This is a genomic window from Bradyrhizobium sp. GW821-FHT13H05 (genome assembly GCF_058804065.1).
On record NZ_JBXAPO010000008.1, the window covers coordinates 265,001 to 319,167 of the forward strand.

At 64.5% G+C, this 54,167-nt stretch carries 45 protein-coding genes, 2 tRNA genes, 1 rRNA gene, 1 pseudogene and 1 riboswitch; of the genes and pseudogenes, 21 read left to right on the forward strand and 28 right to left on the reverse strand.

The features are described 5' to 3' along the window. Positions 1-383 precede the first annotated feature (383 nt). The 3 genes from AC1RR3_RS24630 to AC1RR3_RS24640 all read right to left on the reverse strand — a co-directional run bounded on the left by AC1RR3_RS24630 (position 384) and on the right by AC1RR3_RS24640 (position 2,325). A tRNA-Ala gene (locus tag AC1RR3_RS24630) sits at positions 384-459 on the reverse strand. Between the two features lie 109 nt (positions 460-568). Further along, a tRNA-Ile gene (locus tag AC1RR3_RS24635) sits at positions 569-645 on the reverse strand. Between the two features lie 191 nt (positions 646-836). Then, a 16S ribosomal RNA gene (locus AC1RR3_RS24640) occupies positions 837-2,325 on the reverse strand. A 1,016-nt stretch (positions 2,326-3,341) separates the two neighbouring features. On the opposite strand from AC1RR3_RS24640, the gene AC1RR3_RS24645 reads away from it, so the two are divergent. Both AC1RR3_RS24645 and AC1RR3_RS24650 read left to right on the forward strand, forming a co-directional pair. Further along, positions 3,342-5,405: a peptidoglycan DD-metalloendopeptidase family protein gene (locus AC1RR3_RS24645; RefSeq protein ID WP_492825674.1), complete on the forward strand. Its 2,064-nt coding sequence runs from the start codon at positions 3,342-3,344 to the stop codon at positions 5,403-5,405. Between the two features lie 152 nt (positions 5,406-5,557). After that, positions 5,558-7,189: a hypothetical protein gene (locus AC1RR3_RS24650; protein WP_492825675.1), complete on the forward strand. Its 1,632-nt coding sequence runs from the start codon at positions 5,558-5,560 to the stop codon at positions 7,187-7,189. Between the two features lie 74 nt (positions 7,190-7,263). Here the strand turns inward: AC1RR3_RS24650 and clpB are convergent, their stop codons facing one another. Further along, complete coding sequence (gene clpB / locus AC1RR3_RS24655) at positions 7,264-9,915, reverse strand: ATP-dependent chaperone ClpB (RefSeq protein WP_492825676.1); 2,652 nt, start codon at positions 9,913-9,915, stop codon at positions 7,264-7,266. Between the two features lie 241 nt (positions 9,916-10,156). On the opposite strand from clpB, the gene AC1RR3_RS24660 reads away from it, so the two are divergent. Then, positions 10,157-10,945: an MOSC domain-containing protein gene (locus tag AC1RR3_RS24660; protein ID WP_492825677.1), complete on the forward strand. Its 789-nt coding sequence runs from the start codon at positions 10,157-10,159 to the stop codon at positions 10,943-10,945. 114 nt (positions 10,946-11,059) lie between these two features. Here the strand turns inward: AC1RR3_RS24660 and AC1RR3_RS24665 are convergent, their stop codons facing one another. Beyond that, entirely contained in the window at positions 11,060-11,854 is a 795-nt protein-coding gene (locus tag AC1RR3_RS24665) for a TIGR02594 family protein (RefSeq protein WP_492825678.1), read from the reverse strand. A gap of 236 nt (positions 11,855-12,090) precedes the next feature. Here AC1RR3_RS24665 and AC1RR3_RS24670 point away from each other — a divergent pair, with 236 nt between their 5' ends. Beyond that, positions 12,091-12,954: an alpha/beta fold hydrolase gene (locus tag AC1RR3_RS24670; protein WP_492825679.1), complete on the forward strand. Its 864-nt coding sequence runs from the start codon at positions 12,091-12,093 to the stop codon at positions 12,952-12,954. A gap of 132 nt (positions 12,955-13,086) precedes the next feature. On the opposite strand, the gene metW is transcribed toward AC1RR3_RS24670, so the two are convergent. Together metW and metX are read right to left on the reverse strand one after the other, a co-directional pair. Continuing rightward, a complete protein-coding gene (gene metW / locus AC1RR3_RS24675; RefSeq protein WP_492825680.1) occupies positions 13,087-13,749 on the reverse strand; it encodes a methionine biosynthesis protein MetW in 663 nt (220 codons plus the stop codon). Position 13,750: 1 nt separating this feature from the next. Further along, on the reverse strand, positions 13,751-14,953 hold the full coding sequence (gene metX / locus AC1RR3_RS24680) for a homoserine O-acetyltransferase MetX (protein WP_492825681.1): 1,203 nt from the start codon (positions 14,951-14,953) through the stop codon (positions 13,751-13,753). A 91-nt stretch (positions 14,954-15,044) separates the two neighbouring features. Next, positions 15,045-15,124: riboswitch (SAM riboswitch) on the reverse strand. A gap of 160 nt (positions 15,125-15,284) precedes the next feature. Here metX and AC1RR3_RS24685 point away from each other — a divergent pair. The 3 genes from AC1RR3_RS24685 to AC1RR3_RS24695 are packed head-to-tail and all read left to right on the forward strand — an operon-like array spanning position 15,285 to position 18,198. Beyond that, entirely contained in the window at positions 15,285-16,133 is an 849-nt protein-coding gene (locus AC1RR3_RS24685; RefSeq protein WP_492825682.1) for a chorismate mutase, read from the forward strand. A gap of 35 nt (positions 16,134-16,168) precedes the next feature. Beyond that, on the forward strand, positions 16,169-17,266 hold the full coding sequence (gene hisC / locus AC1RR3_RS24690; RefSeq protein ID WP_492825683.1) for a histidinol-phosphate transaminase: 1,098 nt from the start codon (positions 16,169-16,171) through the stop codon (positions 17,264-17,266). Further along, entirely contained in the window at positions 17,263-18,198 is a 936-nt protein-coding gene (locus tag AC1RR3_RS24695) for a prephenate/arogenate dehydrogenase family protein (protein WP_492825684.1), read from the forward strand. Before hisC ends, AC1RR3_RS24695 begins: the two co-directional genes overlap by 4 nt. Before the next feature lie 124 nt (positions 18,199-18,322). Here the strand turns inward: AC1RR3_RS24695 and AC1RR3_RS24700 are convergent, their stop codons facing one another. The 3 genes from AC1RR3_RS24700 to AC1RR3_RS24710 all read right to left on the reverse strand — a co-directional run bounded on the left by AC1RR3_RS24700 (position 18,323) and on the right by AC1RR3_RS24710 (position 21,831). After that, positions 18,323-19,891, reverse strand: coding sequence for a hypothetical protein (locus AC1RR3_RS24700; RefSeq protein WP_492825685.1), 1,569 nt, complete (start codon positions 19,889-19,891; stop codon positions 18,323-18,325). Positions 19,892-20,167: 276 nt separating this feature from the next. Continuing rightward, positions 20,168-20,395, reverse strand: coding sequence for a hypothetical protein (locus AC1RR3_RS24705; protein WP_492825686.1), 228 nt, complete (start codon positions 20,393-20,395; stop codon positions 20,168-20,170). 251 nt (positions 20,396-20,646) lie between these two features. Beyond that, positions 20,647-21,831, reverse strand: coding sequence for a DUF2125 domain-containing protein (locus AC1RR3_RS24710; protein WP_492825687.1), 1,185 nt, complete (start codon positions 21,829-21,831; stop codon positions 20,647-20,649). Between the two features lie 110 nt (positions 21,832-21,941). Between AC1RR3_RS24710 and AC1RR3_RS24715 the strand changes: the two genes are divergently transcribed. Continuing rightward, on the forward strand, positions 21,942-22,553 hold the full coding sequence (locus tag AC1RR3_RS24715) for a gamma-glutamylcyclotransferase (protein ID WP_492825688.1): 612 nt from the start codon (positions 21,942-21,944) through the stop codon (positions 22,551-22,553). Here AC1RR3_RS24715 and AC1RR3_RS24720 read toward each other — a convergent pair. From AC1RR3_RS24720 to ftsE, 4 genes are all read right to left on the reverse strand, one after another. Further along, a complete protein-coding gene (locus AC1RR3_RS24720) occupies positions 22,550-23,323 on the reverse strand; it encodes a lysophospholipid acyltransferase family protein (protein WP_492825689.1) in 774 nt (257 codons plus the stop codon). The genes AC1RR3_RS24715 and AC1RR3_RS24720 overlap by 4 nt on opposite strands. 10 nt (positions 23,324-23,333) lie before the next feature. Then, positions 23,334-24,041, reverse strand: coding sequence for a YdcF family protein (locus tag AC1RR3_RS24725; protein ID WP_492825690.1), 708 nt, complete (start codon positions 24,039-24,041; stop codon positions 23,334-23,336). A 327-nt stretch (positions 24,042-24,368) separates the two neighbouring features. Next, a complete protein-coding gene (locus tag AC1RR3_RS24730; protein ID WP_492825691.1) occupies positions 24,369-25,337 on the reverse strand; it encodes a cell division protein FtsX in 969 nt (322 codons plus the stop codon). After that, entirely contained in the window at positions 25,330-25,989 is a 660-nt protein-coding gene (ftsE, locus tag AC1RR3_RS24735) for a cell division ATP-binding protein FtsE (protein WP_492825692.1), read from the reverse strand. Before ftsE ends, AC1RR3_RS24730 begins: the two co-directional genes overlap by 8 nt. A 179-nt stretch (positions 25,990-26,168) precedes the next feature. Between ftsE and AC1RR3_RS24740 the strand changes: the two genes are divergently transcribed. Together AC1RR3_RS24740 and AC1RR3_RS24745 are read left to right on the forward strand one after the other, a co-directional pair. Next, on the forward strand, positions 26,169-27,047 hold the full coding sequence (locus AC1RR3_RS24740) for an MJ0042-type zinc finger domain-containing protein (protein ID WP_492825693.1): 879 nt from the start codon (positions 26,169-26,171) through the stop codon (positions 27,045-27,047). Positions 27,048-27,150: 103 nt separating this feature from the next. Further along, a complete protein-coding gene (locus AC1RR3_RS24745; protein ID WP_492825694.1) occupies positions 27,151-27,525 on the forward strand; it encodes a response regulator in 375 nt (124 codons plus the stop codon). Positions 27,526-27,656: 131 nt separating this feature from the next. On the opposite strand, the gene AC1RR3_RS24750 is transcribed toward AC1RR3_RS24745, so the two are convergent. Next, positions 27,657-28,550, reverse strand: a complete 894-nt coding sequence (locus AC1RR3_RS24750) for a DUF4175 family protein (protein WP_492825695.1) — start codon at positions 28,548-28,550, stop codon at positions 27,657-27,659. Between the two features lie 3 nt (positions 28,551-28,553). Next, positions 28,554-30,686: a TIGR02302 family protein gene (locus tag AC1RR3_RS24755; protein ID WP_492825696.1), complete on the reverse strand. Its 2,133-nt coding sequence runs from the start codon at positions 30,684-30,686 to the stop codon at positions 28,554-28,556. A 169-nt stretch (positions 30,687-30,855) separates the two neighbouring features. Here AC1RR3_RS24755 and AC1RR3_RS24760 point away from each other — a divergent pair, with 169 nt between their 5' ends. The 3 genes from AC1RR3_RS24760 (at position 30,856) to AC1RR3_RS24770 (ending at position 34,173) form a co-directional block, all read left to right on the forward strand. Continuing rightward, positions 30,856-31,239 carry a carboxymuconolactone decarboxylase family protein gene (locus AC1RR3_RS24760; RefSeq protein ID WP_045005367.1) on the forward strand — a complete coding sequence of 128 codons (384 nt, stop codon included), beginning with the start codon at positions 30,856-30,858 and terminating at the stop codon, positions 31,237-31,239. A gap of 115 nt (positions 31,240-31,354) precedes the next feature. Continuing rightward, on the forward strand, positions 31,355-32,263 hold the full coding sequence (locus tag AC1RR3_RS24765; protein ID WP_492825697.1) for an NAD(P)-dependent oxidoreductase: 909 nt from the start codon (positions 31,355-31,357) through the stop codon (positions 32,261-32,263). Positions 32,264-32,433: 170 nt separating this feature from the next. Continuing rightward, positions 32,434-34,173, forward strand: a complete 1,740-nt coding sequence (locus AC1RR3_RS24770; protein WP_492825698.1) for a tannase/feruloyl esterase family alpha/beta hydrolase — start codon at positions 32,434-32,436, stop codon at positions 34,171-34,173. 146 nt (positions 34,174-34,319) lie between these two features. Here the strand turns inward: AC1RR3_RS24770 and lysA are convergent, their stop codons facing one another. The 3 genes from lysA to argH form a co-directional block, all read right to left on the reverse strand. Then, positions 34,320-35,585 (reverse strand): diaminopimelate decarboxylase, encoded by a 1,266-nt coding sequence (lysA, locus tag AC1RR3_RS24775; protein WP_492825699.1) that lies wholly within the window; start codon positions 35,583-35,585, stop codon positions 34,320-34,322. Positions 35,586-35,608: 23 nt separating this feature from the next. Next, entirely contained in the window at positions 35,609-35,899 is a 291-nt protein-coding gene (gene lptM / locus AC1RR3_RS24780; RefSeq protein ID WP_492825700.1) for an LPS translocon maturation chaperone LptM, read from the reverse strand. Positions 35,900-35,992: 93 nt separating this feature from the next. Beyond that, the gene (gene argH / locus AC1RR3_RS24785; RefSeq protein WP_492825701.1) at positions 35,993-37,390 is read right to left on the reverse strand and encodes an argininosuccinate lyase; all 1,398 of its coding nucleotides are present in this window, start codon (positions 37,388-37,390) and stop codon (positions 35,993-35,995) included. A gap of 101 nt (positions 37,391-37,491) precedes the next feature. On the opposite strand from argH, the gene tlpA reads away from it, so the two are divergent. Then, positions 37,492-38,157, forward strand: coding sequence for a thiol:disulfide interchange protein TlpA (tlpA, locus tag AC1RR3_RS24790; RefSeq protein WP_492825727.1), 666 nt, complete (start codon positions 37,492-37,494; stop codon positions 38,155-38,157). Between the two features lie 11 nt (positions 38,158-38,168). On the opposite strand, the gene AC1RR3_RS24795 is transcribed toward tlpA, so the two are convergent. The 6 genes from AC1RR3_RS24795 to AC1RR3_RS24820 form a co-directional block, all read right to left on the reverse strand. Next, positions 38,169-38,363, reverse strand: a complete 195-nt coding sequence (locus AC1RR3_RS24795) for a hypothetical protein (protein ID WP_492825702.1) — start codon at positions 38,361-38,363, stop codon at positions 38,169-38,171. Positions 38,364-38,576: 213 nt separating this feature from the next. Then, positions 38,577-39,458, reverse strand: coding sequence for a 3-hydroxybutyryl-CoA dehydrogenase (locus AC1RR3_RS24800; RefSeq protein WP_492825703.1), 882 nt, complete (start codon positions 39,456-39,458; stop codon positions 38,577-38,579). A 210-nt stretch (positions 39,459-39,668) separates the two neighbouring features. Beyond that, on the reverse strand, positions 39,669-40,613 hold the full coding sequence (locus tag AC1RR3_RS24805) for an electron transfer flavoprotein subunit alpha/FixB family protein (protein ID WP_492825704.1): 945 nt from the start codon (positions 40,611-40,613) through the stop codon (positions 39,669-39,671). Beyond that, positions 40,613-41,362: an electron transfer flavoprotein subunit beta/FixA family protein gene (locus AC1RR3_RS24810; RefSeq protein WP_492825705.1), complete on the reverse strand. Its 750-nt coding sequence runs from the start codon at positions 41,360-41,362 to the stop codon at positions 40,613-40,615. Before AC1RR3_RS24810 ends, AC1RR3_RS24805 begins: the two co-directional genes overlap by 1 nt. Positions 41,363-41,486: 124 nt before the next feature. Further along, positions 41,487-42,071, reverse strand: coding sequence for a cob(I)yrinic acid a,c-diamide adenosyltransferase (locus tag AC1RR3_RS24815; RefSeq protein WP_492825706.1), 585 nt, complete (start codon positions 42,069-42,071; stop codon positions 41,487-41,489). Positions 42,072-42,073: 2 nt separating this feature from the next. Further along, the gene (locus AC1RR3_RS24820) at positions 42,074-42,268 is read right to left on the reverse strand and encodes a twin transmembrane helix small protein (RefSeq protein ID WP_014491643.1); all 195 of its coding nucleotides are present in this window, start codon (positions 42,266-42,268) and stop codon (positions 42,074-42,076) included. Positions 42,269-42,432: 164 nt separating this feature from the next. Here AC1RR3_RS24820 and AC1RR3_RS24825 point away from each other — a divergent pair, with 164 nt between their 5' ends. Then, on the forward strand, positions 42,433-43,326 hold the full coding sequence (locus AC1RR3_RS24825) for a YihY/virulence factor BrkB family protein (RefSeq protein ID WP_492825707.1): 894 nt from the start codon (positions 42,433-42,435) through the stop codon (positions 43,324-43,326). On the opposite strand, the gene AC1RR3_RS24830 is transcribed toward AC1RR3_RS24825, so the two are convergent. Next, positions 43,253-44,497, reverse strand: coding sequence for an ATP-binding protein (locus tag AC1RR3_RS24830; RefSeq protein WP_492825708.1), 1,245 nt, complete (start codon positions 44,495-44,497; stop codon positions 43,253-43,255). The two genes, AC1RR3_RS24825 and AC1RR3_RS24830, sit on opposite strands and share 74 nt — an antisense overlap. Positions 44,498-44,601: 104 nt before the next feature. Then, entirely contained in the window at positions 44,602-45,471 is an 870-nt protein-coding gene (gene gluQRS, locus AC1RR3_RS24835; protein ID WP_492825728.1) for a tRNA glutamyl-Q(34) synthetase GluQRS, read from the reverse strand. A 116-nt stretch (positions 45,472-45,587) separates the two neighbouring features. Here gluQRS and AC1RR3_RS24840 point away from each other — a divergent pair, with 116 nt between their 5' ends. Then, positions 45,588-46,241 carry a DNA-3-methyladenine glycosylase family protein gene (locus tag AC1RR3_RS24840; protein ID WP_492825709.1) on the forward strand — a complete coding sequence of 218 codons (654 nt, stop codon included), beginning with the start codon at positions 45,588-45,590 and terminating at the stop codon, positions 46,239-46,241. Here AC1RR3_RS24840 and AC1RR3_RS24845 read toward each other — a convergent pair. Further along, on the reverse strand, positions 46,238-47,125 hold the full coding sequence (locus tag AC1RR3_RS24845) for a LysR family transcriptional regulator (RefSeq protein ID WP_492825710.1): 888 nt from the start codon (positions 47,123-47,125) through the stop codon (positions 46,238-46,240). The two genes, AC1RR3_RS24840 and AC1RR3_RS24845, sit on opposite strands and share 4 nt — an antisense overlap. Before the next feature lie 181 nt (positions 47,126-47,306). Between AC1RR3_RS24845 and AC1RR3_RS24850 the strand changes: the two genes are divergently transcribed. From AC1RR3_RS24850 to AC1RR3_RS24870, 5 genes and pseudogenes are all read left to right on the forward strand, one after another. Continuing rightward, positions 47,307-48,281 carry an NAD(P)H-dependent flavin oxidoreductase gene (locus AC1RR3_RS24850; RefSeq protein ID WP_492825711.1) on the forward strand — a complete coding sequence of 325 codons (975 nt, stop codon included), beginning with the start codon at positions 47,307-47,309 and terminating at the stop codon, positions 48,279-48,281. 38 nt (positions 48,282-48,319) lie between these two features. Further along, entirely contained in the window at positions 48,320-49,504 is a 1,185-nt protein-coding gene (locus AC1RR3_RS24855; RefSeq protein ID WP_492825712.1) for an ABC transporter substrate-binding protein, read from the forward strand. Between the two features lie 15 nt (positions 49,505-49,519). Then, positions 49,520-51,043 (forward strand): annotated as a pseudogene (locus tag AC1RR3_RS24860) (acyl-CoA synthetase); the annotation flags it as partial. 101 nt (positions 51,044-51,144) lie between these two features. Further along, a complete protein-coding gene (locus AC1RR3_RS24865; RefSeq protein ID WP_492825713.1) occupies positions 51,145-52,230 on the forward strand; it encodes a DUF2855 family protein in 1,086 nt (361 codons plus the stop codon). A 78-nt stretch (positions 52,231-52,308) separates the two neighbouring features. Continuing rightward, the gene (locus AC1RR3_RS24870) at positions 52,309-54,084 is read left to right on the forward strand and encodes a flavin-containing monooxygenase (protein WP_492825714.1); all 1,776 of its coding nucleotides are present in this window, start codon (positions 52,309-52,311) and stop codon (positions 54,082-54,084) included. Positions 54,085-54,167: the final 83 nt, after the last annotated feature.

Here is a 54,167-nt window from a genome sequence, read left to right on the forward strand (position 1 = left end):
CAGAATGTTGTCTGTACGATTGCCTCGCGGCGCGCGCCCTCGATGAACGCTACGTACAGCCGGACAATGATTAGAAAGACCAGCTTGCTTCGTAAGATCGTTCCGATAGCGAGGCGGTCAAGCTTCGCTAAAAGGATCATTTACAACTCGCATTCCTTCCAGACGCAGCCTTGTGAGCTACACTGAAAGGCGCGCGAGCGCCGAAATGATCCGGAGATAATGAAGTCTCGCGTGGCAATTGCTTGCCGCACGATCCAACTCGGATCGATCTCCTCTTTACGATGTCAGAAATCACGCAGCTTACCGTCCATCCGGACTAGTAAGTGCGAAGTGATGTTTCGCGGACGATTTTAGGTGCACGATCAGTCGATGATCAAACCATCTGGTGGAGCCAGACGGGATCGAACCGACGACCTCATGCTTGCAAAGCACGCGCTCTCCCAGCTGAGCTATGGCCCCGTAACCAGAAGACGAATGCTCGTTTGATTAGCCCGCCTTCGCCAAGGCTACGGCGCGGCAGCCTTCATTTTGAAGGGCTTGCCTAGCCGAAGCTGCGAAGCGCGAAGGCTGGTGGGCCTGGGAAGACTTGAACTTCCGACCTCACGCTTATCAAGCGCGCGCTCTAACCAACTGAGCTACAAGCCCCTAACGCATATCCAGTCAAGGACCAGGGATCTGCAAGGTTGCAGCCCCAGCGCGTGTTCGTCCGCGAAGAAAGAGAAACGAAGACGGCGAAATCCCGCCAATGCAGCTCAACGATCCTGACGACCGTTGGCCACTGATGTTTCTAAAACGATCCGATAGTGAGCCGAAGCTCTCTGAAGGATCATCCTTAGAAAGGAGGTGATCCAGCCGCAGGTTCCCCTACGGCTACCTTGTTACGACTTCACCCCAGTCGCTGACCCTACCGTGGCCGGCTGCCTCCCTTGCGGGTTAGCGCACCGTCTTCAGGTAAAACCAACTCCCATGGTGTGACGGGCGGTGTGTACAAGGCCCGGGAACGTATTCACCGTGGCGTGCTGATCCACGATTACTAGCGATTCCAACTTCATGGGCTCGAGTTGCAGAGCCCAATCCGAACTGAGACGGCTTTTTGAGATTTGCGAAGGGTCGCCCCTTAGCATCCCATTGTCACCGCCATTGTAGCACGTGTGTAGCCCAGCCCGTAAGGGCCATGAGGACTTGACGTCATCCCCACCTTCCTCGCGGCTTATCACCGGCAGTCTCCTTAGAGTGCTCAACTAAATGGTAGCAACTAAGGACGGGGGTTGCGCTCGTTGCGGGACTTAACCCAACATCTCACGACACGAGCTGACGACAGCCATGCAGCACCTGTGCTCCAGGCTCCGAAGAGAAGGTCACATCTCTGCGACCGGTCCTGGACATGTCAAGGGCTGGTAAGGTTCTGCGCGTTGCGTCGAATTAAACCACATGCTCCACCGCTTGTGCGGGCCCCCGTCAATTCCTTTGAGTTTTAATCTTGCGACCGTACTCCCCAGGCGGAATGCTTAAAGCGTTAGCTGCGCCACTAGTGAGTAAACCCACTAACGGCTGGCATTCATCGTTTACGGCGTGGACTACCAGGGTATCTAATCCTGTTTGCTCCCCACGCTTTCGTGCCTCAGCGTCAGTATCGGGCCAGTGAGCCGCCTTCGCCACTGGTGTTCTTGCGAATATCTACGAATTTCACCTCTACACTCGCAGTTCCACTCACCTCTCCCGAACTCAAGATCTTCAGTATCAAAGGCAGTTCTGGAGTTGAGCTCCAGGATTTCACCCCTGACTTAAAGACCCGCCTACGCACCCTTTACGCCCAGTGATTCCGAGCAACGCTAGCCCCCTTCGTATTACCGCGGCTGCTGGCACGAAGTTAGCCGGGGCTTATTCTTGCGGTACCGTCATTATCTTCCCGCACAAAAGAGCTTTACAACCCTAGGGCCTTCATCACTCACGCGGCATGGCTGGATCAGGGTTGCCCCCATTGTCCAATATTCCCCACTGCTGCCTCCCGTAGGAGTTTGGGCCGTGTCTCAGTCCCAATGTGGCTGATCATCCTCTCAGACCAGCTACTGATCGTCGCCTTGGTAGGCCATTACCCTACCAACTAGCTAATCAGACGCGGGCCAATCTTTCGGCGATAAATCTTTCCCCGTAAGGGCTTATCCGGTATTAGCACAAGTTTCCCTGTGTTGTTCCGAACCAAAAGGTATGTTCCCACGCGTTACTCACCCGTCTGCCGCTGACGTATTGCTACGCCCGCTCGACTTGCATGTGTTAAGCCTGCCGCCAGCGTTCGCTCTGAGCCAGGATCAAACTCTCAAGTTGGACTTGAACTTTGAACCGGCTGATCACAACGTTTGACGAGGTCCCACCATTTTTCCGACGACCGAAGCCGCCGAGCTGCCCGCGATTCACATCGCTGGCAACGATGGTGTTTCCTTTAAAACGTGTACCGCCGAAGTCTTTCGTCCCCTCTCAGAACTTAAAAGCCGAAGCTCTTCAGTATCCGAGAGGCGCAAGGACTCCGCCGTCCACGTTTCTCTTTCTTCATCTTCACTTGTCAAACAGCCCGGGACCAGGAGGCCCCAACCTTCCAGAGAGGAAGGGTTCCGACACCCTTACCGACGATGGATGAACTCCAACCGACTGGTGTCGGCTGTTGTGTCACTCAACAAGGTGAGGAGCATCAGTGGCGCGTTCGCTCGCCTTGGTCAGTGACCCGGCGGCGCCGCGCTCAGTGGTCGGGTTATAGGCCCCCCCGACCGGGATTGTCAACGCCCATCGTCAACAAATCGTCGCACAGTGGATCATCGAAAAAAATTCAGTGATTCCAGTCGATTAGAAGGGGCGGGAGCGAGCCGGCCGAACCGGCCCGGCAAAAAAACTCAAAAAAAGTTTGCGCCCCAGGGGGCTCCGGAGGGGCTCCGGAAGCGGCTCTGGGCGCCCTCCCCAGGCGGACCCCAGCGCCCGGCCTTTCAGGAAACTTTTTCCATATTAGGCGCCGTACTTGAGCCACAATCCCGCGGCGTTCTGATAAGAGACAAGCTTGAATCGCGGGGATGCCAGTGGGGGCTGCCGGCGATTTTGGTGGGGTCAGAGGAAGGCGATCATACGATGAAGCGGCCTTCTTCAGACATTCGAGAGACATCGAGAGATCTTTTCCGCTTAGCTGTTCGTAATTTCGGCCGGCCCGTCATCAGGGCCTTCTGACCGCGGACGCCTGTGCGGCTTGCCTTTTCCTGCGATGCCCCTTCAAGAGGGCGGCCAGGAGAGGGTTCGAAACCGGGCTGGTATGGGCCGGGCTGTATGGACCTCTTGGGTCGTTGATTGGGGGACTTGGGTTGAACCACAGGACGTCACGCGGCGCTTACGGGCGTGAGACCGGGATCATCGATCTCGGCCACGAGCCGCCGCTGTCCGTCGATGGTTCGGAAGCCGCCGTCATCGACCGCCGTCGCGTCTCGGTACAATGGTTCAGCGGGACAATTCTGACCGGACTTTGCGGCGCAGCCCTGATCGGCGGCGCCGTTTTCGCTTCTCTGGACGGCGAGATGACCTTCGCCAAGGTGCCGGAGCGGGTCGAAGGCGCGCTGCGCGGAGCATTCGGCGCAGCTGATCGCGCCGCCACGCTGCACAAGAGCGATCGCCTGCCGCCGCCGAGCGAATCCACCGCCTCGCGCAACATCGTGCGCGTCTCGACGGTCGCCCGCGTTGGCAACCGCGACGTGATGCGGGTCCGCCCCTTCGTCCGGATCGCCGGCAATCTGTCGATGACGACGAGCGATCTGTCGGCGAAGATCCCGCCGTTCAACGCCCAGCGCATGCTCACCGACGTCGGCTCCGATCCCAAGACCGCATCGGAAGATCCTAACAATCCGGAAGCCGTGGAGCCCGATGCCGAGGTCTCCTTCGTCACCAAGGATTTGTCGCCGGTGCTGCCGAAGGCCAAGATTTCCGCGGTGGTGGCGCTCGACGACATCCTGATGCGGGTCCGCGATGCCGCCAACTGGCGCGGCAATGGCGGGGTGCGCTACGCCTCGCTGGCCAACGCCGCCGCCGACGTTTCCGGCGCGACCGGCCCGTCCGACATCAGAAGCGCCTACGCCGCCGAAGCTTCGCCGTCCGATCCCTATGCCGGCTTCGAGACCCGCGTGGTGCCGGAAAACGTGACGTTGCTGCCGAAGACCAAGGAGCAGATCACCGGCGGCAATCCGAACGGCGAACGCGTCCACATGGTCAAGAAGGGCGACTCGGTCGGCTCCGTCCTGCGCGATCTCGGCGCCACGGCCGAGGAAATCAAGGCGATCACCGCAACGCTCGGGCCCCGCGGCCGCGACGGCGGCCTGAAGGAGGGCGAAAAGCTTCGCATCCTGATGGCGCCCGCAAGCCCCGGCGCCAGACTCCAGCCCTATCGCGTCGTGGTTGCAAACGACACCATGGTCGAAGCCATCGCGGCTTTGTCGGATCTCGGCAAATACGTCGCTGTCGACGTCTCCAGCATGAACACCGTCGCCGACGCCACGGCCAACGCCAGCAGCGACGACGATGACGACGATGACGGCACTGGCGTGCGGCTCTACCAGAGCATCTACGAGACCGCGATCCGCAACAAAGTGCCGATGCCGGTCATCGACGACATGATCAAGATCTACTCCTACGACGTCGACTTCCAGCGCAAGGTGGCGCCGGGCGACTCGTTCGACGTGTTCTATGCCGGCGAAGAAGAGGGCACGACGTCGAGCGAAAAGAACGACGTGCTGTTCGCCTCTCTCACGGTCGGCGGCGAAACCAAGAAATACTACCGTTACCAGAGCCCCGACGATGGCGTCGTCGACTATTACGACGAGACCGGCAAGAGCGCGAAGAAGTTCCTGGTCAGGAAGCCCGTCAACAACGCCATCATGCGCTCCGGCTTCGGCGGGCGGCGCCATCCGATCCTGGGCTTTGTGAGGATGCACACCGGTGTCGACTGGGCCACCGCCTACGGCACTCCCATCTTCGCCGCCGGCAATGGGGTCATCGAGAGGGCCGAATGGGAGGGCGGCTACGGCAAATATATCCGCGTCAAGCACAACAACGGCTATGAGACGGCCTACGGCCACATGTCGGCCTTCGCCAAGGGCATGGAAGCCGGCAAGAAGGTGCGGCAGGGCCAGGTGATCGGCTTCGTCGGTTCGACCGGCGCGTCGACCGGTCCGCATGTGCACTACGAAATCCTGGTCAACGGCCGCTTCGTCGATCCGCTGCGCGTGAAACTGCCGCGCGGCCGCTCGCTGGAAGGCCCGATGCTCGCCAGCTTCGAGAAGGAACGCGACCGGCTCGACGGCATGATGAGCGGCCGGGGCGGCGCCATCGCCCGCATGTCGGACGCAACCGGCGGCCCGCTGCAGGTCAGCAACCGGTAGTGGCAACCGGCTGACGCCAGCCGGACATCCTCAGACACGACTGGATGGAACGCTACGAAGCAGCAGGCCGCTTCACCGCGCCACAATTTCAAGTTTCGTTTGCCAAAGCCGCCTCACGGACGAATACTTTCCAAAAAATGGGAGGTCTCGCCATGAAGAACAGGCTCGCCTGCGCTGCCCTGATTGCTGCGGTTTTCTCCGTCACCAGCGCGTCCGCCGAGACATCGGCGGGGACCTTTGAGGTTACGAAACTCGTCCCCGGTTCGGCGTTCCATGGCGTCCACGGACTCGGGATCGACAAGGCCGGTCATCTGTTTGCGGGCAGCGTCGCAGGCGCCATGCTCTACGAGGTCGACATCGCCGGCGGTACCGCCAAGGTTGCAATCCCCGCTCCGATCGGAATGGCCGACGACATCGCATTCGCGCCCGACGGCACCATGGCATGGACCGGATTCCTGGCCGGCGATCTCTATGCGCGCAAGGGCGACGGCCCGATCAAGAAGCTCGCTTCCGGCCTTCCAGGCATCAATTCGCTCGCCTTCCGCAAGGACGGCAGGCTCTACGCCACGACGGTCTTCCTCGGCGACACGCTCTATGAGATCGACGTCGAAGGCGTCAAACCGCCCCGCCAGATCATGGAGAAGATGGGCGGCCTCAACGGCTTCGAATTCGGCCCCGACGACAAGCTCTACGGGCCGCTCTGGTTCAAGGGACAGGTCGCCAAAGTCGACGTCGACAAGGCCGAACTGACCGTGGTTGCCGACGGATTCAAGGTCCCGGCCGCGGTGAATTTCGATTCCAAGGGCAATCTCTGGGTGGTCGACACCGCGCTCGGCCAGCTCGTCCGGGTCGACATCACCTCGGGCGCCAAGACAATGGCCGCGCAGCTGAAGCCGTCGCTGGACAACCTCGCGATCGACGGCAAGGACCGCGTCTACGTCTCCAACATGGCCGACAACGGCATCCAGGAGGTCGATCCCGCGACCGGCCAGGCCAAACAGATCATCATCGGCAAGCTCGCTTTGCCCGGCGGCATCGGCGTCACCTCGGAGAATGGCAAGGATACGATCCACGTCGCCGACGTATTCGCCTATCGCACGGTGGACGGCGCCACCGGCGAGGTCACCGAGAAGGCGCGCATGCATGCCGACGGCGTCAGCCTCGAATACCCGATGAGCGCGACGGCGAAGGGCAACGACGTGATCCTGTCGAGCTGGTTCACCGGCACGGTGCAGGTGATCGACGGCAAGACCGGCGCAACGCGCGACATGCTGCACGGCTTCAAGGCGCCGCACGACGCCATCGTGCTCGAGGACGGCAGCATTCTGGTGGCCGAGCTCGGCACCAAATCGCTGGTGCGCGTCAGCGGCGAGCATGGCAAGGATCGCACCACGCTGATCGGCGGGCTCGAGGGCCCGATTGGACTCGTCGGCGGCTCGAGCGGCGAGGTCTATGTCACCGAAGCCTTTGCAGGGCTGGTCTCCAGGGTCGACAAGAACGGCGAAAAAACCGTGATCGCCAAGGACCTGAAGATGCCCGAAGGTCTCGCACGCGGCAGCGACGGCAGGCTGATCGTGGCGGAGGTCGGCGCGAAGCGGCTGATCGAGATCGCGCCGGAGAACGGAGAGGTCACCGAGATCGCGGCCAATCTTCCGATCGGCCTGACGGGTGCGCCCGGCGGCCTGCCGACGCATATCCCGACCGGCGTGGCGATCGGTGCGACGGGCGTCATCTACGTCTCGTCGGACGTGGAGAACGCGATTTACAGGGTCGTCAGGAAGTAGCGCCAGCGCCGAGCGGCAAAAAAAGCCCCGGAGAGGACGAACCTCTCCGGGGCGATTGTTGCTTGGGCCTGTGATCAGTTCAGCTTGCGCTTCGTCACCGGCGCCTCGAACTGGGCGATCTCCGCAGTCTGCGGCGCCTTGCCATTGAAGGTCAGCACATTGCCTTCGGACGAGATCGCAACGTGGTCCCCGTCCCTGACGTCGCCGGCCAGGATCATCTCGGCGAGCGGATCCTGGAGGTGGCGCTGAATCACGCGCTTCAGCGGTCGTGCGCCGTAGGCCGGATCCCAGCCCTTGGCGGCGAGCCAGTCGCGCGCAGCACTGTCGAGCGTCAGCACGATCTTGCGGTCGGTCAGCAGCTTCTGCAGTCGCATGAACTGGATCTCGACGATCCGGCCCATCTCGTTCCGCTGCAAGCGGTGGAACAGGATGATCTCGTCGACGCGGTTGAGGAATTCGGGGCGGAAATGCCCGCGCACCATTCCCATCACCTGCTCGCGCACGGCCGAGGTGTCCTCGCCCTCCGGCTGGTTCACCAGATACTCCGAACCGAGGTTCGAGGTCATGATGATCAGCGTGTTGCGGAAATCCACGGTACGGCCCTGACCATCGGTCAGGCGGCCGTCGTCGAGCACCTGCAACAGGACGTTGAAGACGTCAGGATGCGCTTTCTCGATTTCGTCGAACAGCACCACCTGATAGGGCCGGCGTCGCACCGCTTCGGTCAGCGCGCCGCCCTCGTCATAGCCGACATAGCCCGGAGGCGCGCCGATCAGCCGCGAGACCGAGTGCTTCTCCATGTACTCGGACATGTCGAGGCGAACCATCGCGGTCTCGTCGTTGAACAGGTACTCCGCGAGCGCCTTGGTCAGCTCGGTCTTGCCGACGCCGGTCGGCCCCAGGAACATGAACGAGCCGGTCGGCCGGTTCGGGTCCTGCAGGCCCGCACGCGAACGTCGCACGGCGGTTGCGACCGCACGCACGGCCTCGGCCTGGCCGACGACGCGGGTGCCGAGCTGCTCCTCCATCTTCAGGAGCTTCTCCTTCTCGCCTTCCAGCATCTTGTCGACGGGCACGCCGGTCCAGCGCGACACCACCTGGGCGATGTGGTTGGCCGTAACAGCCTCCTCCATCATCTCGCCGGAGTTTTGCGTTGTATTATCCTTGGCCTCGATATCCGCCAGTTGCTTCTCAAGCTGCGGGATCCGGCCATAAGCCAGCTCGCCGGCCTTCTGAAATTCGCCGCGGCGCTGCGCGTCGGCGAGATCGACGCGCAGCGCGTCGAGCTCGGCCTTCAGCTTCTGGGCATCGGAGAGCTTGTTCTTCTCCGCACTCCAGCGCGCGGTGATCGCCGCAGATTTTTCTTCGAGTTCGGCCAGCTCCTTCTGGAGCGTCTCGAGACGGGACTTGGAGCCGAGATCGCTCTCCTTCTTGAGCGCTTCCTGCTCGATCTTGAGCCGGATGATCTCACGGTCGAGCGAATCCAGCTCCTCCGGCTTGGAATCGACCTGCATCTTCAGCCGCGCCGCGGCCTCGTCCATGAGGTCGATCGCCTTGTCGGGCAGGAAGCGGTCGGTGATGTAGCGGTTGGACAGGGTCGTGGCGGCCACCAGCGCGGAATCGGTGATCCGCACGCCGTGGTGCTGCTCGTACTTGTCCTTGAGACCACGCAGGATCGAGATCGTGTCCTCGACCGAGGGCTCGCTGACGAAGATCGGCTGGAAGCGCCGCGCCAGCGCCGCATCCTTCTCGACATGCTTGCGGTATTCGTCGAGCGTGGTCGCGCCGATACAGTGCAGCTCGCCGCGCGCGAGCGCGGGCTTGAGCAAATTGGAGGCGTCCATCGCGCCGTCGCCCTTGCCCGCGCCGATCAGCGTATGCATCTCGTCGATGAACAAGATGAAGGTGCCCTCGCTCGCGGTGACTTCCTGGAGCACGGCCTTCAGCCGTTCCTCGAACTCACCGCGATATTTCGCACCCGCAATCAGCGAGCCGAGATCGAGCGACAGCAGCTTCTTGTCCTTGAGGCTCTCCGGCACGTCGCCGTTGACGATGCGCAGCGCGAGGCCCTCGGCGATGGCGGTCTTGCCGACGCCGGGCTCGCCGATCAGGACGGGATTGTTCTTGGTCCGGCGCGACAGCACCTGAATCGTGCGGCGGATCTCCTCGTCGCGGCCGATGACCGGATCGAGCTTGCCGTCACGCGCAGCCTGGGTCAGGTCGCGGGCATATTTCTTCAGCGCGTCATAGGCGTTCTCGGCGGTCGCGGAATCCGCGGTGCGGCCCTTGCGCAGCGCTTCGATGGCCGCGTTGAGATTTTGCGGGGTGACGCCACCCTTGGCGAGGAGGCTGCCTGCCTCGCTGGTCTTCTCCAGCGCGAGGCCGAGCAGCAGCCGCTCGACGGTGACAAAGCTGTCGCCGGCCTTCTCGCCGGCCTTCTCGGCCGCGTCGAAGGTCCGGGCGAGTTCGGGCGCGAGATAGATCTGGCCGGCGCCTGCGCCGGAGACCTTGGGCACCTTGCCCAGGGCGTCCTCGGTCGCCTTCAGAATTGCGCGCGAATTACCGCCGGCGCGGTCGATCAGACCGGAAGCCAAGCCCTCATTGTCGTCCAGCAGGACTTTCAGGACGTGCAGGGTGGAAAACTGCTGGTGCCCCTCGCGCACCGCAAGCGACTGCGCGGACTGGACGAAGCCCCTGGATCGTTCGGTATACTTCTCGATATTCATATCTTTTCTTTCCCTCGGCCTGCCCATGGAGCCCTCAAAGGCACTCCAAATGGCATCTTCATTGGGTTTCCGATTACCGCATTGACGTTTCTCAACCGGTAACGGTCGTTATCAGCCGGCGCTGGCGCCGACCTGATCCAGATGTGGGAAGCGGGCCCTCGGATCGAAAGAGGCGAGTTCACAATTTCGTGCGCGGATCCGCCCGCTTGGCGGGGCTGCGTCGAATCCCCTAAGTAACGGCATGACAGCCAGCCAGACCGCCGAAATCACCGGCCTTTACCGCTACCCGATCAAGGGCCTGACGCCCGAGCCCCTGCCCCGTGTTCCGCTTCGGACCGGCCAGACCCTCCCCGCCGACCGCCGCTACGCCATCGAGAACGGCCCGAGCGGGTTCGATCCGGAGTCGCCCCAATGGAAGCCGAAGATCCAGTTCCTGATGCTGGCGCGCAATGAGCGGCTGGCGTCCCTCGACAGCCGCTACGAGGACGCGACCAACCGCCTGACCATCCGCAAGGACGGCCAGGTCGTCGCCAGCGGCGATCTCGAGACCCCTGCCGGGCGCGCCGCCATCGAGAGCTATTTCACGGAGAATTTTCAGCCGGAGCTGAAGGGGCCGCCAAAAGTGCTGTCCGGCCGCGACCACAGCTTTTCCGATGTTGCCCGCAAGGTCGTGTCGATCATCAATATCGGCAGCGTCCGCGCGATCGAGGCCATGCTCGGCGGCGCCCCGGTCCACCCGCTGCGCTTCCGCGCCAATCTCTACGTCCAGGGCTGGCCGGCCTGGTCCGAGCTCGACCTGGTCGGCCAGACGCTCGCGATCGGCCAGGCCAGACTAAAGGTGGTCAAGCGCATCGTCCGCTGCCCGGCCACCAATGTCGATCCCGAGACCGCGGTCCGCGATCTCGAGATACCGCCGACGCTCTCGCGCCATCTCGGCCACATGGATTGCGGCATCTACGCCGAGGTGATCGCCAACGGCGAGATCGGCGTGGGGGATGCGGTCGCGGTGGAACAGCCGAGATTGGTGTGACAGGGCGCTGCCTCAACACACACCGTCATTGCGAGCGCAGCGAAGCAATCCAGTAATCTATCCGCTGAGACAGTCTGGATTGCTTCGTCGCTTCGCTCCTCGCAATCACGGCGGTCAGTTCGGCATCACATACGCATAGATCCGGCCGCGCGAGACCGGGGCTTCGCGGACGCGGTTGCCGTTGTTGCCGGAGATCATGATCGGATTCCCCTGCGCGTCGATGCCGGTGATGATGCCGACATGACCGCCCCGGCCGCCGCGCGACATCACCGCAATGGCGCCGACCTGCGGACCGGAGACACGGGTGCCGTAATGCGCGAACGAGTTCGCCATGTCCGATCCGGTGCCGTGGTGGCCGGTTTTCTCAAGCACCATGTTCATGAAACGCGCGCACCACAGGCTGCCGCGCCCGGTCGGATTGCCGCCGACATAGCGGCGCGCCTCGGACACGAGGCCCGAGCCGCCGCCGAAGCCGCTGCTCATACCCGTGTTGCCGATCTCGCCAGCGCTGCTCTTGTTGACAGCGTAGCTCATCTTACCGGCGCGGCTCATATTGCCAGCACGGCTCATGTTTCCGCCGAAGCCCATGTCTCCGCTGCTCATGTCTCCGCCGCCCGTGTAGCGCATGTCACCCATGCCGCCGCTATTGGCGTTCGGATCGTAGCTGGCCTGCGTGTTCATGAATCCGCCGGCCTGCAACTGCGCCGCGCTGCGCTCGAAGCGCGAGCTACGTCCATGGTGGCGGTAATGATGATATCCGCTGGCGTGATGCGCGTGAGCGTGCCGCTCTGCGCTATGACGATGATGCGGCCGCGCTGAGGCCGGAGACGAGAACGCGGCGACCGCCGCGAAGAAGAGCGCCAGCGCGATAACACAACGCGACAGGCGAGACGCAAACAACTCAAACATTCTTCATCCTTCGTTGACACCCCCAGTTCCGTATCGGCCCGTGCGGTGACCGACATCCGCCGGGCCGTAAAGCGTCCGGATGTGGCGAGAACAAGACGCCGCGCGGCGCTGCGAATTAACGCTTCGGGGAATTGTTGCGATGATTTTGTGTCGATGCTGGTCTGACGCTGCCGCATTGCGGACAACAGCATTAACTGCAATTCTCAAAGCACGGCTTCAAGAGAGGGAAACAGTTAATGCCCCACGCCACGACCAGGGACGACGTCCGCATCTATTTCGAAGAGGCGGGTCAGGGAACGCCGATCATTTTTCTGCACGAGTTCGCGGCCGACTACACCAATTGGGAGCCGCAGATGCGTTACTTCTCGCGCGGCCACCGCTGCATCACCTATTCCGCACGCGGCTACACGCCGTCTGACGTGCCTGCCGGCGAGGTCTACACCTCCACACATTTCTACACCGACGCGCTTGCCGTACTCGATCATCTCAGGATCGAGCGCGCCCATCTGGTCGGTCTCTCGATGGGTGCATACTCATCGCTCCAGATCGGATTGAACGCGCCGCAGCATGCGCTGTCGATGACGCTGGCCGGTGTCGGCTCCGGCTCGGAGCTCGAGAATCTCGACGCCTGGCGCAAGCAGTGCCGCGCCAATGCCGAACAGTTCGAAATGCTCGGCGCCGCGGAAGTGGCAAAAGTCACGCGCGAGGCGCCGAGCCGGATTCCCTTCCTGGTGAAGGACCCGCGCGGCCATGCCGATTTCTACGCCGCGCTGGCGCGGCACGATTCCAGGGGATCGGCGAATACGATGCGCGGCTTCCAGGGCGGCCGTCCCTCGATCTACACGCTGACGGATGCGATCAAAGGCGTGGCAACACCGGCACTGATCATCTGCGGCGATGAAGACGATCCGTGCATCGGGGCGAGTTTGTTTTTGAAGAAGCATTTGCCGGCGGCAGGGCTCGCGATGTTTCCGAAGTCCGGCCACGTGCTCAACCTCGAAGAGCCCGCGCTGTTCAACGAGACGGTGGAGCGGTTCGTGACGCTGGTGGAGGCGGGACGGTGGCCGGTGCGCGATCCGAGGTCCCTGGCGGCGCATTAGCCAAACACTCCATCGCGTAGCCCGGATGGAGCGCAGCGTAATCCGGGATTCCTCCAGACGCGGCGCGACCTGCCCCGGATTGCGCTGCGCTCCATCCGGGCTACGGGCCGCTGCGATCGCAATGACGAGAAACTACTTCCCCTGCCCGCGCGTCAGCAGAAACACGCCCTGCTCGCCGAACAGATTCCACACCCACCACGGCATCCGCAGCCGCAGCGGGCGGCCATAGAGATCGAGCGCCTCGGCGCGCTCCATCTTGACGTGGATTTCGTCGCAGAGCTCGACAAAGTCCTTGATGGTGCAGAAGTGGATGTTGGCGGTGTCGTACCAGCTTGCCGGCAGATTCTCCGTGCGCGGCATGTGGCCGCCGATCAGGAGTTGCAGCCGCATCCTCCAGAAGCCGAAATTCGGGAACGAGACGATGGCGCGGCGGCCGATACGCAGCAGATTCTCCAGCACCACCTTCGGCTGCCGCGTCGCCTGCAGCGTCTGCGACAGGATTACGTAGTCGAAGGCGTCGTCAGGGTAATTCACGAGGTCGGTGTCGGCGTCGCCCTGCACCACCGCAAGGCCCTTGGCCACGCAGCGGTTGACGCCTTCGCGCGACAGCTCGATGCCACGGCCGTCGATGCCGCGCGTTTCCAGCAGCTGGAGCAGGTCGCCCTCGCCGCAGCCGACGTCGAGCACCTTCGAGCCCGGCTTGACCATCTCCGCAACCAACCGATGGTCGGCGCGAAACTGGCCGGGCTGCTCCGACGCAAGGCCGCCCAGCGGCAGCACTTCCTGCACTGACATCCTAGCCACCCTTGCTGCTGAGCCCGCGTGCCTTGCCTGCCGATTCCAGGAAGGCGCGGGAGATATCGAAGAATTCGGGAACGTCGAGCAGGAAGGCGTCGTGGCCGCGATCGGTCTCGATCTCGGCGAACGACACCCGTGCGCTCGACGCATTGAGCGCATGCACCAGCGCGCGCGATTCCGAGGTCGGAAACAGCCAGTCGCTGGTGAAGGAGACCACGCAGAAGCGGGTCTGGATGCCCGCAAACGCCTTCGCGAGCACGCCGCCATGGTCGCCGGCGATGTCGAAATAGTCCATCGCGCGGGTCAGATAGAGATAGGAATTGGCGTCGAAGCGCTCGACGAAGGACGAGCCCTGGTAACGCAGATAGGACTCGACCTGGAAGTCGGCGTCGAACGAGAAGGTCGGCAGCTCGCGGTCCTGCATGCGCCGTCCGAATTTGCGGTGCAGCGCCGCGTCCGAGAGATAGGTGATATGCCCGGCCATCCGCGCCACCGCGAGGCCGCGATGCGGATGCGTCGCCTGATCGACATAGCGCCCACCATGCCAATCCGGATCGGCCATCACCGCCTGCCGGCCGAGCTCGTGGAACGCGATGTTTTGCGCCGAATGTCGCGTGCTGCACGCGGTCGGAAGCGCGGAGAACACGCGATGCGGATAGGCCGCGGTCCATTGAAGCACCTGCATGCCGCCCATCGAGCCCCCGACGACACAGAGCAGCGTGTCGATGCCGAGGCGGTCGAGCAGCATGGCCTGCGCCCGCACCATGTCGGGGATCGTAATGATCGGGAAATCCAGCCCCCACACCTTGCCGGTCGCCGGATTGGTCGAGGCCGGGCCGGTCGAACCCATGCAGCCGCCGATCACGTTCGAGCAGATGATGAAGTACTTGTCGGTATCGAGCGGGCGGCCGGGGCCGACCATGATTTCCCACCAGCCCGGCTTGCCGGTCAGCGGATGCACATTGGCGACGTGCTGGTCGAGCGTCAGCGCATGGCAGATCAGGATGGCGTTGGAGCGGTCCGCATTGAGCTCGCCATAGGTCTGGTAGGCGATCTGGAACGGCGAAAGATCGACCCCGCAGTCGAGCGGCAACGGCTGCTCAGCACCGAAATACGCGACGAGCGAACTCGGATGATCGACCTCATGCGACCGCTCGTCGGCACTGATCGCGGGACTCGGAATCGACTTGACGCCAACCATCTGACCATCGACCTCATTTGCGATCAGACTTCAGATCGCGACTGACATCAGGCCATGAAAAACCCGGCCTGAACGATAGGTTCGGCCGGGATCGAAAACGTCCCCGGCCTGTTTAGCGAGTTTTTTAACGTGGCTGCAAGCCGGCCGGCTCAAATGACCACGGAACAGGCAAAACCTACTGTCTTGGGCGGTTTTCGTCAAGTCGCGGCCCGGATGAACCGGATCTGCCTCCGTCCGGCCTGCCGAAAAGGCCGTCATTTCTCTTTGCTTTCGCCGCCCTGACTGCCTAATCAGGACATTCCCCGCAGCCACTGAACAGTTCCAGCCAGATATGTCCCAACGTCCGCCCGCGCCACCATCGCTCCAGGAACTGCGCAAGGAGATCGACGAGATCGACGCGGGCATGCATCGCCTTCTGATGCAGCGCGGCGACATCATCGACCGCCTGATCCAGGTGAAGCAGACCCAGGAGGTCGGCTCGGCGTTCCGCCCGGCGCGCGAGGCCTCCATGATGCGCGACATCGTGCAGCGTCATCGCGGCATCCTGCCGCTCGACACGGTCGAGAGCATCTGGCGCGTCATCATCTCGACCTTCACCTATGTGCAGGCGCCGTTCTCCGTGCACGCCGACATCTCGGTGAGCGAACCGGCGATGCGCGATTCCGTGCGCTTCCATTTCGGCTTCACCGTGCCTTACGTCGCGCATTTCAGCGCACAGGCGGCGGTCGAAGCGGTGGCGAAATCCAAGGGCGATCTGGCGCTGGTCTCGGCGACCTCCAGCCGCACGCCGTGGTGGCTGGAGCTGGAAGCGGAAGGCGCACCGAAGATCATCGCGCGGCTGCCCTTCGTCGAGCGCGCCGACCATCCGGCCGCGCTGCCCGTGTTCGCGATCTCGCGCGTCGCCGACAGCGCCCTGGTGACGGAGGTCGAGACCTTCAGCGTACGTGTCTCCGGCTGGAATGCCGAGATTGCGCGCGCCCTGTCGCCCCTCGCCGAGATCGTGGCGGTGCCCGATACCGCCTTCGACGGCGCGGCGCTGCTGGTCTCGGTCACGGCCGCGAGCAGCATCGACAAGATCAAGGCAGCCCTGATCGAGGCGGGGGCCTCGGTGCGCTCCACGGCCCTCGTCGGCAGCCATGCAACGCGCTATACGGTGGCCCCGACCGGGCAAAAATCGTAAATCGCGTACTGCTTAAGCTACTTTCGGAGTTGAAGATGTCCCGCCCCGTGCCGAATCCCGGCATTCTCGATATTGCGCCCTACACGCCCGGCAAGAGCCCGGTGGCGGAGCCGGGCCGCAAGGTGTTCAAGCTCTCGGCCAACGAGACGCCGTTCGGTCCCTCGCCCAAGGCGATCGCGGCCTTCAAGAACGTGGCTGATCATCTCGAAGATTATCCGGAAGGCACCTCGCGCGTGCTGCGCGAAGCGATCGGCCGCAGCTTCGGGCTGGACCCCAACCGCATCATCTGCGGCGCCGGCTCGGACGAGATCCTCAATCTGCTCGCCCACACCTATCTCAGCCATGGCGACGAGGCGATCTCGACCACGCACGGCTTCCTGGTCTACCCGATCGCGACCATGGCGGTGGGCGCCAAGAACGTGATCGCGCAGGAGACCAACCTGACCTGCGACGTCGACGCCATCCTCAAGGCAGTGACGCCGAAGACAAAACTGGTCTGGCTCGCCAACCCCAACAATCCGACCGGCACCTATATTTCGTTCGACGAGGTCAAGCGCCTGCGCGCCGGCCTGCCCTCGCACGTGCTGCTGGTGCTGGACGCCGCCTATTGCGATTACGTTTCGCGCAACGACTACGAGATGGGAATCGAGCTGGTCGCCACCACCGAGAACACGGTGGTGACGCACACTTTCTCCAAGATCCACGGCCTTGCCGCGCTCCGCATCGGCTGGATGTTCGGCCCCGAGCACATCATCGACGCCGTCAACCGCATCCGCGGTCCGTTCAACGTGTCGACGCCGGCGATGTACGCCGCCGTCGCCGCGATCGAGGACACCGCGCACCAGGCGATGTCGAAGCAGTTCACCGAGACCTGGCGCAACTGGCTCACCGAGGAGATCGGCAAGCTCGGGCTGAAGGTGACGCCCAGCGTCGCCAATTTCGTGCTGATCCACTTCCCGACCGAGAAGGGCAAGACCTCTGACGACGCCGATGCCTATCTGACCAAGCGGGGGCTCGTGCTGCGCGGGTTGAAAAATTACGGCCTGCATCATTCGCTGCGCATGACCATCGGCACCGAGGAGGCCAATCGCCTCGTCGTCGATGGTTTGCGTGACTTCATGGCCGGCAAATGAGCGCGAACCCGCACTTCCAGCGCGTCGCCCTGATCGGCTTCGGCCTGATCGGCGGCTCGATCGCGCGCGCTGCGAAGCTCCAGGGCTTGGCCGGCGAGATCGTCACCACCGCGCGCTCGGAGAAGACGCGGGCGCGGGTGCTCGAGCTTGGCATCGTCGATCAGGTCGTGGCGACCAATGCGGAAGCGGTGAAGGATGCCGATCTCGTCATCCTCTGCATTCCCGTCGGCGCCTGCGGACCGGTGGCGCAGGAGATTGCGGCACATCTCAAGCCGGGCGCGATCGTCTCCGATGTCGGTTCGGTCAAGGGCGCGATCGTCAGGGACATGGCGCCGCATTTGCCGAAGACCATCCATTTCGTACCGGCGCATCCCGTCGCAGGCACCGAGCATTCGGGCCCTGATTCCGGCTTCGCCGAGCTCTTCATCAACCGCTGGTGCATCCTCACCCCGCCGGAAGGCGTCGATGCGGCTGCCACCGATCGCCTGCGCGCCTTCTGGGCGGCGATGGGCGCCAAGGTCGAGGTCATGACGCCGGATCATCATGATCTCGTGCTCGCGATCACCAGCCACCTGCCGCATCTGATCGCCTACACCATCGTCGGCACCGCCGACGAGCTGCAGCAGGTGACGGAGTCGGAGGTGATAAAATTCTCCGCCGGCGGTTTCCGCGACTTCACCCGCATCGCGGCGTCCGATCCGACGATGTGGCGCGACGTCTTCCTCGCCAACAAGGAAGCCGTGCTGGAGATGCTCGGCACCTTCACCGAGGATCTCGCCAAGCTCACCCGCGCGATCCGCCGCGGCGACGGCGAGGCGCTGTTCGACCACTTCACCCGCACCCGTGCCATCCGCCGCGGCATCGTTGAGATCGGCCAGGATTCGGCCGCGCCCGACTTCGGCCGGCCGCACGCGGCGCTGAAGAAGCCGTAAGCCGACGTAGCGCGGACAAGGCTGCGTAGCCCGGATGGAGCGCAGCGCAATCCGGGACGGTGCTTGCCGCGTTGAAGAACCCCGGATTACGCTTGCGCTCCATCCGGGCTACGGCACCTCATGACTAGAACGGATAGTAGCGGATCTGCGTCATGACGATGTTGTCGTCGGTCTTCGGCGCACCGCCGACCCCGGCGAAGGCGAAGCGTTGCGTGTAGGAATACTGCACGCCGGCTTTGAGCGTGCCGTATTTGCCCTGATAGATGGTGTCGTAGAGTCCAGCTGTGACCTGCCGGACTTCCCTGGTATTGCCGTTGCAGGTCGCAGCCGGCGAATTCTCGGTGGAGCATCCGGTGTTGTTGTAGAGCGGATTGCCGTAGCCGAAGGGCACCGTCCCGACATTCGCAAACGCCGCCTTGGCCCTTTCCAGACCTGCATAAGAGTAGACATCAAGGCTCGGCGTCGCGTGCCACACCAGGCCGGCGGCGGCAGCCGTGATCGTCAAGGGAAGAATCGTGCCATCCTGTGCCACCGTGGCATCGGGAAACGGCGACGCCGTGAAGCGACCGAGCACCCCGCGTGCGCCATAGAGCTGGAGATCCAGCGTCTTCGGAATCAGCTCGGCAAAAATGTGCCCACCGAAGCTTCCGGTGTCGTAGCTGTGGTTGGCGTTGTTGAAGCGGTCGAACAGCTGGCGATAGAGCGCCCACGCCTCGACATGCAGCTTGGTGGGCCCGAGCCGCGGATCCCAGGCCGCTTTCACCGTGACGTCGGGCACCTGGTTCAAGCTGACATTGTTGAGGTTATTGAAGAAGCTGCCGCCGGGGCCAGTCAAATTGACCTGGAGGTTTGGGTTCAGCACGCCCTGCGGCCCAACCGCGGGCGTGCCGACGGTCGGCACGTTGCCGCCGAAGAAGGAGGTCTGCGCGTTCTCGACCGATGCAGCGATCTTGAACTCCGGTCCGATATCCTGCCAGACGCGAAGGCCCGGTTGCCGCGCGGCGAGAAATCCGGGAACGAGCTCGAAATCGATCACGCCCGGCGCATCGATGCCGCGCGGATCGATCCCGGCCTTCATCGGCGTGTTCAGCGACCATGATTGTCCCGCCAGGACATGAAGGCCGAGATCGGTTCGGTCCACTTCGAGGCTGAGCTGCCGCATGCGCGGATTGAACGAATTGGTCGTGACCGAATTCGCCGTCTGCGCCGCGCCTTCGAAATCGATCTCGCCATAGCCCGCGAGATGCGTGTCGGCGTCGACGTTGCCCTCGGCCAGAACCGAGAACCGGCTCTGGCGCGCGGAGAAACGCGTCTCCGGAAAATAGTAATTCCGGCTCTGCGGATAGGGGATGGCGTTGTAGATTGATCCGGTGTCGGACGCGAGATTGCGCGAGCGGTAGATGCCGGTGAGATCGACCCAGCCGCCGAATGTCAGCGTGACGCCCTTGTAGCAGACCTTGCCGGCCGCACACGGATCGACAGGCAATGCCTTGTAGGTTGCCGGCATTGGCGCGGCCTTCGCTTGCGCCTCAACCTGTCGCGTCTTGCGCGCCTCCGAATCCACGCGCTGCTGCAGCTCTTTCAGCTTGGCCTTCAGCGACTGGATTTCGGTTGCGACATTGTCGTCGGCACGCGCCTGTCCCGAACAGGCAGCGAGCATGCCCAGCATCAGTCCGTAGTTGATGATCCGCACGTGAACCTCCCTCCTCTTGGGAAGCTGGTCCGATCCGTCGCGCCTCGTCTGGCGCTTGCATGCTTCCCTGGTGTGGAGTGATTTGAATGCGGCTGCGGTTATTCTCGGCGACGCTGGCTTTCTGCATCACGTTTTCCTGACGACGATGTTCGGAATATTTGCGCTGCTGGACCAATCCGCATGCGCGATTGTCGCTCTTGTCCAAGGCAACGCGCATTGAGCCCGGCCGGGGCATGACCGGGCTCAACTTCGCGACGGGCAAGCGGAGGATGGAGGTTATTTGCCCTTGGTCGCACGCATCACCGTGGGGCGCGGTGACTTCGCCGACGGCACCGACGCCATCGTATCCCGCGTCGCGGGGCTCGCGAGGTTGCGATCGCCATTCGGATACATCGAGGCGTATGCGGCTGGCTCCTGCGACTGCCATTGCCACTGCGCGAGCGCCGGCGTCGCAAGCGCGCTCGATACGGCTATGGCGGCAATGAACAGTTTTGACTTGGTCATGATATTCTCTCCTGCCTGGGCAGGCCGCCTCATCGTGCGGCCGACATGGAGAGAGAGCGGATATCGTGGCTTCGCATTCCCGGCGTGCAATCACGATCCGGCGAAGGGTCCGTGACGCGCGTCCGTAGCCCGGATGGAGCCAACGGGTCGGCGCGCAGCGCCGCCCGATGACAGGCTCCGCGTAATCCGGGGTTCTTCGATGCGGCTGGCGCTGTCCCGGATTTCGCTGCGCGCCATCTGGGCTACGGCAATCAATACAACGGCGGGATCTGTCCGACCTTCACCGGGCCGAGCAGCACGGCACCGTCGACGAACTTCAGCGGGAAGCTGCGGGCCTTCTTGCCCTCGAGCGTGCTCTCGGTGCCGATCGAATTGATGCCGGCGGCAAGTCCCGCATTGGCATTCTGCTTGATGACCTTGCCGAGGCCGGGAACGGCGCGGTCGAGCGCGCCGAACAGGTTGTTGAGGTCCTGCGACTTGACGCCGGGCGCGACGCGATCGAGCGTTGCCTGCGGCACGCCCTCTTCCAGCATTTTCTCGATGCCGAGCGCCGGGATCACGCGCTCGAGGCCCGTCACCGTCATCTGCAACTCGCCGTCGAGTCGGCCATTGGCCGAGAGGCCGAGCGTGCCGGCCGCGACTGCGATCATCTCACCCTGCTGGATGCGCGACTGCACGATCTCGATATGGCCGCCTGCCTCCTGGATCTCGCGGAAGCGCTGCGGCCAGGGCTTTGGCGTCAGGTCGGAAAGGCCGCTGATCTTGGCGCGCGTATCGGCTTCGAACGGCTCGGCGAGCAGGGGATGAACGCCCTGGATGCTGCCCTGCGCGATATGGGCCACGGTCTCGATCACGGGATGATCGGCCGGCGATCCGTCCGCGAGACGGCCATGCAGCTCGATCTGCTTGGCGCGTGCGAGCGGCACCTGCACGCTGCCGTCGAGACGGTTGACGGTGGGATCGTCGAACACGATCGAGGCGCGATCCGGCACGGCCGGCAAGCCAACGACGCTGCTGCGGCCCTTGCTCCAGTTCACGACAAAGGTGTTTTGCGTGACGCCGTCGGTGAGCGTCGCCGGCGCGGAAAATTCAGCGATGACCAGCTTGGGATCGTAAACCTGGGCGATAACCAGGATGTTGTCGAGCTTGGCCGTGAACGGCGTCTTGCTGGCGTTCTGCGACACAAGGGCGACGCTGGCGCCGGAACACTGGACCTCGAAGCGGAACGGGAAGCCGGCGATCGAGCGTTTGGCGCAATCATAGATGCGGCCGGATTTCGCCTCCTGCGCGCGCCAGGCGTCTGCGGCGATTTCGGCCTGCGACGCCGCATAGAACCAGAAACAGCTCCACGCGACCGCGAGGATCAGGACGAGAACGGGTGCGATGAAAAGGCCCCAACGGGAGCGCCGGCCTGCGGCAACGGTCATATCGGACATGCGGCGACCCTTTGACCCCAGATGATGGCAAATGTAAGCGAGGTTGGCTTGCTCCGAAAGGCGGAGAATTCGCTTCGCTTGGCGGCGCGGTTCTGGTAGCCGTGCCCGAAATGTCGGAAATCACCCTCCCCTCCGTCACGACAGCCAAGGGCGACCTCTGGGTGTTCGGCTATGGCTCGCTGATGTGGCGACCTGGCTTCGAATTCAGGGAACGCGTCCCGGCGCGGCTGGTCGGCGAGCATCGGGCGCTCTGCGTCTATTCCTTCGTGCATCGCGGCACGCCGGAGAAGCCGGGCCTGGTGCTCGGGCTCGACCGCGGCGGCGCCTGCCGGGGCATCGCCTTCCGCGTCGCCGAAGAGAACCGCGCCGATGTCGTCGCCTATTTGCGCGCGCGCGAGCAGGTGACGTCGGTCTATCGCGAGGTGATGCGCTCGGTGTGGCTGGAGAACGATGCGCGCGAGCGCGTCTCCGCGCTCGCCTATGTCGTCGATCGCGGTCATGTCCAATACGCCGGCCGGCTGTCGCTTGCCGATCAGCATCGCCATGTCGTCCAGGGCCATGGCCAGTCCGGGGCCAACCGCGACTATGTGACCGCGACAGTGAAGGCGATCGAGGCCGAAGGTTTTCGCGATACGCAATTGCATCAGCTCGCGACCATGCTGCATGGGGACACGCATTCCCCGCACGCGCAGGCTACCGCGGAGGATCGAGAGAACCGCTAACTCTCCGACGGCGCGTAGCTCGGCGCGCTGCCGATCAGCTGCTCCTGCTCTTTCCGGCCCGCTTCGACGAGGCGGCCGGTCGCGTCCTCGATGGCCGTTTGCACGCGGGACAGAAACTCGTCCTTCGGCAGGCCCGGCGGCAGCGGATCGAGGAACTCGACCACGAGCGTGCCGGGGTAGCGCATGAAAGTGCGGCGCGGCCAGAACAGGCCGGAATTGAGCGCGATCGGCAGGCACTGCACGCCGCAGGACGAATAGATCTGCGCAAAGCCGGTCTTGTAGTCGGGCGCAGCACCCGGCGCGCGGCGTGTGCCTTCTGGAAAGATCACGAGCTGCCTTCCGCCGCGCACCGCATCGCGCGCCCGCCGCGTCATGTCCAGCAGCGCCTTCACGCCGGCCTTGCGGTCGATCGCGATCATCCCGGTCTTGACCAGGAACTGACCGAACACCGGGATCTGCATGAGCTGGCGCTTGAGGATGAAGATCGGGCGGTCGAAGAAGCCCGGCAGCACGAAGGTCTCCCAGAACGACTGGTGCTTGGCCGCGATCACCAGCGGTCCCTGCGGGATCTTCTCGACGCCACGGAATTCTACCTTGATGTTGCAGACCAGGCGCATCAGGACCAGCGTCGCCTTCGCCCACCATTGCGCGACCGTCAGCATGGCCCGTGGCGGCAAGGCGAAGGTCGGCAGCGCCACGATCGCAAGGCACACCAGCACGGCGTAGAACAGCACGTTGAACACGAGCGAGCGCAGGAAAATCAAGAACATCGACGGTCCATCAATTGACGGCCTGGGCGGTGGCGGGCCGCTTCGGCTGCTGGCCTGCAGGCTGCTCCGACATCTCGGGCGAAAGGTCAATCCCGAAATCCTCCAGCCGGACCCTGAGCTCGGCCGCGATGTACTTGACATATTCCGACATCAACAACCGCAAAGTGGACGCCGAGGTCCACCACGGCTCCTCCCGCCATTTGTCACCGACCACCGCGAACGGAATCAGAACCGTCTCCGGCATCGCGTGCGAGAACTCCACCAGCGCGCGCGGCATGTGATAGTTCGAGGTGACCACGATCAGCGATCTGAAGCCGCGTCCCTCGGCCCAGCGCCGCGCTTCCGCCGCGTTGCCGCGGGTCGACAGCGCAGTGCGGTCGAGGTCGACGCAGCAGGTCATGAAGGACTGGTTCTCCGGCAGGGTTCGGGAGATGTCGCTTGCCGTCGAAGTCGGATGCACGCCGGAGATCAGCAGCCGCTTGCCGTAGCCGGCAGCGAGCAGCTCCATCGCATCCGACACCCGCGAGGAGCCGCCGGTCAGGACCACGATGCCATCCGCCTTGCGGTCGGGCGCGATCTCGGCGCCGCGCAACTGCGACAGGAACGCGACGAAGCCCGCCGCCGCGCCGACGAAGGCGAGCGCGATCGTCGACACCAATGCCGCGCGCAGCCAGCCGCGCGGCAATTTCGGCGATCGATCGTCGTTCGGCGAGGTCATGCGATGTCGGTGATCCCTTCCCCGGATGATTTTAAGACGTTTTGAGGCGAAGTGGAGTCCGGTTTATTTGGCTCTACCAACGCAACGGACCACAACTCTATCCGCGTCGGTGGTGCGCCCCCTCGCCCCGCTCCTGTCCGCCGAAGCCTTGGCGAAGGCGGATGCGGGGCCGCGACGAGCTTCGCTCGCGCTGAGAGGGTTGGGGTGAGGGGGAGTCTCCGCAGGGACGGAATCAGACGGACTCGCGGACAGTCCCCCTCACCCGGAATCCGCGCTTTCAGCGCGCATTCCGGCCTCTCCCCGCAAGCGGGGAGAGGCGAAGAAACCTCAATCCACATCATTCAACGTCGCGAACAGCGTCTGGCGCGAGGCGACGGCGGTGATGGCGCCGATCAGGACCGCCTGCACCGCAAGCACGATGTAGCCGGACGGCCGCAGCGAGAAGGTGCCGAGCAGGGCCGCGAACTGATCGCCAACAGGGGTCCCGGAAAACCAGCCGGCGATCGACTCGGAGAAGCCGAACACCAGCATGGCGGCGCCGCCGCCGATCACGCCGCCTTCCAAGCCCAGTCGGAGGAAATGGCGCAGGAAGCGGTTGGCGATGTAGCGATCGCCGGCACCGACGAAATGCAGCACCTCCACGATCGGACGGTTCGCAGCCATGGCGCCGCGGGTCGCGAACGAGACCGAGATGATGGTCGCGATGATGACGAGCGCAAGGATGCCGAGCCCGGCGAGCACCGTGGCATTGGTCATCGAGCGCATGCGCTCGATCCAGGCGCGGTGATCGTCGACGCTGGCGCTCGGCGCCACTTGCGTCACGCGCGCGCGCAAGGCGCCGAGATCGAGCGCCGTGCCGGGCTGCACGCGCGCGATGATCATGCGCGGCACCGGCAGATCGTCCATCGACAGGCCGGTGCCGAGCCAGGGCTCGAGCAGCTTGCCGCTCTCGTCCTTGGTGAAAGGCTTGACCTCGACGATGCCGGCCTGCGCGCGCATGGCCTCGGTCACCGCCGCGGTGTCGCGATCGAGATCGCGACCGGTCTGCGGCCGAACCTGGATGGTGATTTCGCTCGCGACATCCGACTGCCATTCCGCGGCGGAGGCGCTGACCAGCAGCACGGTGCCCGTCGTCATCGACGCGAGGAAGGTCATGATGGCGACGACGGCGACCAGCGCACGGCCGTGGATCGAGGCACGCGGCACGATCGGCGACATGTTGCGCGCCTTGGCCGGAAGCTGCGGACGCTCCTGTCCGAGATCGACCAGCACGCCGCGTTCGTCGGTCCTATTCATAGACGTGCAGCCGTCCCTGGTGCAGCACCAGCCGCCGTGCCTCGTACTGGTCCATCAGGCCGATGTCGTGGGTGGCGATGATGACCGCGGTGCCTGATTTGTTGAGCTCGATGAAGAGCCGCAGCAGGCGGCGGCCGAGCGTCGGATCGACGCTTCCGGTCGGCTCGTCCGCGAGCAGCAGCTGCGGCCGCGAGATCACCGCGCGCGCGATCGCCGCGCGCTGCTTCTCGCCGCCGGACAGGATCGGCGGCAGCGCGTCCATGCGTTCGCCGAGACCGACCCATTTCAGGAGGTCGATGACCTCCTTGCGATAGCTCGACTCGCTGCGGCCCATGACGCGGAACGGCAGCGCGACATTCTCGTAGGTCGTCATATGATCGAGCAGGCGGAAATCCTGGAGCACGATGCCGATGCGCTTGCGCAAGTCCGCGATCTCGTCCTTGCCGAGCTGCGAGATGTCGTGGCCGAACAGGTTGACGAGGCCGCGCGTCGGCCGGTGGGACAGGAACAACAGGCGCAAGAGTGATGTCTTGCCGGCACCGGACGGGCCGGTGAGGAACTGGAAGGAATGCGCGGGGATCTGGAAATTGAGGTCGCGCAGGACCTCCGGCCCCAGACCGTAACGCAATCCGACATTTTCGAACCGAACCAAGCTCAGCTCCGTTCGAGAGGTGGCGATAGGAGCGGCGCGACGCTCCGCCACACGCGATCAAGGGGTTTTGCGGCCGTTATGGTTTCCGGTTCGTTAACGGTCGCCCTGTAGCATTTGGGGTGCCCGGCTCTCCTCGACCGGCTCATCGTCAAGACCAGTCCGTGCATCAAGGCTCGTCCATGCATATCGTCTGCCCCCATTGTACGACATCCTACGCCATCAAGCTTGCCAGCCTGGGGGCGAACGGACGGACGGTCCGCTGCTCCCGCTGCAAGGAGACCTGGGTCGCCTATGCCGAGGATGCCATCGAGGAGGCCTCCGTCCCGGCCATGGCTGCGGCCAGCCAGGCCGACGACCAGTCCGACCTCGCCGCAGAATGGAACTCATACGCCAAGGACGACGGCGCCGCGGATACCCCTGTTGTCGAAAGCCCCTCGATCGCCAGCGACTGGCCCGCCGAGGACGCCAAGGAGATCGAGGACGAATGGTCGGCTGCCGCCAGGGAGGCCGAAGAGGAGGTCGTCGGTGTGCAGCATCAGTCCTGGTTCCGCGGCCTGTTCGGCCGCCGCGGCGCCCGGGTGAAGCGTCCGGTCCCCACCGTGGCGCCACGAAAATCCTATTTCGGCCTGCCGACCGCCTGCGCCGCCATGGCCGCGCTGGTGCTGGCCCTGGTCATCTGGCGCGGTGACATGGTGCGGCTGCTGCCGCAGACCGCGGCCTTCTACAAGATGGTCGGGTTGGAGGTGAACCTGCGCGGGCTGGCCTTCAAGGACGTCAAGCTCTCCAGCGAGACCGTTGACGGTAAGCAGGTGCTGGTGATCGAGGGCGTGATCGTCGGCCAGGGCAAGAAGCCGCTCGATATCCCGCGGCTGCGCTTTGCGGTGCGCGACGCGCAAGGCGCCGAGATCTACGCCTGGAACACCGTGCTGGAGCAGACCGTGCTGCAGCCCGGCGAGCGCGCCTTCTTCCGCTCGCGCCTGGCCTCGCCTCCGCCGGAGGGCCGCAATATCGACGTTCGCTTCTTCAACCGGCGCGACATTGCCGGCGGCAGCGTATAATCAGGCAGCTGTTGTTTGAGCATGGGCTTTCGGAAAACCGCTACACTTTTCCGGATCATGCTCGAGATCCCGCACGGGAAGGTTCGCCCCAAGGGTTGATCTGATGCCGAAAGTTCTGATCGCCGACGACGAGGATTCGATGCGCCAGCTGGTGGCGCGCGCCATCGCCATGGACGGCCACGAGACCGTCACCGCGCAGGACGGCGCAGAGGCGCTGGAGATCCTGACCCGCGAGGCAGGCGCGTTCGATCTCCTGCTCACGGACATCCAGATGCCTGTGATGGACGGCATCGCGCTGGCGCTGTCCGCCGCGCGCGACTTCCCCGACCTGACGATCCTGCTGATGACCGGCTATGCCGACCAGCGCGAGCGTGCCTCAAACCTCAACGCGCTGGTACATGACGTCGTGACCAAACCATTCTCGGTCGCCGACATCCGCACCGCCGTGGCGGATGCACTGGCGGCGAAGAAGGGGTAGCGGGCGACGCACCACATTCCGCTGTCATGCCCCGCGAAGGCGGGACATCCAGTACGCCGCAGCCCCTCGATCAAATCACAACCGTCTCGGAGTACTGGATCGCCCGCCTGCGCGGGCGATGACACCGAGTGTCAAAAATCCTTCAGCAGCCGCTCGAGATAGTCGAGTTCGATCTGCGGACGGGCGGGATCGCTGAGGCGACGGCGCAGCTCTTCGAGGATGCGGCGCGCGCGCTGGGCATCGATCTCGCCGGGAATCTTGACTGTGAAATCGTCGCTATAGTCCTTGCCACGGAGCGGCCGGCCGAGCGGATCGGTCCGTTCGCCGCTGCCCTGCTGGCGACCGACTGCCTGGCCGGGACCTTCGCCATCGCCCGGCTCCGAGCCCTCGCCGTTCTGCTGCCCGCCCATGGAGTCAGCCAGATCCTGCATGCCCTTGCGCAAGGCATCGATGGCCTTGCCCTGCGACGTCGTCGCGCCGTCCGCATCGCCTTCGCCGATCTGACTGCCGGCATCGCCCATGGCGTTTTCGGCCGCGTCGAAGCCGTCCTCGCCATCCTGGTCGCCGTCGCCCTGCTGGCCGTTCTGGCCTTGTTGGCCCTGCTGACCCTGCTGCTTCTGACCGCGCTGGCCCTTCTGGCCGTCCTGCTGCAGCCCCATCTCGGCGAGCTTCTTCTTCAGGGCCTCCAGCCGCTTCTTCAACTGCTCCTGCCGGTCCTGGGTATCCGCGCTGTCGCGCGACGCCGACGGATCGTTCGGATCGGGATAGAGATACTTCTCCATCTCCCTGATCGCCTTGGACTGCTGGCCGATGCTCTGGTCCGAGTTCTTCTCCTTCAGGCTGTCGGTAGATTGCTTCATCGACCGGTCGGCACTGTCGAGCAGCGCATCGAGATTCTGCTGATCAGAGCGTGACTGAGCCAGGGCGGTTGAAGCCGCGAAACAGGAGAGCGCAAGCGCGAGAACGGCCGTCGAAAGCCCTCCCCGCACAACCTTCCTGCCCTGCAAAATCGAGGTGTGCTTCATGAGCTATCTGCCTCCCTGGGATTGACGCCAGGTCCTGAGCTCTTCGCGCAAGGCCTCCTGCTGCTTTGCCAGATCGTCGAGCTGCTCGGTTGTCGCGCCGCGCGTCTTCTGCCGCAACTCTCTCGATTTGCGCAGGATCTCCGCGACCTTCGGCGGCAGCGGCTTGGTGCCGCGCTGACCGCGCTTGGAGTCCTTGCTCTGCCGGTCGGTTTCGTCGCGCAACGCGTTCTGCTCGCGAAGCAGATCGTTCAGCTCGCGCGCAATCTCGTCCATCTCTCGCTGCTCGGCGCTGGGCGGGCCCGGCGGCCGTTCCAGCAGACGTGCCAGACGATCCAGCTCGCGTGCGGCTGCATCGCGGTTGCCGCGCTGGATCAGCCGCTCGATCCGCTTCATCTGGTCATCAAGGCCGACGGCCGGACGCGCCAGCGGATTGTTGCGCATCTGCTGCGCGTACTGGCGCATGTAGTTGTCGAGCGCAGTGCGCAGATTGTCCATGAGCTTCTTGAGCTCTTCGTCGCTGGCGCCGCGCTGAAGCGCCTGCTTGAGCGCGTCCTGGGCCGCGCGCAGCGCCTTGTCGACGTCGCTGATATTGCCGTCCTCGATCGTCACCGCCAGCGCCCACAGGCTCGCCACGACCTCCCGCAGGGAATCGTCGGTGCGCGCCGCCTCGAGCTGACGCGCGACGCTGTAGAGGCCGAGATAGTGCCCGGGCCCCGGCGTGAACATCTCGGGCGCGATCATCAGCGCGTCCAGCGCGGCGTAGACGTCGGAGTTCTTGTTGGCGTCGAGCGCGAGGATGCGGCGCTGCTCGATCAGCGCGCGGGCGAGCGGCTTGGTGAACAGCCGCCCCGGCAGGCGCATGTTGAAGGGCTCGCTTCTAGCCTCGTTGCCGGCCTCGTCCTTGGCGGTCAGCGTCAGCGTGACGTCCGCGCCGGAATAGGGATCCTCGCTGAGGTCCTTCACCATCTGGCCGACGCCGTTGCGGGTGCGTGCATTGGGCAAAGTGAGCGCGAATTGCGGCGGCTGGTACAGCGGCCGCGCGGCCTTGGTGTCAGCGTCCTTGCTGGCGTCCCTGGAATTGTCCTGAACGTCGGAGGGACGCGGGACGAACTGCGCCTCGGCGCCGGTGACGCCGTAATCGTCCTCGATCTTGTAGGAGAGCTGCAACGCGCCGTAGGCCTGCCGCTCCGGATCCTTGGCGAGCGCGATCGTCGGCGGCCGGTCCGGCGTTGCCGTGAACGCCCATTGCGGCTGGCCGGAGGGCGCACGGACATGCGCGGTGCCGTCGCCGGCGATGGCAAAGTGCTTCTCGTTGGTGCCCTTCGGCGTCGCCTCGGTGGGGGCGACCTCCTTGAGGCCGCCGGAGACGGCGACATCGAGGCTGCCGCCGGAAGAGCGCACGATCAGGGTCGAGCCGGCGGGAACGGCGAGCGGACCGGAGGCCGGCAGCGCAGCGGCCTCCTTGTTGGCGGCCGACAGGATGACCGGCGGCTTGCCGGTGTAGAGCGGCGGGGTGACCCAGGCATCGACGCGAACATTGGCCGGAGCCAGCACGCCATTCCAGTCGAAGGCCGCGCCGAGCCGCATCGCGCGCTCATCGCCGGCTGCGAAGTAGGTCGCAACCAGCATCACCATGACCAGCGCGCGCAGCGCCCAGGGGTCATGCAGAGCCAGCCGCGGGTGCGGCAGACCGGCGCGGATGGCCTTGAGCGAGGCCAGCGTGCGCTCGCGCTGCGCCTGCCACAGCACCTTCGCGACCGGGTCCTGCGAGGTCAGCGTGTCCGTGAGCGTGGTGGCCGGACGGTGACGGATGCCGGAGCCGCGGTCGAGCCGGCTCAAAGCTTCCTCGCGGCTCGGCCAGCGGAAGCGAATCAACGGGAACAGGACGGCAATCGCAACGCCGGCAAAAATGACGAGACCGATGGCACGGGCGAGGAACGGCAGCGCAAACCACAGACCCGCCCAGGACACCACCAGGAACAGGCCGACCACGGTCAGCAGCCGCGCCAAATTCGGCCAGGCACGCTCCCACGCGATGGCATAGATGGCCCGATCGAGGGCCTGCGCCAGCTTCAGCCGCGACAGAGCATTATCGTCGCGGATCGGGTCTGACGGGTCGGGGGTGACGCCGTTCAATCAGCTCTCCAGGTTGCCCGGTGGAGAGAAGCCTATCACAACGGCAGCACTGAGGCATCCGTTCCTGTACGGGAGACACCCCTTTTCCCGCATAACACGAGGACGTGACTGGCCCGCCGCAACCCCGTAATTTCCGCGCCGCCATCCCTGAGGGAAACGAGGAAACGACATGGACAAGAAGATGCACGACAAGGGCCTGGAAGTCCGCAAAGCGGTGCTGGGGGAAGCCTATGTCAACAACGCCCTGAAAAACGTCGACGACTTCAACCGTCCGTTCCAGGAGATGCTCAACGAATATTGCTGGGGCACGGTGTGGGGCCGCGAGGAGCTGCCGCGCAAGACCCGCAGCATGCTCAACATCGCCATGATCGCGATCCTCAACCGCCAGCACGAGTTTCGCGCACATCTCAAGGGCGCACTCACCAACGGCGTCACCCGCGACGAGATCCGCGAGATCCTGATGCAGGTCGCGATCTATGGCGGCATGCCGGCCGCCGTCGACAGTTTCAGGATCGCGCGCGAGGTGTTCGCGGAGCTCGATGGGAAGGCGTGAGGCCAGCTCTCTCCGACGTCGTCCCGGGCGCGCAAAGCGCGAGCCCGGGACGACGAGCGGAGAATGATCGCCGCTTCACGTCCAACGAACAACCAAGAAGAACGAAGGAAACACCATGGACATCGGATTCATCGGCCTCGGAAACATGGGTTTCCCGATGGCGCGGCGGCTGATCGAGGCCGGTCACAAGCTCGTCGTGTTCGACACGCGCAAGGAGGTCACGGACAAGCTCGTGGCGCGCGGCGCCACTGCTGCGACATCACCCAAGGACGTCGCCGACCAGGTCGAGACCGTGATGGCGAGCCTGCCGTCGCTGCAGGCCTCGCTTGAAGTTGCCACGGGAGCGAACGGCGTGATCGCGGGCAAGCGCGCCAAACGCTTCATCGATCTCTCCACCGTCGGCTCGACGATGGCTTCGAAGATTCACGGCCTGCTCGCCAGGCGCGACATCGTGCAGATCGACTGCCCCGTCTCCGGCGGCGTCGGCGGCGCCGAGAAGGGCACGCTTGCGGTGATGGTGTCGGGGCCGAAGGCGGAGTTCGAGCTGCTCAAGCCCGCGCTCGACGTGATCGGAAAAGTGTTCTTCATCGGCGAGAAGCCCGGCGCGGCGCAGACCATGAAGCTCGCCAACAATTTCCTGTCCGCCACCGCGATGGTGGCGACGTCGGAAGCCGTGGTGATGGGTGTGAAGGCCGGGCTCGATCCCGCCGTGATGATCGACGTCATCAATTCCGGCTCCGGCATGAACACCGCAAGCCGCGACAAGTTTCCGCGCTCGGTCCTGCCGCGCACCTTCGACTTCGGCTTCGCGACGGGGCTGATGGTGAAGGACGTGCGGCTGGCGCTGGAGGAGATGAAGTCGCTCGGGCTGTCGATGGAGGTCGCCGACGCGGTCGGGCGCCTCTGGGAAACCGTGATCAGCGCAGAAGGCGCCGAGTCGGATTTCACCGCGGCGATCAAGCCGATCGAGAAGAAGGCGGGCGTCGTGGTTGGCGGCAAGACCGGCGGATTGGCGGGGAAGTAGCGCCCCGCTCGTGTAGCCCGGATTACGCTGCGCTCCATCCGGGCTACGTCCTCACAACCGCAGCGCGAGTTCGCTCCCCATCTCGCGACACAACGATTCATCCTTGAGTTGTATTTGTTGTGGGCTATCCTGTCCTCGCTACAAGCCTGCAAAAAATCAGGGAGGACGGAATGAAGCGTCATCGACACTTACTTGTCGGTGCGACCATGGCCCTGTTTGCCTGTGTCGCAATCGGCACTTCGCCCGCCATGGCGACGGCGTGCACCAATCTTCGATCCTTGCAACTTCAGCACACGGTGATCAATTCGGCGGACGACAACACGACCGGCACCTTCGTCCCGCCTGGCGCGAGTCCGATCACCGGCCTTCCCGCCTTCTGTCGCGTCACCGCAACCCTGATTCCCAGTTCGGATTCCAGCATCAAGATCGAAGTCTGGTTGCCGGAGACGACTTGGAACGGCAGGTTCCTCGGCACTGGAGGCGGCGGCTTCCAGGGCACAATCACCTACAACGAGCTCGCCCTCGGTATCCAGGGCGGCTTTGCCGCGACCAACAGCGACCTCGGCACGGGGTCATCGGGATGCAATCCGCTGTTCTGCGGCTCGGCCGGCAACATGGGCAATCCTCTCGCCATTCAATTCGGCGACCCCGCGAGCCCTTCGACCGGCCTGTTCGGGCATCCCGAGCGGATCAAGGATTTCGGCTATCGCGCGATCCATCTGATGACCGTGCGCGGCAAGGAAATCGCCAACGCGTTTTACGGACAGCGGTCGCAGAGAGCCTATTTTGCCGGTTGCTCAACCGGCGGCCAGAACGCCCTGATGGAGGCGCAGCGCTTCCCCAACGATTATGACGGCATCCTGGCGGGCGCTCCCGCATTCAACCGCACCCACCTGCACATGGCGGGGCTCTATGGCTGGCAGAATACGCATGCGAGCCCCGGCCGGTTCATCCAGACCGGCCAGATGACGCTGATCAACCAGGCCGTGCTCAAGCAATGCGTCGGCCAGGACGGCGGCGCCAGCACCGATCAGTTCCTGACCGATCCGCGCGATTGTCGTTTCGATCCGAAGGTCCTGCTCTGCAAAGGTGGCAACCTCCCACCCGCCTGCCTGACCTCCGATCAGGTAACGACCATGCAGAGATATTACGCCGGCACGATCGACCCGGTGAACGGGCAGATCATCAATCCAGGCTCCCAGCGCGGCAACGAGACCGACGACATCCCCGCCCTCGGTCTGGCGTTCCAGGAGCGACTGCCCGAGCCGGCCTTCGACGGCCTGTTCTACTGGGTGTTCGGGCCGAGCTTCGGCTACCCATCCAGCCCGGTCAATTTCGCCAATTTCGACTTCCACCGCGACATCGACAAGGTGGATGATCAGCTTGCGGCGGTGCTGAACGCCACCAGCACCGATCTCAGCGAGTTCAGAGGGCACGGCGGCAAGCTGCTGATGTACCACGGCTGGGCCGATCCGCTGATCCCGTCACAGAGCAGCATCAACTATTTCCTCGCGCTCGTGGGGAATGAAGGTCAGGGCTTCCAACAGGCCAGCTTCTTCGATCACGCGGACGGACATGGCAATCCGGCGCTGCGGCGGACCCAGAGCTATGCGCGCCTGTTCATGGTGCCCGGGATGTACCATTGCTCAGGCGGGCCCGGTCCCAATACGTTCGATGCGCTCACACCGCTCGTCAAATGGGTCGAGGCGGGCGTCGCGCCGGAGACGATCCTCGCCACGAAGTTCGTGGCCGATACGCCGCCCGCGGTCCAGATGACGCGCCCGCTCTGCGTCTTCCCGAAGGTCGCGAAGTACAACGGCAACGGCGACACCAACAATGCAGCGAACTTCACCTGCATCACCGACGAGAACGATTTCAACCAGAAGCCGGCTCCGAAATACGGGCCGTGACGAACGCGAAACGCCGGCGAGCATCGGCTCGCCGGCGTTTCGTCAGGTCGTAGCCCGGATGGAGCAAAGCGAAATCCGGGGCCGAGGGCGCCGCCGAGAGACTGTCCCGGATTTCGCTTCGCTCCATCCGGACTACGGTCAATCACTCAAAGCCACGGCGCCGGCTTATCCATCGCGATCAGCTGCTCGACCTCAATGCGCGGGCGCACCACCGCGTATTGATCGCCCTTCACGAGCACCTCCGGCACCAGCGGCCGCGTGTTGTAGGTGCCGGCCTGCACGGCGCCATAGGCGCCCGCGGTCATGATGGCGAGGAGATCGCCCGCTTTCGGCGTCGGCAGCGCGCGATCGAGCGCGAGATAGTCGCCGGTCTCGCAGACCGGGCCGACGACATCGGCCATGATGGTGGCCGCGCCCTTCGGGGCTTGCGTCACCGGCAGGATGTCGTGATGGGCTTCGTACAGCGTCGGCCGGATCAAATCGTTCATCGCGGCATCGATGATGACGAAATTCTTGCCGTCGCCGTGCTTCACATAGATCACCTTGGCGACCAGGATGCCGGCATTGCCGACGATCATGCGGCCGGGCTCGAACATCAGCGTGCAGCCGAGATTGTGGCTGACGCGCTTGACCATGGCAGCATAGGCATCGGGCGCCGGCGGCGCCTCGCGGTCCATGTAATAGGGAATGCCGAGGCCGCCGCCGAAATCGACATGCGAGATGTCGTGGCCGTCGGCACGCAGCGTCTGCACGAATTCGGAGAGGATGCGGAACGCGGCCTCCATCTTGGAGAGATCGGTGATCTGGCTGCCGATATGCACGTCGGTGCCGGTCACCTGGATGCCGGGCAGCTTCGCGGCCCGCGCGTAGACCTCGCGGGCATGTGCGAGCGGGATGCCGAACTTGTTCTCGGACTTGCCGGTCGAGATTTTTGCGTGCGTGCCGGCATCGACGTCGGGATTGACGCGGATGGAGATGCGCGCGGTCTTGCCCATTTCGGTCGCAAGGCGCGCGAGCAGCTCGAGCTCGGGCTCGGATTCGACGTTGAGGCAGAGGATGTCGGCGGCGAGCGCAGCGCGCAGCTCGGTCTCGGTCTTGCCGACGCCGGAGAACAGGATCTTGCTCGCGGGAATGCCGGCGGCCAGCGCACGCTTCAGTTCACCGCCGGAGACCACGTCGGCGCCGGCCCCTAACTTCGCCAGTGTGCGCAGCACCGACTGGTTGGAGTTCGCCTTCATGGCGTAGCAGACCAGCACCTTCTCGCCGGCGAAAGCATCGGCGAAGACGCGGTAATGCCGCTCCAGCGTCGCGGTCGAATAGCAATAGAACGGCGTGCCGATTGTTGCGGCCAGCTCGGACAGATTCACCGCCTCGGCGTGCAGCACGCCGTTGCGATAGTCGAAATGGTTCATGGCGTTGGCTCAGTTGCCCCAGCTTATTTGCTGGGTCTTTCGTCCAGGAGCGGGTCGAGAACAAACGATCTTTTCTTGCCCTTGGGCGCCGCGGGATCTGCATCCGCACCATAGGTGGGGTTGAACACGCTCGGCGTCTTCTGGGCTTCGGTCTCGGTGTCGGTCGGAGCTGCGACATTGGCCGTCGACGCGCTGGAGGCGGTCGGCGGCAGATCCAGCGGGCCCTTGCGGCCGCAGCCGGCCAGCGCAAGCGCCGTCAGGCTCAAGACAATGATGGCCCACCCCGAGCCGGCCGGGCGAAACTTTGACGTCACGACGAAATCCCCACTACGCGGGGCGCACCATACAGAGATTGGCGCGCTCTGGCGAGAGCCGGATGACCATGAAACATAAGCGAAATTTTGCCTTCAGCCCAATTTTCGCTCTTTTTCCAGCCGCTTGGCCCAGGCCTTGGCCTGAGCCGCCACGTTCTTCGGCGCGGTACCGCCAAAACTGGTCCGGCTCTTCACCGACGATTCGACCGAGAGCACGCCGAGCACATCCTTGGTGATCCTGGGCTCGATCGCCTGCATCTCCTTGAGCGGCAGCTCGTGCAGCGCGACACCGCCCTCGGCGGCCTTGGCGACGATGCGGCCGGTGACGTGGTGGGCGTCGCGGAACGGCATCTTCAGCGTCCGCACCAGCCAGTCGGCGAGATCGGTCGCGGTGGCATAGCCCTCGCCTGCGGCGGCCTGCATCTTGGCCTCGTCAGGCTCGAGGTCGCGGACCATGCCGGTCATGGCGCGGATCGCGAGCGACAACGCGGCAAAGCCCTCCATGGCGCCCTGCTTGTCCTCCTGCATGTCCTTTTGATAGGCGAGCGGCAGGCCCTTCATCACGATCAACAGACCATTGAGCGCGCCGATGACGCGGCCGGTCTTGGCGCGCACGAGCTCGGCGGCGTCAGGATTGCGCTTCTGCGGCATGATCGAGGATCCAGTGGTGAACTTGTCGCTGAGGCAGATCAGGCCCACCAGCGGTGAGGTCCAGATCACGATCTCCTCGGCGAAGCGCGACATGTGCACGGCGCAGATCGAGGCCGCCGACAAGGTCTCCAGCACGAAGTCGCGGTCGGAGACCGCATCGAGCGAGTTCGCCATCGGGCGATCGAAGCCGAGCGCCTTCGCGGTGGCGTGCCGGTCGATCGGGAACGAGGTGCCGGCCAGCGCGGCGGCGCCGAGCGGCGATTCGTTCAGTCGCTTGCGCGCGTCCTGGAAACGGCCGCGGTCGCGCGCGGCCATCTCGACATAGGCGAGCAGATGGTGGCCGAAGGTCACGGGCTGCGCGGTCTGGAGATGCGTGAAGCCGGGCATCACGGTCGCGGCATGTTCGAGCGCGCGATTGACCAGCGCGGCCTGGAACGCGGCGAGCGCGGCATCGGTCTCGTCGAGGACATCGCGGACGTAGAGACGGAAATCGGTCGCGACCTGGTCGTTGCGCGAGCGCGCGGTGTGCAGGCGGCCGGCGGCGGGACCGATCAGCTCGGACAGACGGCTCTCGACATTCATGTGAATGTCCTCGAGCGCGCGCTTGAACGTGAAGCCGCCCTTGCCGATCTCTGACAAAATCGTGTCTAGACCCTTGCCGATATTTTTCGCATCAGAGGCCGTAATGATGCCCTGCGTGGCAAGCATCGCGGCGTGGGCCTTGGACGCGGCAATGTCCTGGGCGAAGAGGTGACGATCGACGTCGATGGAGACGTTGATCTCTTCCATGATCTCATCGGGACGTTCCGAGAACCGGCCGCCCCACATCTTGTTGCTCATGATCCCCTGCTCACGCCTTGCCTTGCCGCAGATTTGCTGGCCGCAGCCAGCCGTATTAAGAGGCCTCTGATAGCCATATCTGCGACCGGATGACAAACGATATGCTCGACAGGAAGCCCTCCGCCACGCGCCGGATCCCCCTCGTCATCGCCACTGTGGCGGTCGGCGGGCTGGCCGGCTTTGCCGCGCTGTATGGGCTGGGCCTCAGCCGGTCGCCGTCAGGCGATCCGACCTGCAAGCCGGCGGTGGCGACGGCCTTGAGGATCGCTCCGCTTGCCCATGGCGAGGTGGCCGCGCTGACCATGGCAAGCGCACCCCTGAAGCTGCCCGATCTCACCTTCGAGGATTCCGACGGCAAGGCGAGAAAGCTGTCCGATTTCCGCGGCAAGACGCTGCTGGTGAACCTCTGGGCCACCTGGTGCGTGCCCTGCCGAAAGGAGATGCCGGCGCTGGACGAGCTCCAGGGCAAGCTGTCGGGCCCGAATTTCGAGGTGGTGGCGATCAATATCGATACCCGCGACCCCGAGAAGCCCAAGAGCTTCCTGAAAGACGCCAATCTGACCCGGCTGGGCTATTTCAACGACCAAAAAGCCAAGGTTTTCCAGGATCTTAAGGCCATAGGCCGGGCCCTGGGCATGCCGACCTCGGTGCTGGTCGACCCGCAGGGCTGCGAAATCGCGACGATCGCGGGGCCGGCGGAATGGGCGAGCGAGGACGCGCTCAAGCTGATCCGGGGCGCATTGGGCCCGGCGGCCGCGTCGTTCTAAGAGGTGATGTCTTAAGCTGTGACGTTGAGATTGCCGCCGACGCCAGCGCCGACATTGGCAAGCGACGGCTGACCCGCGCCGAGCAATGTCAGGACGGTGGATTTCTCCATATCCGCGTTCTGCTTCATCAGCGTCGCCGAGATATTCGACTGCAGCGCGCCTTGCTGAGAGGCCAGCATGGTGCTGACCATTGCCATCATGTCCATTACGCGAACCCTATTTACGGGCGCAGCCTAGAGGCGATGGGTTAATGCGACATGAATCGTCACAGTGCCGTAGGGTGGGCGCGGCCCGTGTCCCGGACGCGGCGCCGCATGCAATGACGCGACGCAGAGCCGGGACCCATGCTTCAGCGCGCAGGCCGTCTCTGGGCCCCGGCTCTGCAGCGCTTCGCACTGCGTCCGGGGCACGAAACCAGCCTACCTTGTCGGAACCGGCTTGGCGCCGCGGTAATCGTAGAACCCGCGCTGGGTCTTGCGGCCGAGCCAGCCGGCCTCGACGTATTTCACCAGCAGCGGGCACGGGCGGTACTTGGAGTCGGCGAGGCCCTCGTGCAGGACCTGCATGATCGAAAGACACGTATCGAGGCCGATGAAATCGGCGAGCTCCAGCGGGCCCATCGGATGGTGCGCGCCAAGCTTCATCGCCGCGTCGATCGCCTCGACGTTGCCGACGCCTTCATACAGCGTGTAGATGGCCTCGTTGATCATCGGCAGCAGGATGCGGTTGACGATGAAGGCCGGGAAATCCTCGGAGACCGCGACCTGCTTGCCGAGCTTGGCGACGAATTCCTTGGACGCCTCGAACGTGGAATCGTCGGTAGCGATGCCGCGGATCAGCTCCACCAGCTCCATCAGCGGCACCGGATTCATGAAGTGAATGCCGATGAAACGCTCGGGCCGGTCGGTGGCGGCAGCAAGCCGCGTGATCGAGATCGATGACGTATCGGAGGCGACGATCGCCTCGGGCTTCAACACCGCGCAGAGCTCGTGGAAGATCTTGCGCTTGACCTCTTCCTTCTCGACCGCAGTCTCGATCACGAGGTCGCAGTCGGCGAGGTCGTCGAGCTTTTCGGCGAGCTTGATGCGCGCCATCGCCTTGGATTTGTCGTCCTCGGAGACGGCCTTCTTGGAGACCTGGCGCGCCAGATTGCCGTTGATGGTGGCCATGCCCGACTTCAGGCGGTCGGCCGAGACATCGTTGAGCACCACATCGAAGCCGGCCAAGGCCGCGACATGCGCGATGCCATTGCCCATCTGCCCCGCGCCGATCACGCCGACCTTCTTGATCACTGCCGCCATAATGTCATCCACCGGAACGGCGCGCATATCGCGCCTGCCTAATCCCCTGAGCCGGGGGGTCTGATTTAATCAGAAGCTTGATCTAACCAGAATCTCGGCTCGAAACCTAGATTGGATCGCTCCCCCGGCGTGCCCCACGCCAAAGAAAACGCCTCGAAAAAGAAAAACCGGCCGGAGTGTACCACTCCGGCCGGTGTTCTTATCGCGTTTTTACTTGCCGAGCTTGGCGAGCGCGTCGGTGAGCTCAGGAACCGCCTGGTAGAGGTCGGCGACCAGGCCATAATCGGCAACCTGGAAGATCGGCGCGTCCTCGTCCTTGTTGATCGCGACGATCACCTTGGAGTCCTTCATGCCGGCCAGATGCTGGATCGCCCCGGAAATGCCCACCGCGACATAGAGCTCGGGGGCCACGACCTTGCCGGTCTGGCCGACCTGCCAGTCGTTCGGCGCATAGCCGGCATCCACCGCGGCGCGCGAGGCGCCGACGCCGGCGCCGAGCTTGTCGGCGAGCGGCTCGATGTACTTGGCGAAGTTCTCGCGGCTCTGCATGGCACGGCCACCGGAGACGATGATCTTGGCCGAGGTCAGCTCGGGACGGTCGCTCTTGGCGACTTCCTCGCCGACGAAAGACGACAGGCCGGGATCCGCTGCCGCCGCCACGTTCTCGACCGGCGCGCTGCCGCCTTCACCCGCTGCGGCGAAGGTGGAGGTGCGGACCGTGATGACCTTCTTGGCGTCCTTCGACTTCACCGTCTGGATGGCGTTGCCGGCATAGATCGGACGCTCATAGGTATCGGGGGCGACCACCTTGATGATCTCCGAGACCTGCATGACGTCGAGCAGAGCTGCGACGCGCGGCATCACGTTCTTGAAGCGCGAGGTCGCAGGCGCAACGATCGCGTCATAGGACGGGGCCAGCGAGACGACCAGCGCGGCCAGCGGCTCGGCGAGATCGTGCGCGTACAGCGCACCATCGGCGAGCAGCACCTTCTTGACGCCGGCGAGCTTGGCGGCGGCGTCCGCGGCGGCCTTGGCACCCTCGCCCGCCACCAGCACCTCGACATCCGCACCGAGCGCGGCGGCCGCGGTGAGGGCCTTGTTGGTCGTATCCTTCAACGACGCATTGTCGTGTTCGGCAATCAGAAGCGTCGTCATCAGAGCACCCCGGCTTCGTTCTTGAGTTTCGACACCAGCTCGGCGACGTCCTTGACCTTGACGCCCGCCTTGCGGCCCGACGGCTCAGTCGTCTTGAGAACCTCGAGCCGCGCGGCGATATCGACGCCATAATCGGCGACGGTCTTCTCCGCGATCGGCTTCTTCTTCGCCTTCATGATGTTGGGCAGCGAGGCGTAGCGCGGCTCGTTGAGACGGAGATCAGTGGTGACGATCGCCGGTCCCTTCAGCTTCACGGTCTGCAGACCCCCATCGACTTCGCGGGTGACCTTGAAGTCGGAACCTTCGACCTCGAGCTTCGAGGCGAAGGTCGCCTGCGACCAGCCGAGCAGCGCGGCCAGCATCTGGCCGGTCTGATTGCTGTCGTCGTCGATCGCCTGCTTGCCGAGAATGATCAGGCCCGGCTGCTCTTCTTCGGCGATCTTCTTGAGGATCTTGGCAACGGCGAGCGGCTCGACGGTGCCCTCGGCCTTCACAAGGATGCCGCGATCGGCGCCCATCGCAAGACCGGTGCGGATCGTCTCCGACGCCTGCGCCGGTCCGATGGAGACCACCACGACCTCGGTCGCCTTGCCGGCTTCCTTCAGGCGCAGCGCTTCCTCGACCGCGATCTCGTCGAACGGGTTCATGGACATTTTGACGTTGGCGAGTTCAACGCCTGATCCGTCGCTCTTGACGCGGACCTTGACGTTGTAATCGACCACCCGCTTTACCGGCACCAAGACCTTCATCGATCCTCTTTCACTCAATTTGGGAGGGGGTTATCAACTGGCGCGGAACCTAAAGGCCTGATCCGGCCCGGTCAACGCGCGACAAGGCCAAATTTTAGACCTTGGAAATGCTGACCTCAATGGGTCAGCGGTTCTGGCCTGGAACCCAGAGCACGTCGCCGGCGCCATTATGATTGGCGGCGCGGCTGGCCACGAACAGGAAGTCCGACAGGCGGTTCATATACTGGATGCCAGCAGCGCCGACCGGCTCGCCGGGCCGGGCCGCCAGTTCCACCATCACCCGTTCCGCCCTGCGGCAAATCGTGCGCGCGACGTGGAGGTAGGCGGCGGCCGGCGTGCCACCCGGCAGCACGAAGGAGGTGAGCGGCGAGAGCTTGTCGTTGAGCGCGTCGATGTCGCGCTCGAGCCGCTCGACCTGGCTCGCCACCACCCGCAGCCGTTCCGCTTTGCCTTTGTCCTTGTCTTGGCGCTCGGGCACCGCCAGATCGGCGCCGAGATCGAACAGATCGTTCTGGATGCGGCCGAGCATGGCGTCGAACTCGGGCATGTCGTGGGTGTGGAGCCTGACAACGCCGATCGCGGCATTGGTCTCGTCCACGGTGCCATAGGCTTCGATGCGCAGATCGTATTTCGGACGGCGCTCGCCAGAGCCGAGCGCCGTCGTGCCGTCGTCACCGGTCTTCGTATAGATGCGGTTCAGTACCACCATGTTCAGCGCCCCATCGCCCAGACCGCGAGCATGGCGATCACGATCGCCACGAACTGAAGCAGCACGCGCCAGCGCATCAACTTCTGCGAGGTGTTGGGCGAACCGCCGCGCATCATGTTGACGAGACCGAGCAGCAGCACCAACGCCACGGCGCCGGCTGCCACCGGCAGGATGAAAGTACTCAGAAGGGATGCCATTGGGGGGTGATAACACCGTGCGCGCTGGTCCGCCATGGCGTTCCCGATCTGGCTTTTAAGCCAATAATATCAGATGGTAGCGAGATGATTTCCGATTTGCGCGCGTCGCCTGTCTTCTTCGCCTCTCCCCGCGCGCGGGGAGAGCGAGCAGTACAGGGCAAGCTGTGAAAGCCATCCGCACCATCTATGTCGTTGGGATGGATGCGTTCTACACGTTCCTGGCCGATGACGGCTGGGCGATCGCGAGCCATATCGCGCTGTCGACGCTGATGGCGCTGTTCCCGTTCCTGATCGTGCTGACCTCACTCGCCGGCTTCTTCGGCTCCAAGGAACTCGCCGACCAGGCAGCCGAGCTGATGCTCCAGGTCTGGCCCAAGCAGGTGGCCGACTCGCTCTCGGGCGAGATCCACGACGTGCTCACCACCACCCGCACCGGCGTGCTGACGATCGGCGCGGCGCTGTCGGTCTATTTCGCCTCCAACGGCGTCGAGGCGCTGCGCGTCGCGCTCAATCGCGCCTATGCCGTGGTGGAGATGCGGCGCTGGTATTGGCTACGGCTGGAATCGATCGGCTATACGCTGGTCGCCGCCTTCACGGCACTCGCCATGGCGTTCCTGATCGTGCTCGGCCCCCTGATCATCGCAGCGGCACGGCAGCATATCCCGCTGTTCGTCGAATCCAACGAGAGCATCCTGACCTGGCTGCGCTACGGCATCACCGTCGGCGCGCTGGTGGTGGCGCTGATCATTCTGCACGCGTGGCTGCCGGCGGGCCGGCGCGGCTTCCTCCAGATCATGCCCGGCATCGTCTTCACCATCGTGGCGTCGCTGATCTCCGGCATCGTATTCGGCCAGTACCTGGCGCGCTTCGCCAACAACTACGTGACGATGTATGCGGGGCTGGCCTCGGTGATCATCGCGCTGGTGTTCCTGTACTTCATCGCCGCGATCTTCGTTTACGGCGGCGAGCTCAACGCGGCGATCATCAAGTCGCGGCTTCCTCACGGCGTCTCGCTTCAAGCAGCGCAGTCGCTAAAGCACGCGGAGACACAGGCTTGACCAGGAAGGCGTCGGCGCCGGCCTCGCGCGAGGCCGCCTCGTCCTCGCCGCGGCCGGACACGCCGATGATGGGGATCTGAGCGAGCGGCGTCTGCATCGTGCGAATCCGCCTGATCGCCTCGACGCCGTCGATGCCCGGCAAGACCATGTCCATCAGCACCGCGTCGAACGCGCCCTGCGCGAGCCGGTTCACCGCATCCTCACCGCGCCCGATGAACTCGGCATGATGGCCGAGCTCGGTCAAAATGGTGTTGAGCACGACGCGGCCGAACGGATTGTCCTCGACGCTGAGCACGCGCATCGCGGTGACCGCATCCGCCTCGGCCTTCGCCTTGCGGGATTTAGGCGATCCCGTCGCATCCAGCGATATCGTCAAGGTGAAGGTGGCGCCGCCGCCGCGTCGCGGCGCGACCGAGATGTCGCCCCCCATCGCGCGCGCCAATTGCTTCACCGAGGAGAGCCCGAGCCCGGCGCCGCCGAAGCGCGAGGCGATGGTGACATTGGCCTGGGTGAACGGGCGGAACAGCCGCTTGATCTCGGCCATGGTCAGGCCAATGCCGCTGTCGGACACCGCGAAGGCAACGCCGGCCCTGCCCTTTGTCTTGCCTTTGGCCGGGCGCCAAGGCGTAACCGCGAGCGCCACGCCGCCCTGGTCGGTGAACTTCACCGCATTGTCGATCAGGTTCTCGAGCGCGGCGCGCAGCCGGACGGGATCGCCGACAACCAGCCCCGGCAGCTTTTCGGAGATCTCGACCTGGGCCTGGAGGCCCTTGGCCGCGGCGCGCCCGGCCAGCGAATCGCCGGCGCTGCGGGCCAGCGTCCTGAGGTCGAACAGATCCTGCCGCAGCGCGCTGCCGCCCTTCTCGGTGCGGGCTGCATCCACGAACAGGGTGGCGAGGCTCGCCAGATGCTCGGCGCCGGCCTTGATGGTGTCGGCCCAACGCCGCTCCCGCTCGCCGAGATCGGAGGTCGCGAGCAGGTCGCTGATCGCCAGAATACCGGTCAGCGGGGTGCGGACCTCATGGGCGAAGGCGGCAAGCGCCGCCTGGACCACGTCAGGCGCGTCCGCCTTGGTGCTGCGCTTGCGCACCTTCGCAGCTGGGCCGGACCGCTTCCGAGCCACTCGCTTGGACGTCCGCGTAGTGCGCGCTGCGCGCGTTTTCGCCGCCATAATTCCCCTTCGAAGTATCCCCTTCGAACCTCGGGCCGTCAGGCGAGCATGGCACGGCGGAACACCCGGAGTCACGGCGGCGTTTGGCTAACCCCCAGAGAAACTTAACCTAATCCCACCAGCTGGCGGATACCGGCAGGCGAGACGCCGGCGTCGCGCAACTCCCGCAAACCGGTCGAGCGGCTCGATTTCGACAGCTTCCGCCCCGCCTCGTCGCGAATCAGGGCGTGGTGGCGGTAGACGGGTTCCGGCAGGCCGAGCAGGATCTGGAGCAGACGGTGGACCGAGGTGGCGTGAAACAGGTCCTGGCCGCGCACCACCTCGCTGACGCCCTGGAGGGCGTCGTCGACGACGACGGACAGATGGTAGCTGGTCGGCGTCTCCTTGCGGGCCAGGATCACGTCTCCCCAGGCCTCGGGCCGCGCGGGGACGGTACCACACTCACCATCCGGCCCTTTGTCCAGCTCATGCCAGGTCAGGCCCGAGACGCGCTGGCAGGCGGCCGCCATGTCGAGCCGCAGCGCGTAAGGCGCACCGGACGCGATGAGCCGGTCACGCTCGTCAGCCGACAGCGATTTGGCATCACCTGGATAGAGCTGCGCACCATCGGGATCGCGCGGCCACGGGCCGGCGGCTTCGCGCGCGGCGACGAGCTTTGCGATCTCGGCACGGCTCTCGAAAGCGGGATAGACGAGGCCGAGCGCCGAGAGCTTCTCCAGCGCGGCGCGATAATCGGCCAGATGCTCCGACTGCCGCCGCACCGGCGTTGCCCAGGCAATCCCGAGCCAGGCAAGATCCTCCTCAATCGCCGCCTCATATTCCGGCCGGCAGCGCGTCGCGTCGATATCCTCGATCCGCAGCAACAACCGCCCGCCGGTCTGTTGCGCGCGGTCGGCGTTCAGCAGAGCGGAATAAGCGTGGCCGAGATGCAGGTGACCATTCGGGCTCGGGGCAAATCGGAAAACGGGTGGCATCATATGACAATATCTCGTCATGGCCGGGCTTGACCCGGCCATCCATCTCCCAGGACTCTGTTACGATAGGAGATGGATGCGCGGGTCAAGCCCGCGCATGACGAGTTGAGCAAACAATGACCATCCACCTCGAAACCCAGTCCGATCTCGAAGAAGCCGTCCATGCGCTGATCAAGCGCGACCCGCGCCTGAAGCCCGTGCTCGAAATCGCCGGCATGCCGGCGTTGCGGCGGCGCGAGCCCGGCTTTGCGGGGCTGGCGCACATCGTTTGCGGGCAGCAGCTTTCGACTGCGAGCGCCGCAGCGATCTGGGGGCGGCTGTCGGCCGCGTTCGATCCGTTCGACCATGAGGCGGTGCGCCGCGCCCGCACCGACCGGCTGGGGCGGCTTGGCCTCTCCGCGGCCAAGATCAAGACGCTGAAGCATCTCGCGCGCGAGATCACCGCGCAGCGGCTGAACCTCGACGTGCTCGCCGAAGAGGACGCCGAGGCCGCGCACCACACGCTGATCACGCTGCCCGGCATCGGTCCGTGGACGGCCGATGTCTATCTGCTGTTCTGCCTCGGACACGGCGATGCCTGGCCGGCCGGCGACATCGCCGTGCAGGAGGGGATCAAGGTCGGCCTGGGGCTCAAGGCGCGGCCGACGGAAAAACAGATGGCGCCGCTCGCCGAACCCTGGCGACCGCTGCGCGGAGCGGCTGCGCATCTGTGGTGGAGCTATTATCGCGTCATCAAGAAGCGCGAAGGCGTGCTTCCGGGATCAAACTAGCCCCGCAGCCGCTCGCGATCGGCGCGGGCGCATTCCGCGACGAAATCGACGACCGCCCGCACCGCGGACAGCTCGACCAGATCAGGATGGGCGAGCAGCCAGAGATCGGCGACGCTGACGAGCTTTTGCGGCGCGACGCGGACCAGGTCCGGATAGCTCTCCGCGACGAAGCAGGACAGCGCGGAGATGCCGATCCCGGCGCGCACCGCCGCGAGCATGTCACCCTGCGACGAACAGCGCATCACGACGGCGCCCTGGCGCGTGATCGCGTTGCTCCAGCGCGCCAGCTGCACGTTCGAATCCTGATCGGCAAAGCCGATGACGCTGTGCCCTTTCCACTCGCCGCTGCGCTCCGGCAAGGAGCGGCCGGCGGCATAGTCGCGCGAGGCATAGAAGCCGGTGCCGAGACGGCCGACCCTGCGGCCGACCAGATTTTCCTCGCCGCTGTCGACCGGCCGCAACACGACGTCGGCCTCGCGGCGGCGCACGCTGGCCGGAAACGGATGGGTGATGATCTCGAGCCGGATGTGGTCATGCTCGTTCAGGAACGATCGCAGCCGCGGCATCAGCCAGTGCGAGGCCAGCGTCGCGCCGATCGACAGCTTGACCGTGCCGCGCGCCTTGCGCCCGCCGGCGCCGACGGCGGCCTCGGCCCGGAGCGCGGCGGCCGCCATCGCCTCCGCATGCTCGCGCAGGGTCCGGCCATCGGCGGTGAGCACAAATCCATCAGCGGCACGCGCCAGGAGCTTGGTGCCGAGCTGCGCCTCCAGCGCGGCGATCTTGCGACTGACGGTCGGATGGCTGGCATGCAGACGCTTTGCCGCAGCGGTGAAGCTGCCGGTATCGGCGACCGCGACGAAGGTCTTGCAGAGATCCCAATCCACCGCCGGCTCCGTCCAAATCTGAATATACGCTTGTTCAATATTGAACGATCCCCTGCCCGCCGTCCAACCCTATAGTGGGGTCAAACCGCCGGGCGGCGGACACCCCGCCGGCGCGACAATCGACATGGAAGCGCTCACAATCGGCCGACAGGCCGGCGACGCGCGTCGTCAGGAGGATCGGATGGCACTGCCCGCTCTGCTCAAGAACAATCTGGAACTGCCCGTCGTCGGCTCGCCCCTCTTCATCGTCTCCGGACCGGAGCTGGTGATCGCGCAATGCAAGGCTGGCGTGGTCGGCTCGTTTCCCGCGCTCAATGCCCGTCCGGTCGATAAGCTCGACGAGTGGCTGAGCCGCATCGAGGACGAGCTCGGCGACTTCAAATCGCGCAATCCCGGCAAGAAGGTCGCGCCCTACGCCGTCAACCAGATCTGCCATGCCTCCAACGACCGGTTGATGAAGGACATGGAGATCTGTGTAAAGCACAAGGCGCCCATCATCATCACCTCGCTGCGGCCGCCGGCGGAGATCGTCGAGGCCGCGCATTCCTATGGCGGGCTGGTGTTCCACGATGTCATCAACGTCAAGCATGCGCGCAAAGCCGCGGAGCAAGGCGTCGACGGCCTGATCCTGGTCTGCGCCGGCGCGGGCGGACATGCCGGCATGCTCTCGCCCTTTGCGCTGGTACGCGAGGTCAAGCAATGGTTTGGCGGCGCGATCCTGCTGTCGGGCGCGATCAGCGACGGTTTCGGCATCGCCTCCGCGCTGACGCTGGGCGCCGACCTCGCCTATATGGGCACGCGCTTCATCGCGACGCAGGAAGCCAATGCCGACGAGGCCTACAAGTCCGCGTTGACGCAGCACGCGGCGCACGACATCGTCTACACCAACCTGTTCACCGGCGTGCATGGCAATTACCTCGGGCCGTCGATTGCAGCCGCCGGGTTGGACCCGGACAATCTCCCGGTCGCCGACAAGACGAAGATGAATTTCGGTTCCGGCGGCAACATGAAATCCAAAGCGTGGCGCGACATCTGGGGCTCGGGCCAGGGCATCGGCCAGATCCTGGATGCGCCTCCGGTTGCCGAGCTCGTCGACCGGATGAAGGGCGAATTCGATCAGGCGCGGCAGGATTTCCTGATGCGCGCCAGCGCCTGACGTTTCAAACTGATAAAAAAGACAACCGGGAGGACATCATGAAGCTGGCAGCCGCACTGATCGGCCTGTCGTTGCTGACGCTTGCCGCCGGCAACACCCATGCCGAAGGCGCCGACGAGATCCGCATCGGGCAGACCCTGCCCTATAGCGGCCCGGCCTCCGGCTTCGGCACGATCGGACGAACGCAGGAGGCGTTCTTCGAGAAGGTCAACGCCGAGGGCGGCATCAACGGCCGCAAGGTCAAGTTCATCACACTGGACGATGCCTACTCGCCGCCGAAGACGGTCGAGCAGACCCGCAAGCTGGTCGAGCAGGACGAGGTGCTGATGATGTTCGGCTCGCTCGGCACCGCCACCAACAGCGCCGTGCAGCGCTACCTCAACGCCAAGAAGGTGCCGCAGTTGTTCGTGCTCTCTGGCGCCACCAAATGGGCCGATCCGCAGAAGAACCCGTGGACGATGCCCGGCATGGCCGCCTACGAATCCGAGGGCGTCGTCTACGCCAAATACATCCTGCAGGCCAAGCCCGACGCGAAAATCGCGATCCTGTCCCAGAATGACGATTTCGGCCGCGACTATGTCGCGGGCTTCAAGCGCGCACTCGGGCCCAAGGCCGCCAGCATGATCATCGCGGAAGCGAGCTACGAGACCAGCGCGCCGACGATCAGCTCGCAGCTCTCGACGCTGAAAGCGTCAGGCGCCAACGTGCTGTTCGGTGTCGTGCTCGGAAAATTCACCTCGCAGGCGATCAAGGGAGTGGCCGAGATCGGCTGGAAGCCGGAGCTGTTCTTCGTGCCGACGTCGGCGTCGTCGATTTCGTTCCTCGAGCCAGCCGGGCTCGACAACGCGGTCGGTCTGATCTCGTCGAGCAACCAGAAGGACACGATGGACCCGCAATGGGCCGACGATCCCGGCGTGAAGGAATATTTCGCCTTCATGAAGCAGTACATGCCGACTGCGGACCTCTCCAACTCCAACTATGCCGCGGGCTATCACTATGCGACGCTCCTGATGACTGTGCTTAAAGCGTGCAAGGACGACGTCAGCCGCGACAACATCATGCGACAGGCGGCCTCGCTGAAGGAGATCAAGTTGCCGCTACTGCTGCCGGGCATGGCTGTGACGACCGGCCCCGATGATTATCTGCCGTTCCAGCAGCTTCAGCTCCGCCGCTTCAACGGCAAGAGCTGGGTCGGGTTTGGCGACGTGCTGGATGATCGCTAGGCTCAAGCGAAACAAGGACACGCCATGATCATCAGCGGCGAACGCCGGATCGGCTATGACGAGATCCAGGCCCGCATCCGGCGGGCCGCAAGCGGGCTTCGCGGGCTCGGCCTCGCCGAAGGCGCTCCTGTCGCCATGATGCTGCGCAACGATTTCGCGCTGTTCGAGGTGGTTGCGGCTTCCGCCGCGCTCGGCAGTCCGGTGGTGCCGATCAATTGGCATCTCAAAGCCGAGGAGGTCCGCTACATCCTGGCCGACAGCGGCGCAAAGATCCTGGTCTGTCATGCCGATCTGCTGCCGCAGATCCGTTCCGGCCTGCCGGCGGACGTCCGCCTCCTCGTCGTCGCAACACCGCCCGAGCTTGCGGCGACATTCGCGATTCCCCCTGATGTGACCGAGGTCCCGGCCGGACTGACCGATTGGGACAGCTGGCGCGACGGCCATCCGGAAACGCAGGAGCCGCCGCGCCGCGCCGCTGCGATGATCTACACCTCGGGGACCACGGGCATGCCGAAAGGCGTGCGGCGCATGCCAATGCAGCCCGAACAGGCGGCAGCCGCCGAGCGCGTCGGCGCGATCGCCTATGGCATCAAGCCGCGAGACAACCAAATCGTGCTGATCAACGGGCCGATGTATCACTCGGCACCACATTCCTACGGCATGCTGGCGTTCCGCAGCGGCTGCCCCATCGTCCTTCAGGCGCGGTTCGACGCGGAGGAACTGCAGGCGCTGATCGAGCGCCATCGCGTGACGCACATCCACATGGTGCCGACCATGTTTGTCCGGCTGCTGCGGCTGCCCGATGCGATCAAGCAGCGCTACGACCTCTCGTCGCTGCGCTTCGTCGTGCACGGCGCCGCGCCCTGCCCGCCCGAAATCAAGCGCGCCATGATCGATTGGTGGGGGCCGGTCATCAACGAATATTTCGGCTCGACCGAGACCGGCATCCCGGTGTGGCACTCGGCCGAGGAGGCATTGAAGAAGCCGGGCACAGTCGGCCGCGTCATCGAAGGCGGCATTGTCAAAATCTTCCGCGACGACGGCAGCCTCTGCGCCGCCAACGAAATCGGCGAAATCTACATGCGCCAGACGGCGGTGCCCGATTTCGACTATCACGGCAAGGCACAGGCCAGGGCGGAGGCCGGTCGCGACGGTCTTATCAGCGTCGGCGACGTCGGATATCTCGACGAAGACGGCTACCTGTTCCTGTGCGACCGCAAGCGCGACATGGTGATATCGGGCGGCGTCAACATCTATCCCGCCGAGATCGAGAACGTGCTGATCGGAATGCCGGGCGTGCGCGACTGCGCCGTATTCGGCATCCCCGACGTTGAATTCGGCGAACGGCTGTGCGCCTTTGTCGAGCCTGAATCGGATGCCGTGATCTCGGCCACCGCCGTTCAATTGTTCCTGCGCGAGCGATTAGCCAATTTCAAGGTGCCGAAAGACGTCGAGTTCCGCGACGCGCTGCCGCGCGAGGCAACAGGGAAGATATTCAAGCGCAAGCTGCGGGAGCCTTATTGGGCGAACCACCCCTAACGGGCCCCGAACGAACAGTGTTTAAAACTATGTTGCGGTTGCAAACGCCGCGCTCATGAAGGATTGAGATGCCGGCGCGGATACGAGCCGGGATCGACATCATGACAGCCACCGATTTCATCGTTGCGCGAGACGATTTCGAGAACTGCAAGACGATCGCAACGGAACTGCCCGCAGCCGACGCGCTGCCGCAGGATGCGCTGCTGGTGCGGGTCGACCGCTTTGCGCTGACCGCCAACAACATCACCTATGCCGTGCTCGGTGACGAGCTGAAATACTGGCAGCTGTTTCCAGCACCACAGGGCTTCGGCAACATTCCGGTGTGGGGTTTTGGCGAGGTGGTCGCCTCGCAACATCCTGATGTCCCCGTGGGCGAGCGCCTGTTCGGCTATTTCCCGATGGCGACGCATCTCGTGATCGAGGCCACTGAGGTCAGCAAGCGCGGCCTGCGCGACGGCGCCGCACATCGACAGGGCGTGGCACCGGTCTACAATGCCTATGCGCGTGTCAGCGGCGATCCTGCTTATGCCGGACGGCAGGGCGACTACCAGGCGCTGCTGCGGCCGCTGTTCATGCTGTCGTTTCTGGTCGACGACTTCCTGGCCGAGAACGGCGATTTCGGCGCGCGCACAATGCTGCTGTCGAGCGCCTCGAGCAAGACGGCATTCGGGCTCGCTCATCTCTTGCATACGCGGGGACGCAGGGTGATCGGCCTGACGTCATCAGGCAATACCGGCTTCGTCACCTCGCTCGGCTGCTACGGCGAGGTCGTCACCTATGACCGCGTGATGTCGCTGCCATCGGACGAGCCGGTCGCCTTCGTCGACATGGCTGGCAACAGCGCGCTCCGCACCGGACTGCACCAGCACTTCGCCGAGCAGATGAAATGCTCGGTGCGCGTCGGTTTGACGCATCGCGCCACCGAGCCTGACGAAGGCGAGCTGCCCGGAGCAAAACCGCGCTGGTTCTTTGCCCCCGACCACATCCGCAAGCGTGCCAAGGAATGGGGCCCGGGCGGGATCGAGCAGCGCTTTGGCGCGGCATGGTCGGGCTTCGCGCCGCGACTGGAGAGATGCCTGAGTGTGGTCGAGAGCCACGGACCGGAGGCGGTGCGGCAGGTTTATCTCGACACACTGAAGGGGCGCATTCCGCCGGAGCAGGGCCACATGCTCTCACTGCTCGGGTAAGGCGCTTTCGACGACCCGAGAACCGGTATAGCGTTCGAGCTCAGAGGAAACGCCGCGAAGACGGCTATGAGGTCGCGCATGCTGGACAGGACGAAGGATATCTCCGTCGCCGCTCAAGCCTGGCTCGATGAATTCGAGCGCACGCTGGGCAAGCCTGATCGCGCAGCGCTCGACCGCCTGTTCGTTGTCGAATGTTTCTGGCGCGACGTGCTGGCGCTGAGCTGGAATCTGCAAACGATCGCTGGCCGCGATGAGGTCTCACAAGCGCTGGCCGCGCTCGCAGCCAAAGCTGCACTCGCCAATTTCAAGATCGCGCCGAACCGCGCGCCGCCGCGCTGGGTGACGCGTGCCGGGACCAACAACATCGAAGCCATCTTCACCTTCGAGACGACGCTCGGTCGCGGCAGCGGCATCCTGCGGCTCATATCCGATGCCGCCGACGGCGACCGCCTGAAGGCGTGGACGGTGCTCACCGCACTCGACGAGCTGAAAGGCTTCGAGGAGCAACTCGGCATCTCACGGCCGCGCGGCCAGGCCTACTCACGCGATTTCCGCGGACCGAACTGGCTCGATTTGCGCAACGCCTCCCGTGACTACACCGATCGCGATCCGGTCGTGCTGGTCGTCGGCGGCGGCCAGGCCGGGCTTGCGATCGCGGCGCGGTTGAAGCAGTTGAAGGTCGACGCGCTGATCGTCGATCGCGGAACGCGGATCGGCGACAATTGGCGCAAGCGCTATCACGCGCTGACCCTGCACAATCAGGTGCAGGTCAATCACATGCCCTACATGCCGTTCCCGCCGAACTGGCCGACCTATATCCCCAAGGACAAGCTCGCCAACTGGTTCGAGGCTTACGTCGATGCGATGGAGCTGAATTTCTGGACAGACACTGAGTTCGAAGGCGGTGCTTACGACGAGACGAAAGGCCGCTGGACGGTCACGCTGCGGCGCGCCGACGGCAGCAAGCGGACCATGCATCCACGCCATGTGATCATGGGGACCGGCGTCAGCGGCATCGCCAACGTGCCGAATATTTCGACGCTGGACAATTTCAAGGGCACGCTGCTGCATTCGAGCCGCTACGAGGACGGCGAGAACTGGGCAGGCAAGCGCGCCATCGTCATCGGCACCGGCAACAGCGGCCACGACATCGCGCAGGATCTGTATTCCAGCGGCGCCGACGTGACGCTGATGCAGCGCTCGCCGACTCTGGTCACCAATATCGAGCCCTCGGCGCAGCTGGCCTATGCGACCTACAATGAGGGCACGCTCGAGGACAACGACCTGATCGCGACCTCGATGCCGACGCCGCTCGCGAAGAAGACACATGTGATGCTGACGGAGCAGTCCAAGGAGCTCGACAAGGAGTTGCTCGACGGCCTCCGCCGCGTCGGCTTCAAGCTCGATTTCGGCGAGGCCGGTACCGGCTGGCAGTTCAAATACCTCACCCGTGGCGGCGGCTATTATTTCAACGTCGGCTGCTCCAATCTCATCGTCGAGGGCGCGATCAAGCTGAAACAGTTCGCCGACATCGAAGGCTTCACGGCTGACGGTGCGCGGATGAAGGACGGCACCACCATCGCGGCTGATCTCATCGTGCTCTCGACCGGCTACAAGCCGCAGGAATACCTCGTGCGAAAGCTGTTCGGCGACGGCATCGCCGATCGCGTCGGCCCGGTTTGGGGTTTTGGCGACGGCCTTGAGCTGCGCAACATGTATGCCCGCACGAAACAGCCCGGCCTGTGGTTCATCGCCGGCAGCCTCGCGCAGTGCCGCATCAACTCGAAATATCTCGCGCTCCAGATCAAGGCGATCGAGGAAGGGATTTTGGGACGTGAGGCGGGCACGGCTTAAGCCTCTCGTCATTGCTGTGCAAGTCCACTAATTCGCTGATCGAGAGATTTCGGTTTTGGCGGCGGCAAAATCTTTTGGAGACT

Bases quoted from the DNA above. Each gene is read 5' to 3' on its own strand.
- AC1RR3_RS24650 (WP_492825675.1), top strand. From the start codon at position 5,558: ATGAAGAACAGGCTCGCCTGCGCTGCCCTGATTGCTGCGGTTTTCTCC.
- clpB (WP_492825676.1), bottom strand. From the start codon at position 9,915: ATGAATATCGAGAAGTATACCGAACGATCCAGGGGCTTCGTCCAGTCC.
- AC1RR3_RS24660 (WP_492825677.1), top strand. From the start codon at position 10,157: ATGACAGCCAGCCAGACCGCCGAAATCACCGGCCTTTACCGCTACCCG.
- AC1RR3_RS24665 (WP_492825678.1), bottom strand. From the start codon at position 11,854: ATGTTTGAGTTGTTTGCGTCTCGCCTGTCGCGTTGTGTTATCGCGCTG.
- AC1RR3_RS24670 (WP_492825679.1), top strand. From the start codon at position 12,091: ATGCCCCACGCCACGACCAGGGACGACGTCCGCATCTATTTCGAAGAG.
- metW (WP_492825680.1), bottom strand. From the start codon at position 13,749: ATGTCAGTGCAGGAAGTGCTGCCGCTGGGCGGCCTTGCGTCGGAGCAG.
- metX (WP_492825681.1), bottom strand. From the start codon at position 14,953: ATGGTTGGCGTCAAGTCGATTCCGAGTCCCGCGATCAGTGCCGACGAG.
- AC1RR3_RS24685 (WP_492825682.1), top strand. From the start codon at position 15,285: ATGTCCCAACGTCCGCCCGCGCCACCATCGCTCCAGGAACTGCGCAAG.
- hisC (WP_492825683.1), top strand. From the start codon at position 16,169: ATGTCCCGCCCCGTGCCGAATCCCGGCATTCTCGATATTGCGCCCTAC.
- AC1RR3_RS24695 (WP_492825684.1), top strand. From the start codon at position 17,263: ATGAGCGCGAACCCGCACTTCCAGCGCGTCGCCCTGATCGGCTTCGGC.
- AC1RR3_RS24705 (WP_492825686.1), bottom strand. From the start codon at position 20,395: ATGACCAAGTCAAAACTGTTCATTGCCGCCATAGCCGTATCGAGCGCG.
- AC1RR3_RS24710 (WP_492825687.1), bottom strand. From the start codon at position 21,831: ATGTCCGATATGACCGTTGCCGCAGGCCGGCGCTCCCGTTGGGGCCTT.
- AC1RR3_RS24715 (WP_492825688.1), top strand. From the start codon at position 21,942: ATGTCGGAAATCACCCTCCCCTCCGTCACGACAGCCAAGGGCGACCTC.
- AC1RR3_RS24720 (WP_492825689.1), bottom strand. From the start codon at position 23,323: ATGTTCTTGATTTTCCTGCGCTCGCTCGTGTTCAACGTGCTGTTCTAC.
- AC1RR3_RS24725 (WP_492825690.1), bottom strand. From the start codon at position 24,041: ATGACCTCGCCGAACGACGATCGATCGCCGAAATTGCCGCGCGGCTGG.
- AC1RR3_RS24730 (WP_492825691.1), bottom strand. From the start codon at position 25,337: ATGAATAGGACCGACGAACGCGGCGTGCTGGTCGATCTCGGACAGGAG.
- AC1RR3_RS24740 (WP_492825693.1), top strand. From the start codon at position 26,169: ATGCATATCGTCTGCCCCCATTGTACGACATCCTACGCCATCAAGCTT.
- AC1RR3_RS24745 (WP_492825694.1), top strand. From the start codon at position 27,151: ATGCCGAAAGTTCTGATCGCCGACGACGAGGATTCGATGCGCCAGCTG.
- AC1RR3_RS24750 (WP_492825695.1), bottom strand. From the start codon at position 28,550: ATGAAGCACACCTCGATTTTGCAGGGCAGGAAGGTTGTGCGGGGAGGG.
- AC1RR3_RS24760 (WP_045005367.1), top strand. From the start codon at position 30,856: ATGGACAAGAAGATGCACGACAAGGGCCTGGAAGTCCGCAAAGCGGTG.
- AC1RR3_RS24765 (WP_492825697.1), top strand. From the start codon at position 31,355: ATGGACATCGGATTCATCGGCCTCGGAAACATGGGTTTCCCGATGGCG.
- AC1RR3_RS24770 (WP_492825698.1), top strand. From the start codon at position 32,434: ATGAAGCGTCATCGACACTTACTTGTCGGTGCGACCATGGCCCTGTTT.
- lysA (WP_492825699.1), bottom strand. From the start codon at position 35,585: ATGAACCATTTCGACTATCGCAACGGCGTGCTGCACGCCGAGGCGGTG.
- argH (WP_492825701.1), bottom strand. From the start codon at position 37,390: ATGAGCAACAAGATGTGGGGCGGCCGGTTCTCGGAACGTCCCGATGAG.
- tlpA (WP_492825727.1), top strand. From the start codon at position 37,492: ATGCTCGACAGGAAGCCCTCCGCCACGCGCCGGATCCCCCTCGTCATC.
- AC1RR3_RS24795 (WP_492825702.1), bottom strand. From the start codon at position 38,363: ATGGACATGATGGCAATGGTCAGCACCATGCTGGCCTCTCAGCAAGGC.
- AC1RR3_RS24800 (WP_492825703.1), bottom strand. From the start codon at position 39,458: ATGGCGGCAGTGATCAAGAAGGTCGGCGTGATCGGCGCGGGGCAGATG.
- AC1RR3_RS24805 (WP_492825704.1), bottom strand. From the start codon at position 40,613: ATGACGACGCTTCTGATTGCCGAACACGACAATGCGTCGTTGAAGGAT.
- AC1RR3_RS24810 (WP_492825705.1), bottom strand. From the start codon at position 41,362: ATGAAGGTCTTGGTGCCGGTAAAGCGGGTGGTCGATTACAACGTCAAG.
- AC1RR3_RS24815 (WP_492825706.1), bottom strand. From the start codon at position 42,071: ATGGTGGTACTGAACCGCATCTATACGAAGACCGGTGACGACGGCACG.
- AC1RR3_RS24820 (WP_014491643.1), bottom strand. From the start codon at position 42,268: ATGGCATCCCTTCTGAGTACTTTCATCCTGCCGGTGGCAGCCGGCGCC.
- AC1RR3_RS24830 (WP_492825708.1), bottom strand. From the start codon at position 44,497: ATGGCGGCGAAAACGCGCGCAGCGCGCACTACGCGGACGTCCAAGCGA.
- gluQRS (WP_492825728.1), bottom strand. From the start codon at position 45,471: ATGCCACCCGTTTTCCGATTTGCCCCGAGCCCGAATGGTCACCTGCAT.
- AC1RR3_RS24840 (WP_492825709.1), top strand. From the start codon at position 45,588: ATGACCATCCACCTCGAAACCCAGTCCGATCTCGAAGAAGCCGTCCAT.
- AC1RR3_RS24850 (WP_492825711.1), top strand. From the start codon at position 47,307: ATGGCACTGCCCGCTCTGCTCAAGAACAATCTGGAACTGCCCGTCGTC.
- AC1RR3_RS24855 (WP_492825712.1), top strand. From the start codon at position 48,320: ATGAAGCTGGCAGCCGCACTGATCGGCCTGTCGTTGCTGACGCTTGCC.
- AC1RR3_RS24865 (WP_492825713.1), top strand. From the start codon at position 51,145: ATGACAGCCACCGATTTCATCGTTGCGCGAGACGATTTCGAGAACTGC.
- AC1RR3_RS24870 (WP_492825714.1), top strand. From the start codon at position 52,309: ATGCTGGACAGGACGAAGGATATCTCCGTCGCCGCTCAAGCCTGGCTC.